General features: G+C 70.0%; 54 protein-coding genes and 4 pseudogenes (1 of these 58 only partly in view). 28 read left to right on the top strand and 30 right to left on the bottom strand.

The features are described 5' to 3' along the window. Positions 1 to 903, top strand: the 3' portion of a protein-coding gene (locus tag ABCR83_RS21520; RefSeq protein ID WP_462696748.1) for a cytochrome c oxidase assembly protein. 96 nt of this gene lie to the left of the window's left edge; the window shows 903 of its 999 coding nt (coding positions 97-999); the start codon falls outside the window, past its left edge; the stop codon is at positions 901 to 903. A 4-nt stretch (positions 904 to 907) separates the two neighbouring features. On the opposite strand, the gene ABCR83_RS21515 is transcribed toward ABCR83_RS21520, so the two are convergent. Beyond that, positions 908 to 1,843 (bottom strand): M56 family metallopeptidase, encoded by a 936-nt coding sequence (locus tag ABCR83_RS21515; protein ID WP_462696738.1) that lies wholly within the window; start codon positions 1,841 to 1,843, stop codon positions 908 to 910. Next, a complete protein-coding gene (locus ABCR83_RS21510; RefSeq protein ID WP_462696737.1) occupies positions 1,840 to 2,223 on the bottom strand; it encodes a BlaI/MecI/CopY family transcriptional regulator in 384 nt (127 codons plus the stop codon). Before ABCR83_RS21510 ends, ABCR83_RS21515 begins: the two co-directional genes overlap by 4 nt. Positions 2,224 to 2,326: 103 nt before the next feature. Here ABCR83_RS21510 and ABCR83_RS21505 point away from each other — a divergent pair, with 103 nt between their 5' ends. From ABCR83_RS21505 to ABCR83_RS21495, 3 genes are all read left to right on the top strand, one after another. After that, positions 2,327 to 3,016, top strand: a complete 690-nt coding sequence (locus tag ABCR83_RS21505) for a DedA family protein (RefSeq protein ID WP_462696736.1) — start codon at positions 2,327 to 2,329, stop codon at positions 3,014 to 3,016. Between the two features lie 32 nt (positions 3,017 to 3,048). Continuing rightward, positions 3,049 to 3,666 carry a phosphatase PAP2 family protein gene (locus ABCR83_RS21500; protein WP_462696735.1) on the top strand — a complete coding sequence of 206 codons (618 nt, stop codon included), beginning with the start codon at positions 3,049 to 3,051 and terminating at the stop codon, positions 3,664 to 3,666. A gap of 319 nt (positions 3,667 to 3,985) precedes the next feature. After that, a complete protein-coding gene (locus ABCR83_RS21495; RefSeq protein ID WP_462696734.1) occupies positions 3,986 to 5,983 on the top strand; it encodes an ABC transporter ATP-binding protein in 1,998 nt (665 codons plus the stop codon). 33 nt (positions 5,984 to 6,016) lie between these two features. Here the strand turns inward: ABCR83_RS21495 and ABCR83_RS21490 are convergent, their stop codons facing one another. Then, complete coding sequence (locus ABCR83_RS21490) at positions 6,017 to 6,994, bottom strand: polysaccharide deacetylase family protein (RefSeq protein WP_462696733.1); 978 nt, start codon at positions 6,992 to 6,994, stop codon at positions 6,017 to 6,019. Positions 6,995 to 7,491: 497 nt separating this feature from the next. Here ABCR83_RS21490 and ABCR83_RS21485 point away from each other — a divergent pair, with 497 nt between their 5' ends. From ABCR83_RS21485 to ABCR83_RS21470, 4 genes are all read left to right on the top strand, one after another. After that, positions 7,492 to 8,724, top strand: coding sequence for a serine hydrolase domain-containing protein (locus tag ABCR83_RS21485; RefSeq protein ID WP_462696731.1), 1,233 nt, complete (start codon positions 7,492 to 7,494; stop codon positions 8,722 to 8,724). Between the two features lie 147 nt (positions 8,725 to 8,871). Further along, on the top strand, positions 8,872 to 10,230 hold the full coding sequence (locus ABCR83_RS21480; protein ID WP_462696730.1) for a type I glutamate--ammonia ligase: 1,359 nt from the start codon (positions 8,872 to 8,874) through the stop codon (positions 10,228 to 10,230). After that, positions 10,231 to 11,340 (top strand): amidohydrolase family protein, encoded by a 1,110-nt coding sequence (locus ABCR83_RS21475; RefSeq protein ID WP_462696729.1) that lies wholly within the window; start codon positions 10,231 to 10,233, stop codon positions 11,338 to 11,340. 198 nt (positions 11,341 to 11,538) lie between these two features. Then, complete coding sequence (locus tag ABCR83_RS21470) at positions 11,539 to 12,153, top strand: TetR/AcrR family transcriptional regulator (RefSeq protein WP_462696728.1); 615 nt, start codon at positions 11,539 to 11,541, stop codon at positions 12,151 to 12,153. Here the strand turns inward: ABCR83_RS21470 and ABCR83_RS21465 are convergent. Further along, positions 12,098 to 12,733, bottom strand: a complete 636-nt coding sequence (locus tag ABCR83_RS21465) for a class I adenylate-forming enzyme family protein (protein ID WP_462696727.1) — start codon at positions 12,731 to 12,733, stop codon at positions 12,098 to 12,100. The genes ABCR83_RS21470 and ABCR83_RS21465 overlap by 56 nt on opposite strands. Before the next feature lie 87 nt (positions 12,734 to 12,820). Here ABCR83_RS21465 and ABCR83_RS21460 point away from each other — a divergent pair. The 4 genes and pseudogenes from ABCR83_RS21460 to ABCR83_RS21445 all read left to right on the top strand — a co-directional run. Next, positions 12,821 to 13,204, top strand: a pseudogene (locus ABCR83_RS21460) (alpha/beta hydrolase); the annotation flags it as partial. Between the two features lie 37 nt (positions 13,205 to 13,241). Continuing rightward, positions 13,242 to 14,501: a glycosyltransferase gene (locus ABCR83_RS21455; protein WP_462696726.1), complete on the top strand. Its 1,260-nt coding sequence runs from the start codon at positions 13,242 to 13,244 to the stop codon at positions 14,499 to 14,501. 32 nt (positions 14,502 to 14,533) lie between these two features. Beyond that, positions 14,534 to 15,829, top strand: coding sequence for a wax ester/triacylglycerol synthase domain-containing protein (locus ABCR83_RS21450; RefSeq protein WP_462696725.1), 1,296 nt, complete (start codon positions 14,534 to 14,536; stop codon positions 15,827 to 15,829). A 113-nt stretch (positions 15,830 to 15,942) separates the two neighbouring features. Then, a complete protein-coding gene (locus ABCR83_RS21445; protein WP_462696724.1) occupies positions 15,943 to 16,884 on the top strand; it encodes an alpha/beta fold hydrolase in 942 nt (313 codons plus the stop codon). Positions 16,885 to 16,934: 50 nt separating this feature from the next. On the opposite strand, the gene ABCR83_RS21440 is transcribed toward ABCR83_RS21445, so the two are convergent. The 13 genes and pseudogenes from ABCR83_RS21440 to ABCR83_RS21380 all read right to left on the bottom strand — a co-directional run bounded on the left by ABCR83_RS21440 (position 16,935) and on the right by ABCR83_RS21380 (position 27,830). Beyond that, entirely contained in the window at positions 16,935 to 17,873 is a 939-nt protein-coding gene (locus ABCR83_RS21440) for a D-alanyl-D-alanine carboxypeptidase family protein (protein ID WP_462696723.1), read from the bottom strand. Between the two features lie 168 nt (positions 17,874 to 18,041). Then, complete coding sequence (locus ABCR83_RS21435) at positions 18,042 to 19,661, bottom strand: phospholipase D-like domain-containing protein (RefSeq protein ID WP_462696722.1); 1,620 nt, start codon at positions 19,659 to 19,661, stop codon at positions 18,042 to 18,044. Positions 19,662 to 19,761: 100 nt separating this feature from the next. Further along, positions 19,762 to 19,959 carry a hypothetical protein gene (locus tag ABCR83_RS21430; RefSeq protein ID WP_462696721.1) on the bottom strand — a complete coding sequence of 66 codons (198 nt, stop codon included), beginning with the start codon at positions 19,957 to 19,959 and terminating at the stop codon, positions 19,762 to 19,764. Continuing rightward, complete coding sequence (locus ABCR83_RS21425) at positions 19,956 to 20,300, bottom strand: hypothetical protein (protein WP_462696720.1); 345 nt, start codon at positions 20,298 to 20,300, stop codon at positions 19,956 to 19,958. Before ABCR83_RS21425 ends, ABCR83_RS21430 begins: the two co-directional genes overlap by 4 nt. A gap of 176 nt (positions 20,301 to 20,476) precedes the next feature. Beyond that, a complete protein-coding gene (locus ABCR83_RS21420; RefSeq protein ID WP_462696719.1) occupies positions 20,477 to 21,712 on the bottom strand; it encodes a helix-turn-helix domain-containing protein in 1,236 nt (411 codons plus the stop codon). A 273-nt stretch (positions 21,713 to 21,985) separates the two neighbouring features. Further along, positions 21,986 to 22,102: pseudogene (locus tag ABCR83_RS21415) on the bottom strand (epoxide hydrolase); the annotation flags it as partial. 5 nt (positions 22,103 to 22,107) lie between these two features. Then, entirely contained in the window at positions 22,108 to 23,133 is a 1,026-nt protein-coding gene (locus ABCR83_RS21410; RefSeq protein WP_462696718.1) for an ABC-2 transporter permease, read from the bottom strand. A 123-nt stretch (positions 23,134 to 23,256) separates the two neighbouring features. After that, positions 23,257 to 23,772: a GNAT family N-acetyltransferase gene (locus tag ABCR83_RS21405; protein WP_462696717.1), complete on the bottom strand. Its 516-nt coding sequence runs from the start codon at positions 23,770 to 23,772 to the stop codon at positions 23,257 to 23,259. Positions 23,773 to 23,782: 10 nt separating this feature from the next. Then, positions 23,783 to 24,064, bottom strand: a complete 282-nt coding sequence (locus ABCR83_RS21400; RefSeq protein WP_462696716.1) for a glutaredoxin domain-containing protein — start codon at positions 24,062 to 24,064, stop codon at positions 23,783 to 23,785. A gap of 48 nt (positions 24,065 to 24,112) precedes the next feature. Continuing rightward, positions 24,113 to 24,652 (bottom strand): DinB family protein, encoded by a 540-nt coding sequence (locus ABCR83_RS21395; RefSeq protein WP_462696715.1) that lies wholly within the window; start codon positions 24,650 to 24,652, stop codon positions 24,113 to 24,115. Positions 24,653 to 24,678: 26 nt separating this feature from the next. Then, positions 24,679 to 25,971 carry an MFS transporter gene (locus tag ABCR83_RS21390; RefSeq protein WP_462696747.1) on the bottom strand — a complete coding sequence of 431 codons (1,293 nt, stop codon included), beginning with the start codon at positions 25,969 to 25,971 and terminating at the stop codon, positions 24,679 to 24,681. Continuing rightward, positions 25,968 to 26,600, bottom strand: a complete 633-nt coding sequence (locus tag ABCR83_RS21385; protein ID WP_462696714.1) for a helix-turn-helix domain-containing protein — start codon at positions 26,598 to 26,600, stop codon at positions 25,968 to 25,970. Before ABCR83_RS21385 ends, ABCR83_RS21390 begins: the two co-directional genes overlap by 4 nt. A gap of 81 nt (positions 26,601 to 26,681) precedes the next feature. Beyond that, on the bottom strand, positions 26,682 to 27,830 hold the full coding sequence (locus ABCR83_RS21380) for an alpha/beta hydrolase (protein ID WP_462696713.1): 1,149 nt from the start codon (positions 27,828 to 27,830) through the stop codon (positions 26,682 to 26,684). 219 nt (positions 27,831 to 28,049) lie between these two features. Here ABCR83_RS21380 and ABCR83_RS21375 point away from each other — a divergent pair, with 219 nt between their 5' ends. The 3 genes from ABCR83_RS21375 to ABCR83_RS21365 all read left to right on the top strand — a co-directional run bounded on the left by ABCR83_RS21375 (position 28,050) and on the right by ABCR83_RS21365 (position 33,755). Continuing rightward, entirely contained in the window at positions 28,050 to 30,797 is a 2,748-nt protein-coding gene (locus tag ABCR83_RS21375; RefSeq protein WP_462696712.1) for a bifunctional YncE family protein/alkaline phosphatase family protein, read from the top strand. Positions 30,798 to 30,817: 20 nt separating this feature from the next. Next, positions 30,818 to 31,378, top strand: a complete 561-nt coding sequence (locus ABCR83_RS21370) for a GNAT family N-acetyltransferase (protein ID WP_462696711.1) — start codon at positions 30,818 to 30,820, stop codon at positions 31,376 to 31,378. Positions 31,379 to 31,613: 235 nt separating this feature from the next. Next, positions 31,614 to 33,755, top strand: a complete 2,142-nt coding sequence (locus ABCR83_RS21365; RefSeq protein WP_462696710.1) for a PIG-L family deacetylase — start codon at positions 31,614 to 31,616, stop codon at positions 33,753 to 33,755. 20 nt (positions 33,756 to 33,775) lie between these two features. Here the strand turns inward: ABCR83_RS21365 and ABCR83_RS21360 are convergent, their stop codons facing one another. Both ABCR83_RS21360 and ABCR83_RS21355 read right to left on the bottom strand, forming a co-directional pair. After that, positions 33,776 to 34,531 (bottom strand): thioesterase II family protein, encoded by a 756-nt coding sequence (locus ABCR83_RS21360; RefSeq protein WP_462696709.1) that lies wholly within the window; start codon positions 34,529 to 34,531, stop codon positions 33,776 to 33,778. A gap of 167 nt (positions 34,532 to 34,698) precedes the next feature. Continuing rightward, a complete protein-coding gene (locus ABCR83_RS21355; protein ID WP_462696746.1) occupies positions 34,699 to 36,342 on the bottom strand; it encodes a GMC oxidoreductase in 1,644 nt (547 codons plus the stop codon). Between the two features lie 296 nt (positions 36,343 to 36,638). On the opposite strand from ABCR83_RS21355, the gene ABCR83_RS21350 reads away from it, so the two are divergent. The 4 genes from ABCR83_RS21350 (at position 36,639) to ABCR83_RS21335 (ending at position 38,522) form a co-directional block, all read left to right on the top strand. Further along, positions 36,639 to 36,911 carry a hypothetical protein gene (locus tag ABCR83_RS21350; protein WP_462696708.1) on the top strand — a complete coding sequence of 91 codons (273 nt, stop codon included), beginning with the start codon at positions 36,639 to 36,641 and terminating at the stop codon, positions 36,909 to 36,911. Positions 36,912 to 37,103: 192 nt separating this feature from the next. Further along, positions 37,104 to 37,508 (top strand): hypothetical protein, encoded by a 405-nt coding sequence (locus tag ABCR83_RS21345; protein WP_462696707.1) that lies wholly within the window; start codon positions 37,104 to 37,106, stop codon positions 37,506 to 37,508. 147 nt (positions 37,509 to 37,655) lie between these two features. Next, positions 37,656 to 37,916: a Prokaryotic metallothionein gene (locus tag ABCR83_RS21340; RefSeq protein ID WP_462696706.1), complete on the top strand. Its 261-nt coding sequence runs from the start codon at positions 37,656 to 37,658 to the stop codon at positions 37,914 to 37,916. A 204-nt stretch (positions 37,917 to 38,120) separates the two neighbouring features. Then, entirely contained in the window at positions 38,121 to 38,522 is a 402-nt protein-coding gene (locus tag ABCR83_RS21335) for a nuclear transport factor 2 family protein (RefSeq protein ID WP_462696705.1), read from the top strand. 130 nt (positions 38,523 to 38,652) lie between these two features. Here the strand turns inward: ABCR83_RS21335 and ABCR83_RS21330 are convergent, their stop codons facing one another. From ABCR83_RS21330 to ABCR83_RS21320, 3 genes are all read right to left on the bottom strand, one after another. Next, positions 38,653 to 38,967, bottom strand: a complete 315-nt coding sequence (locus tag ABCR83_RS21330) for a hypothetical protein (RefSeq protein WP_462696704.1) — start codon at positions 38,965 to 38,967, stop codon at positions 38,653 to 38,655. A gap of 219 nt (positions 38,968 to 39,186) precedes the next feature. After that, positions 39,187 to 39,786, bottom strand: coding sequence for a cysteine hydrolase family protein (locus ABCR83_RS21325; RefSeq protein ID WP_462696703.1), 600 nt, complete (start codon positions 39,784 to 39,786; stop codon positions 39,187 to 39,189). Between the two features lie 56 nt (positions 39,787 to 39,842). Then, positions 39,843 to 41,087 (bottom strand): MFS transporter, encoded by a 1,245-nt coding sequence (locus ABCR83_RS21320; protein WP_462696702.1) that lies wholly within the window; start codon positions 41,085 to 41,087, stop codon positions 39,843 to 39,845. A gap of 134 nt (positions 41,088 to 41,221) precedes the next feature. Here ABCR83_RS21320 and ABCR83_RS21315 point away from each other — a divergent pair, with 134 nt between their 5' ends. Then, positions 41,222 to 42,157, top strand: coding sequence for a LysR family transcriptional regulator (locus ABCR83_RS21315; protein ID WP_462696701.1), 936 nt, complete (start codon positions 41,222 to 41,224; stop codon positions 42,155 to 42,157). A 6-nt stretch (positions 42,158 to 42,163) separates the two neighbouring features. Here the strand turns inward: ABCR83_RS21315 and ABCR83_RS21310 are convergent. After that, positions 42,164 to 42,413 (bottom strand): annotated as a pseudogene (locus ABCR83_RS21310) (hypothetical protein); the annotation flags it as partial. Positions 42,414 to 42,496: 83 nt separating this feature from the next. On the opposite strand from ABCR83_RS21310, the gene ABCR83_RS21305 reads away from it, so the two are divergent. Continuing rightward, positions 42,497 to 42,943: a nitroreductase family deazaflavin-dependent oxidoreductase gene (locus ABCR83_RS21305; RefSeq protein ID WP_462696700.1), complete on the top strand. Its 447-nt coding sequence runs from the start codon at positions 42,497 to 42,499 to the stop codon at positions 42,941 to 42,943. Positions 42,944 to 43,450: 507 nt separating this feature from the next. Here ABCR83_RS21305 and ABCR83_RS21300 read toward each other — a convergent pair. From ABCR83_RS21300 to ABCR83_RS21285, 4 genes are all read right to left on the bottom strand, one after another. Continuing rightward, complete coding sequence (locus tag ABCR83_RS21300; protein WP_462696745.1) at positions 43,451 to 44,221, bottom strand: hypothetical protein; 771 nt, start codon at positions 44,219 to 44,221, stop codon at positions 43,451 to 43,453. Continuing rightward, on the bottom strand, positions 44,205 to 45,434 hold the full coding sequence (locus ABCR83_RS21295; RefSeq protein WP_462696699.1) for a hypothetical protein: 1,230 nt from the start codon (positions 45,432 to 45,434) through the stop codon (positions 44,205 to 44,207). Before ABCR83_RS21295 ends, ABCR83_RS21300 begins: the two co-directional genes overlap by 17 nt. Positions 45,435 to 45,660: 226 nt before the next feature. After that, positions 45,661 to 46,512, bottom strand: a complete 852-nt coding sequence (locus ABCR83_RS21290) for a class I SAM-dependent methyltransferase (RefSeq protein WP_462696698.1) — start codon at positions 46,510 to 46,512, stop codon at positions 45,661 to 45,663. Between the two features lie 302 nt (positions 46,513 to 46,814). Further along, entirely contained in the window at positions 46,815 to 47,432 is a 618-nt protein-coding gene (locus ABCR83_RS21285) for a TetR/AcrR family transcriptional regulator (protein WP_462696697.1), read from the bottom strand. A 69-nt stretch (positions 47,433 to 47,501) separates the two neighbouring features. On the opposite strand from ABCR83_RS21285, the gene ABCR83_RS21280 reads away from it, so the two are divergent. Further along, on the top strand, positions 47,502 to 47,978 hold the full coding sequence (locus ABCR83_RS21280) for a DUF1453 domain-containing protein (RefSeq protein WP_462696696.1): 477 nt from the start codon (positions 47,502 to 47,504) through the stop codon (positions 47,976 to 47,978). 26 nt (positions 47,979 to 48,004) lie between these two features. Here the strand turns inward: ABCR83_RS21280 and ABCR83_RS21275 are convergent. Together ABCR83_RS21275 and ABCR83_RS21270 are read right to left on the bottom strand one after the other, a co-directional pair. Next, positions 48,005 to 48,097, bottom strand: a pseudogene (locus ABCR83_RS21275) (IS5/IS1182 family transposase); the annotation flags it as partial. 94 nt (positions 48,098 to 48,191) lie between these two features. After that, the gene (locus ABCR83_RS21270; RefSeq protein WP_462696695.1) at positions 48,192 to 49,415 is read right to left on the bottom strand and encodes an acyl-CoA dehydrogenase family protein; all 1,224 of its coding nucleotides are present in this window, start codon (positions 49,413 to 49,415) and stop codon (positions 48,192 to 48,194) included. A gap of 154 nt (positions 49,416 to 49,569) precedes the next feature. Here ABCR83_RS21270 and ABCR83_RS21265 point away from each other — a divergent pair, with 154 nt between their 5' ends. Continuing rightward, positions 49,570 to 50,214 carry a TetR family transcriptional regulator gene (locus tag ABCR83_RS21265; protein WP_462696694.1) on the top strand — a complete coding sequence of 215 codons (645 nt, stop codon included), beginning with the start codon at positions 49,570 to 49,572 and terminating at the stop codon, positions 50,212 to 50,214. 170 nt (positions 50,215 to 50,384) lie between these two features. On the opposite strand, the gene def is transcribed toward ABCR83_RS21265, so the two are convergent. Further along, complete coding sequence (gene def, locus ABCR83_RS21260) at positions 50,385 to 50,939, bottom strand: peptide deformylase (RefSeq protein WP_462696693.1); 555 nt, start codon at positions 50,937 to 50,939, stop codon at positions 50,385 to 50,387. 166 nt (positions 50,940 to 51,105) lie between these two features. On the opposite strand from def, the gene ABCR83_RS21255 reads away from it, so the two are divergent. From ABCR83_RS21255 to ABCR83_RS21235, 5 genes are all read left to right on the top strand, one after another. Further along, the gene (locus tag ABCR83_RS21255; protein ID WP_462696692.1) at positions 51,106 to 52,344 is read left to right on the top strand and encodes a DUF1727 domain-containing protein; all 1,239 of its coding nucleotides are present in this window, start codon (positions 51,106 to 51,108) and stop codon (positions 52,342 to 52,344) included. 20 nt (positions 52,345 to 52,364) lie between these two features. Then, positions 52,365 to 53,093 (top strand): type 1 glutamine amidotransferase, encoded by a 729-nt coding sequence (locus ABCR83_RS21250; RefSeq protein WP_462696691.1) that lies wholly within the window; start codon positions 52,365 to 52,367, stop codon positions 53,091 to 53,093. Positions 53,094 to 53,196: 103 nt separating this feature from the next. Then, positions 53,197 to 54,222 carry a 6-phosphofructokinase gene (locus ABCR83_RS21245; RefSeq protein WP_462696690.1) on the top strand — a complete coding sequence of 342 codons (1,026 nt, stop codon included), beginning with the start codon at positions 53,197 to 53,199 and terminating at the stop codon, positions 54,220 to 54,222. 83 nt (positions 54,223 to 54,305) lie between these two features. After that, positions 54,306 to 55,265 carry a cytochrome c oxidase assembly protein gene (locus tag ABCR83_RS21240; RefSeq protein ID WP_462696689.1) on the top strand — a complete coding sequence of 320 codons (960 nt, stop codon included), beginning with the start codon at positions 54,306 to 54,308 and terminating at the stop codon, positions 55,263 to 55,265. Between the two features lie 124 nt (positions 55,266 to 55,389). After that, positions 55,390 to 55,548, top strand: coding sequence for a hypothetical protein (locus ABCR83_RS21235; RefSeq protein ID WP_462696688.1), 159 nt, complete (start codon positions 55,390 to 55,392; stop codon positions 55,546 to 55,548). The last annotated feature ends 81 nt before the right edge of the window (positions 55,549 to 55,629 follow it).

Below are 55,629 nucleotides of genomic sequence, written 5' to 3'. Positions count from 1 at the left end.
CTGTACGCATGGGGGGTCGTCCGGCTGGCGCGGCGCGGTGAGCGCTGGTCCCCCGTCCGTACGGCCGTGTTCGCGCTGCTCGGGCTCGGCATGATCGCCGCGGCGACGATGTCCTCGCTGGCGGTCTACGACCGGGAGCTGTTCTGGCCCGCCGCCGTGCAGAACATCGTCCTCGACCTCATCGCCCCGCTCGGGCTCGCCCTGGGCGACCCCCTGGCGCTGGCCCGTCGGGCGCTGCCCGCGTCCGGCGCCGAACGGCTGGCCCGCGCGATGCGCGGGCCGGTATCGCGTCTGCTGACCTTTCCGCTGGTGAGCACGGCGCTGGTGCTCGGCTCCGAGCTGGGCATCTATTTCACGCCATACTTCGAGGCCGCGCTGCGCAATGAGACCGTCCACCGGCTGATGTATCTGCAACTGCTGGTGTCCGGGTGCCTTTTCGTGCTGCCCATGCTCACCCGTGAGGAGCTGCTGCCGCCCTGGTGCAGTCACCCGGTCCGGGCACTTCTGGTCTTTGTGGACGGGATCGTCGACGCGGTGCCCGGCATCGTGGTGATGACCAGCGGGACGCTGATCGCGGGCGACTGGTACGGGGCGCGGCAGCGCGACTGGGGGCCGGGCCCGGACCGGGACCAGGTGCTCGGCGGCGGGCTGATGCTGGCGATCGCGGAGCTGGTCGGGCTGCCGTTCCTGATCGCGGTCTTTGTGGAGTGGCTGCGCACGGACCGCGCCAGAACGGCCGAACTGGACCGCCGGCTGGACACCGAGCTGGAACGGGTGCCGGTGCCCCCGCCGCCCGAGCGCGAGACGGCGCGGGCCACGGAACCGGAACTGACCCGTCCGTGGTGGGAGACCGACCAGGGTGTCGTCGGCGAGCGCTACCGCCGGAGCCGCGAATCCGGCTGAGGGGTCAGCGGGTGCCCTGGGCGGTCTCGATGTTCTGGTGCAGGTCGCCGGTGGCGTCGACCGCCGCCGCACCCGAGCCGAGCAGGCACGCGCCCAGCAGCACGGCGACGCACCGGACCGGCCAGGTGGCGCGCCGCGGAGCGGTGGAGCCGGCCAGCAGCGCCGTGACCCGCCGGGGCACCGGCCCCGCGACCGCGGACAGCGCCGTCGCGGGCCGCCCCGGGCCGGGCGCGGCGGAGGCGGCGAGGGCGGCCCGGCCCACCGCGCGGGCCACCAGCCGCCGGTCGCCCACCACGCTCGCCGCCGCCTCGTCCGCCCAGCGCTCCAGCTGGAAGGCGAGCGGGGCGCGCAGGGCGCGCAGGGCGGGGTGCAGACAGCCGGCGAGCTCGGTGGCCAGCAGCAGGACATGGTGGCGGCCCGCCAGATGGGCGCGCTCATGGGCGAGCAGCGCGGCGCGCTCATCCGCGTCCAGGCTGCGCAGCATCCCGGCGGTGACGACCACCCGCCCGGGCCGGCCGGGGAGCGCGTAGGCGTCCGCGCCCGCGTCCGGCAGCACGGTGAGGTCACCGGCGGCCGGGCGGCCCGACGTCTCGGCGCGGGCGCGCAGCACCTGTCTGCCGTGGCGCAGCAGGGTACGGGCGGCGGCGGCCGTCGCGGCCAGGGCGGCCGCGGCCATCGCGGCGCCGAGCGGGGCGGCGAAGGCCGGGTCGTGCGGGAGCAGGGCCACGGACACATGGCCGAGCGCGGCGACGAACGGCAGGTGCAGCAGGGCGGCCATGGTCAGCAGGGCCAGGGCGGCGCTGCTGAACGCCGCGAGGGTGGCGGCGGAGGCGGCCAGCAGCAGGGCGGCGGGGCGGGGCGGCAGCAGGGCGGCCAGCCGGCGGGCGGCCGGGACGGCGAGCAGCGGGGCGAACAGGGGTGCCCAGACGGCCCAGATCACCGGGGCTCCACCGGGCTGGAGGCCTGTCCCAGCAGGTCGCGCAGCAGTTCCTCGTCGTCGGAGGAGAGCCGGGAGACAAAGCGGGCGAGCACGCCGGGCCGGTCGTGTTCCTTGTCGAGTTCGCTGTGCATGCGCTGCGCGGCGAGGGCCGCGTTGTCCTCGACCGCCGGGCTGTAGGCGTAGGCGCGTCCGGCGCGGGTGCGGCGCACGGTTCCCTTGTCGTGGAGCCGGGCCAGGATGGTGGCGACGGTGGTGCGGGCGAGTGCGCTGGGCAGCGCCTGGCGGACTTCGGGCGGGGTCAGCGGGCGCTCGGCCGCCCAGAGGGCGGCGAGCACTGCGGCCTCGAGCTCGCCCGCAGGGCGGCGTATGGACTCGGTCACGGGAACCGCTCCCTCCCAGGAATCGTCTACAGTCTCGTAGACCGTCTACTGATCTGTAGACGGTGGGGCCGTCCGCTTCGCCGCGAAAGCCCTGCCCTCGATTATGGGAGGCCTCGCACCCGTGCCCGCACCGCCCGCCGTCCTGGCCGTGAACGTCCTGGACGCCTCGTCGCTGCTGTCGGCCTTCGGAGCGCTCGGCATCGCCGTTGTGCTGTTCGCCGAGACCGGCCTCCTCATCGGTTTCTTCCTGCCCGGGGATTCACTGCTGTTCACCGCCGGCCTGCTGTGCCGCACGGGAGCGCATTCCGGGCCGCACCTGGATCTGGTGCAGGTGCTGGCCGCCTCGGTGGCCGGCGCGCTGGCCGGCGCGCAGTGCGGCTATGTGCTGGGGCGGCGCGGCGGGCGGGCCCTGCTCACCCGGTCCCGCAACAAGCGGCTGCACGAAGGGGCCGCGCGGGCCGAGGAGCTGCTCGGCCGGTACGGCCATGCACGCGCGATCGTGCTGGCCCGGTTCGTACCGGTGGTGCGCACCGTGCTCAATCCGCTGGCGGGGGCGCTGGACGTCGCTCCGCGTACCTTCGCGGTGTGGCAGGCGGCCGGTGGTCTGGTGTGGACGGCCGGCCTGGTGCTGGCCGGTTACGCGCTCGGCTCCGCCGTGCCGAACGTGGACCGGTATCTGCTCCCGATCGTCGCCGTGGTGGTGCTGGTGTCCGTGTCGCCGCTCGCCTTTGAGCTGTTGCGCGGCCGGCGGCGGGCCGCGGCTCAGTCCCCGGGCCCGGACGAGGGCCGCTGATGACCGTACCGACGACAGGATCGACAACGCATATGACGGCCATAGTCCTCGCCTACGACGGCTCGCCCATCGACGGTGGCCTCTACACGGACATCACCGAGGAGGCGCGGCATGCGCCGGCGCTGCTCAACGATGTGATCACCGCTTGGTCCACCTACGGTCTCGGGCTGTTCGCCGTGCTGATGGCGGTGGCCTGGTGGCGGGCCCGGCGGGCGGACGCGCCGGTGATGGCGCGGACGCTGGCCGTACCGCTGGTGGTGGTGGCGGTGTACGGGGTGGACATGGTGCTCAAGGCGCTGGTGCACGAGGACCGGCCCTGCCAATCGCTCGCCGGGAGCTTCACCCTGGAGTCCTGCCCGGCGCCGGGTGACTGGTCCTTCCCGAGCAACCATTCGGTGATCGCCTTCTCCGCGGCGACCGCGCTGTGGCTCGTCGACCGCCGGCTGGGCATGGTGGCCATGCCGGCCGCGGTGGCGATGGCCGCCTCGCGGGTCTGGGTCGGCGCGCACTATCCGCACGATGTGCTCGTCGGTGCGCTGGCCGGCATCGTGCTGGCCATTCCGCTGACCCTGCTGGCCACCCGGGCCGCGCCCTGGGTGGAACAGGCCCGCAAGGGCCGGTTGCGTGCCTTTCTGGTGACCGCCGGGTAGCCGAACCGGCCGGAGCCCCTTCGGTGTCCGCCGTGCAGCCATCGGGCCGCGTGGCGGGCACCGTTGTCCTCCCGGGCTCGATTCCCGCCGGGAAAGGCGGTATTGATCACTGGCCGGTCGGGGACCTAAGGTCCGCTCGTGACTCCTCCGGCCCGTCAACGAGGTTCCGCACCACGCCACTTCGCGAGGGGGCGGGCGGCGGGCATATGGCCCACTCGCCCCGTAGGGCGCGCCATATCCGGCGCCGTCCGATCGGGCGTCAGCGAGGAGGCACCGTGCACCACCGCCAGAAACAACCGTCCGCACCCGGAGGTGCGGCATGAGGCCGCGACCCCGGCGCACCGCGGGAGCCGAGGAGGAGGACGCCGCACAGTCCGAGCGGTTGCTGTTCGGCGGCCCGCTGCGGCATGACGCGGGCTGGAACAAGCATGAGCAGGCCTGTCTCGAGATGTCCCTGTGGGCGATGGCCCGCCGGCTGCCCCACCTGATCGTCTCCACCATCCGGCTGGCCTGGCGGGCGGACCGGCGCGCGCTGCGCACGGTGGCCGTGGCCGAGCTGGGCCAGGGCCTCAGCCAGGCCGTGGGCCTGGTCGCGATCAACCAGGTGCTTGCCGCGGTGCTCTCCGCGGGCCCAGTCGGCCACCGGCTGCACGCCGCCCTCCCCGCGCTGCTGACCATCGCCGTCACCGGTGCCGTCGGCGCGCTGGCGGCCTCGGCCTCCACCTCCGGCACGGGCCGCCTGGAGCCCAAGGTCGAGCGGGTCGCGACCGAGATGTACCTGGAGCGCGTGATCCATGTCGAGCTGGCGGCGATCGAGGACGAGGAGTTCCAGCGGCTGCTGGACTCCGCCCAGTACGGGGCCGCGTCCGCGCGCCGCATGATCAAGTACTGCACGGCGGTGGTGGGCGCGCTCATCGCCTTCGCCGCGGCGGCCGGTGTGCTGACGGTGCTTCACCCGGTGTTGCTGCCGCTCCTCGCGCTGACCACCGTGCCGCGCTCCTGGGCCTCGCTGCGCAACGCCCGGGCCCGCTATGTGTCCCGCCGGCACTGGGTCCAGCACTCCCGGGCCGGGCGGCTGATCGGCAATCTGCTGATCCAGACCGAACCGGCGCCGGAGGTGCGGGTGCACGGGGTGGGCCCGTTCCTGCTCCGGCACTTCCGCAGCATGTCGGAGAGCTCGGAGGCCGAGCAGACCCGGCTGGCCGGCGAGGCCGCCCGCACCCGGCTGGTCGCCTCGGCGCTGACCGGGGCCGCCACGCTGGCGACCTATCTCGCGCTGGGCGGCCTGTTGCTCACCGGGGTGATGAAGCTGGCGGTCGCGGGCACCGCGGTGCTGGCCACCCGCAGCGGTTCGGCGAGCCTGGCGAGCCTGATCCTTCAGGTCAACAGCCTTTACGAGGAGGCATGTTACGTCCAGGACCTGGAGCGGCTGTGCCATGAGGCGGCCGAGCGGGCCATCCCGGCCGGTGGGCTGCCGGTGCCCGGGCAGCCGGCCGAAATCCGGCTCGAGAACGTCTCGTTCAGCTATCCGGGCGGCGAGGAGGGCAGTCGGCGGCCCGCCTTGCGGGACATCACCCTCCGCATCCCGCGCGGCAAGGTCGTCGCCCTGGTCGGCGAGAACGGCTCCGGCAAGTCCACTCTGGTCAAGCTGCTCGCCGGGCTCTACCGTCCCGACGCCGGGCGGATCCGCTGGGACGGCCGCGATGCCGACGACCTCGACCGGGCCGAGCTGTTCTCCCGGTTCGCGATGGTCGGCCAGGATTTCCACCGCTGGCCCTTCACCTGTCGGATGAATGTCGCGATCGGCCGCACCGACCGGCCCGTATGCGGGGAACGGCTGGACGCGGCGGCCCGGTACGCGGGGGCCGATGAGGTGGTCGAGGAGCTGCCGCGCGGCTGGGACACCCTGCTCGCCCGCGGGTACCGGGGCGGTCACCAGCTGTCCGGCGGCCAGTGGCAGCGGCTGGGCATCGCCCGGGCCCGCTACCGGGAGGGCCGGATCCTCATCGTCGACGAGCCGACCTCCGCCCTGGATGCCAGGGCCGAGATCCAGGTCTTCGACCGGATCCGGCGGCTCGCCGACGGCGGCCAGACGGTCCTGCTCATCACCCACCGCCTGGCCTCGGTGCGGCATGCCGATGTCATCCACGTCCTGGAACACGGCCGGCTCCGGGAGAGCGGCACCTTCGAGGAGCTGATCCACAACCCGCCGGTGGGCATCTTCCGCGAGCTCTACGAGCTGCAGCGCAGCCAGTTCGCGGCCGAGGGGCCGCGGCTGCCCGGCCCCAGGCGGCCGACCGGGAGCGGACCGCGCTGACCGGCAGCGCTGACCGTCCGCCCGGGCGGGCGGTCAGCACGGCAGGGGGTAGGGCACCTGGTCGCCGACCGGGCCGGTGTTGCGGCACATCTGGTAGCCCTGGTCCCGCAGGTCGCCGATGATGCCGGGCAGGGCATCGGCGAAATGGCTGAACAGGTGACCGAGGATGACCCCGCTCTGCTTCTCCTCGGGAGACGACTCCCGTACGGTCGTGCGAATGGCGTCCGCGCTGCGGAAGCTCCCCTGGACCATCTGCCAGTCATTGGTGTCGATCGTCCAGTTGCAGACCCTGAAGCCCAGGTTCCCGGCGATCTCCGTCTCTCTGGCCCCGGCGTCGCCGTACGGGGGGCGCAGCATATTGCCGGTCACACCGTTGTGGATCTCGTCCTGGACCTCCTGGTCCGACAGCTTGGTCAACTGCCGGTGGGTGTAGGTGTGGTTGCCCACCCAGTGGCCCTGCCGGCGCAGGGTGGTGATGATCTGGGGGTACTCGGACGCGTACTGGCCGATCAGGAAGAATGCCGCGCGGACGCCCTGGGCCTGCAGCTGGGAGCCGATGCGGACGGCGCGTTCCGGATCGCCGTAGGGCCAGTCGTCCAGGGACAGCAGCACTCTGCCGGAGGTGTTGCCGCACCGTTCGCGGTCCCAGCCGCCCTCCGCCTCCGCCGCGGGAGCGGGGGCCGGGGCCATGGAGGCCGGGGCGTGCCTCCCGGCGCTCCCGCCGATCTGACGGGCACCGTCCGGGCCTTCGTGTCCTTCGGGCCGGTGGTCCTGGGCGCCCGTCCGCCGGCCGTCGTCCGGGCAGGAGCCGGCCGCCGCGCGGGGGTGGTGGCCGGTGCTCGCGGCCGCCCTGGCCTGGGGGGTGCATTCCCGCCGGTCCTCGACCGCGACCACCACAAATGCCGAGCAGGCCACCAGCACGGCGGCGGCCCCGGCAGCCTTCAGCCCGGTCCGCCGACGCCTGCGATGGCGTCCGCGGCCGGGCCGGAGGACTCCACGGAAACCCGACATGCTGACTCCTCGCGGGTGACGGGTCGTCGGCGCACCCGAGCCGGTGCGGTGATCTTGGCACCAGCCTCGGGGCAGGTTCCCGCTCTCGCAACCGAGGGCTCCGCCATCCGATGGCGGAACCGGCGTGGTCCGCCACCCCCTCAGCGCGGCCAGGTGACGGCACAACACCTGACGCATCGCCTCGGGGGTGACGGCGTCGGGCCGATGGCACACGGCTCCGGCCAGGATCAGGTCCGGCCGAATGGCGAAGCCTTGTCCACATCCGGGCCCCAACCGCAACCGGCCACCGGCGGGGTGCGCCCTGAACCACGGGAAACCAGGGCAGTCTGGCCATAAGCGCGCCGGGGTGTTCGAGTCCATTTCCGGCCATCGGAGCCGGCCCGCGGCCCGGCCGGTTCCCGCCCCCCACCATGCGCCCCGCGCAACGGGATCCCTGGTCGACAGCGTCCCGACGCACGTACACCGCAGAACGTCACCCGCGAGCGGAGAGGCAGAAGATGACCGCACGGACCGTACGCACAGCAGGCAGAACCCTGGTGGCGGTGCTGGCCGCCACCGTGATGGCCACCACGGCCCTCATCTCGACCGCTTCCGCCGCCCCGGGCGGACCCGCCGGAGGGTCCTCGCACGCCGCCACCCAGGCGGCGATGGACGCCCAAGTGCGGGCGGGAGCGCCCGGCGTGCTGGCCGAGGCCCGGGACGGCCGTGCGATCTGGCACGGCTCGGCCGGGGTCGCGGACCTCGGCACCCACCGGCCGCGCCTTCCCCGGGACCGTTTCCGCATCGGAAGCATCAGCAAGGTGTTCAGCTCCGTCGTCCTGCTCCAGCTGGAGGCCGAGGGCAGGATCCGCCTCGACGACACCGTCGAGCGCCGGCTGCCGGGTGTGGTCCACGGCAACGGCCACGACGGACGCCGGATCACGATCCGTCAACTGCTCAACCACACCAGCGGCATCTTCAACTACACCGCCGACAAGAAGTTCCTGGAGGACTTCGGCAAGAACTTCTTCCGGCACCGCTTCGAGACCAGGACACCCGCCCAGCTGGTGGCCGTCGCCATGCGGCACCGGCCCTACTTCGCGCCGGGCGCGGGCTGGACGTACTCCAACACCAACTACGTCCTCGCCGGGATGATCATCCAGAAGGTGACCGGGCACTCCTACGCCACCGAGATCGAACGGCGCGTCATCAAGCCGCTCGGACTGCATGCCACCGTCCTCCCCGGCACCTCGCCACGGATGCCGGACCCGCACGGCCGTGCCTACAGCAAGCTCGAGCAGACCGCCCCCGACGCCAAGATCTACGACGTCACCGAGCTCAACCCCTCCTGGGCCAACGCAGCAGGCGAGATCGTCTCCACCACCGGCGACCTCAACCGCCTCTACCACGCCCTGCTGGGCGGCAAGCTCCTCCCCCGGCACCAGCAGCGGGAGTTGCTCACCACCGTGCCACAGGGGCCGGGCTCCGGCGGCGCCCGGTACGGGCTGGGCATCTCCACCGCCAAGCTCGCCTGCGGGGTGCCCCTCTGGTTCCACGACGGCGGCATCCATGGCTCCTCCTCCGTGGTCACCGCCACCGCCGACGGGCGCCACACCGCGGCGTTCAACCTCAACGGCGACTGGACCGGCGAGCTCCTGCCCGCGGTCACGGCCGAGTACTGCGGCAGCGCCGGGCCGGCCGCGGCATCCGGGGCGCACCCGGCCCCGGCACGGCCGGCCCTGCTGCGCTGAGCCCGGCGGGCGGGCTCCCTTTCGCGCGCCGGGGCCCGCCCGTCCCCGCCGAAACGCCCCTGCCTCGAGGTGTAATACGAGAAGATCCGGCCCAGACTTCTGAGCGACGCGGTTTCACCTTCACCGGACGCCGGCAGAGGAGCAGCCATGCACAGCCCGCAACGGGAACGAGCCGAGTCGGCCGCCCGGCAGGAAGCCGCCCAGCTGACCGCGCAGGGCGTGCACGGCGTCGCCCTCACCTGGGTGGACAACGCGGGCATCACCCGCGTCAAGGCCGTCCCCACCGCCCGGCTCGCGCACACCGCGCGCTGGGGGGTCGGCATGTCGCCCGTCTTTGATGTCTATCTCTCGGACGACTCGAGTGTCACCAGCCCTCATATCGGCGGACCCGACGGTGATCTGCGGCTCTTCCCCGACCTGGACCGGCTGACCGTGCTGGCCGCCCAGCCGGGCTGGGCCTGGGCGCCGGCCGACCGGTATGAGCAGGACGGCAGCCCGTATACCGCCTGCCAGCGGCAGTTCGCCCGCCGGATGGCCGAACGCGCGGCGGGCCACGGCCTGCGGCTGTGCATGGGGTTCGAGACCGAATGGGTCGTCACCCGTGCCGATGCGCAGAAGCACGAACTCCGCTACGCGGGCGCCGGCCCGGCCTATGGCATGGCCCGGCTGGTCGGGCTGTCCGGCTATCTCCGCGACCTCCTCGACACACTCACCACCCAGCACATCGACGTCCTGCAGATCCACCCCGAGTACTCCCCCGGGCAGTTCGAGGTCTCGGTCGCCCCCTCGGACCCGGTGGGCGCGGCCGACCTCGCCGTGCTCGTCCGCGAGACGATCCGCGCGGTGTCCGGGCAGCACGGTCTGGAGGCCCAGTTCGGGCCCGTCATCGAGGCGAGCGGCGTCGGCAACGGCGCGCATCTGCACCTCAGCCTCTGGCGGGACGAGCAGAACCTGTGCCAGGGCGGCGACGGTCCCTGCGGGATGACGCCGGAGTGCGAGGCATTCCTCGCCGGGGTGCTGAGGGAACTGCCCGCCCTGCTCGTCCTCGGCGCTCCCTCCCCCGCCAGCTACCTACGGCTCCAGCCCTCGCGCTGGGCGGGCGCCTTCGCCTGCTGGGGCCCGGAGAACCGGGAGGCCGCGATCCGCTTCGTCCCCGGTGCGCCGGACTCCACCGGTCATGCCAACGCCGAGGTCAAGTGCCTTGACGCGGCGGCCAATCCCTATCTGGTGACCGGTGCCGTCACCGCCGCCGGGCTCGCCGGGCTCGAGGCGGGGCTCACCCTGCCGCCGCCGGTGAGCGGCGACCCGGCCCGCACCGGCGGGCAGGAGCGCCTGCCCACCACACTGACGAAGGCGCTGCACCACTTCGAGCGCTCGGACCTGCTCCGCGAGGTGCTGGGCGACCCGCTCTTCGAGGCGATCGCCGCGGTCCGCAGGGCCGAGGCGGCGCAGTTCGAGGGCGCCGCGCCCCAGGACATCGCGGACGCCACCCGGCGGCGGTACTGAATGACCACGCTCCCGCTGGTGGACCAGCACTGCCATGGCGTGATCCGCACCGACCCCGGCCCGGGCGTCTTCGCGGCCTACCTCTCGGAATCCGACTCCCCCGCCCCGCCGGGCACCTCCTTCCTCGACAGTCAACTCGGCTTCGCGGTACGGCGCTGGTGCCCGCCCGTCCTCGGCCTCGACCCGCACTGTCCGCCCGCCGAATACCTGGCGCGGCGCCGCGAGCTCGGCGCCCGGGAGGCCACCCGGCTGCTGCTGGGCGCCACCGGCATCACCGACTATGTGGTGGACACCGGGCTCAGCGAGGGCCTGACAACCCATCAAGAGCTGGCCGCCCTGGGCGGAGCGGCCTCGCATGAGATCGTCCGGCTGGAGCGGCTGGCCGAGCGGATCGCCGACGAGGCCGACAGCCGTACGTCCTTCCTCGACGGCCTGGCGGATGCCGTACGGGAGGCGGCCCGCACCGCCGTCGGCTTCAAGTCGGTGGCCGCGTACCGCTATGGGCTGGACTTCGCACCCAACCCGCCGGGCTCGGCCGAGGTGCGTGCGGCGGCCGACCGCTGGCTCGCCGACCGGGCCCGGGGCGACCGGGTGTGCGACCCCGTCCTGCTGCGCCATCTGCTGTGGTCGGCGGCCGAGACCGCGCTGCCGATCCAGTTGCACACCGGTTTCGGCGACCCCGACCTGCGGCTGCACCGCTGCGACCCGGCGCTGCTGACCGACTTCGCCCGTGCCGTCCGCCCGACGGGCTGCTCGCTGATCCTGCTGCACTGCTACCCGTACCACCGGGCGGCCGCCTACCTGGCCCACGCCTTCCCGCATGTCTACGCCGATGTGGGGCTGACCCTCTCCTACACCGGAGTGCGTGCCGAAGCCGTCCTGGCCGAGGCCCTGGAGCTGGCCCCGTTCGGCAAGCTGATGTTCTCCACCGACGGCCATGGCCTGCCCGAGCTGTATGTGGTGGGCACCAAGCTCTTCCGCCGGGGGCTGCGCCGCCTGCTGACCGGCTGGGTGAGCGACGGCGCCTGGTCGGCCGGCGACGCCGAACGGGTGGCGGAGCTGGTCGGCTCGGGCAATGCCCGCCGGGTCTACGGGCTGGGGCGCGGCTGAGGGATCCCCGGTGGCCCGCGGTTGCGGCCGCCGGCCCCGCGGGAGCCGCGCAGCATCAGGGCTCCGCCGACCGCGGAGATTCCGGCAGCGGCCCAGGACAAGGCTTTGCGAATCAAGTTCGCCTTAGGTAAGACTAAGTTGAGTTACATCGCGCCTGCAGGCATCTGCCCCATCGGATCCGCTGTATAGGGTGACCGCGTGAACCCACGAGGCCCCGGCCGTCCGCGCACCCTGTCCCAGGCCCTCATCGTCACCGAGGCGCGCCGCATCGCCGACGAAGAAGGCCTCGCAGCCCTGACGGTGCGTCATGTGGCCCAGCGGCTCGGCACCGGCCAGGCCTCGCTCTACCGGCACATCGCCGACCGCGGCCAACTGCTGTCCCTGCTGGCCGCGGACGTGGCCGCGCAGCTGCCGCCGCCGACCGAGCACCCGGACGTCCGCGAGCGGATCCACCGCCAATGGCTGGCGGCCCACGACCACCTGGCGCGGCACGGCTGGGCCGCCCGCATCATCGCCGAGGGCGAGCACGCCTCCCCCGGTGCCGACGCCTTCACCGAGGGCGCGCTCGGGGCGCTCGCCCGGGCGGGGCTGCAGCCGGCCGATGCGCCGCGGGCGTATCGCGTGCTCTGGGATCTCCTGCTGGGTCATCTGCTCAACAACCACCCCGTGGGACATGCGGTCGTCCCCCGTCAACAGGCCGACCGCCGCGCCGACTTCGCCTGGGCGCTGGCACGCCTGCTGGACGGGATGCTGGGCGTCAGCCCGTCACCGTGGCACGCAACGCCTTCTTGTCCACCTTCCCGATCCGGGTGACGGGCAGCGTGGGCAGCAGCACGATGTCCCGCGGGGCGTAGAGCTCACCCAGCTCGGCCACCACCGCGGAGCGAACCGCCTCCGGATCGACGCCCGGGCCGTCACCGACGGCGAGGAAGACCTGTACGGCCTCGCCGTACCGCTCGTCGGGGACGGCCACGGCGGCGGCATTGCGCACGCCGGGCAGGGACAGCAGGAAGTCCTCCAGCACCCGGGAGTAGACGTTGTCACTGGTCCGGCCGGTGACAATGATGTCCTTCGCCCGGTCGACGAGGTACACATAGCCCTCCGCGTCCCGGCGGCCCACATCCCCGGTGCGCAGCCAGCCGTCCCGCAGCGCCTCGGCGGTGTGCTCCGGGTCGCGGTAGTAGCCGAGCATCACCGTGGTGCCACGGACATACAGCTCGCCGGTCCGCCCGTCGGCGAGCGCGGTGCCGTGCTCGTCCCGGACCTCGAGCTCCACCTCGGGCATGAGCCGTCCGCAGCTGCTCCAGCGCCCGGGGTGTTCGTCGTCCAGTTCGGATGCATCCAGCATGGTGATGCCGAGGGCTTCGGACTGGGCGTACCCCTGTCCGATCACCGGCCCGAACACCTCGCGGGCCTGGCGCAGCCGGCTCGGTGACGGTGCCGAGCCCGCGAGCTCACCTTCACCGGGGCGTGCGCGAACCGGCCGACGGCCACCGCGCCCGGAGCGAAGGTCACCGGCGCCGGGCTACCGCCCACCCTGATGCTCAACTCGGTGCACGACCCGGCCACTTACCACGAGGGCGCCGTCCGGGCCCACCGGGCGCTGCGCAACTCACGGCTGGTGACCGTGACCGGCGACGGTGACCACGGCCAGTACCAGAACAAGAACGCCTGCGTGGACGGCATCGTCGACCGCTGCCTCCTCCGCGGCAAGGCCCCGGCGCGGGACACCACCTGTGCGGGCAAGCCGCTGCCGGTGCCCGCCGGAGCGGCCGCCGAGCAGCCGCCCCGGCGTTCGGACCGCAACCGTGCCGTATCCGGCCCGGGTGCCGTCTCGTTGATGCGTCAGGCACTCGACTCCTGACACGTCGGCCGGTCCTGGCGGGCGGGAAGGCCGGGACATGCGCATCGACATCATCACGGCGGGCACAACGGGCTCCGTCGCCCCGTACACCGGTCTTGGCCACCGGCTGGTGGCCGAGGGCCACGAGGTGGAGATCGTCACCCATGCGAAGTTCGCCGACGTCGTCACCTGCTGCGGTCTGCGCACCCGCCCGTTGGAACCGGATCCGTTCGAGGAACTGATCGGTGTGCACAGCCGCTTCCAGGGCGCGCGCCGCTCGCCCCGCGCCCTGCACCGGCTCGCGCGCACCACGGAACGGGCCGCACTCGGTCTGGTCGACGGGCTGCTCACCGCCATCGATCCCAAGGCGGATCTGGTCCTGCTGTCCACGATCGTCGCGCCGATCGGCAGGGTGATCGCACGGCACCACGGCATCCGCAGCATGGGCGTCTTCCTGCAGCCCGACGCCCCCACCTCCGCGTTCTCCCCGTGTGTGCTGCCCTGGCACCCGCCCGGATACGGCAACCGGCTGCGCGCCCTGGCCGTCAACGCCCTGCTGGACACCCTGTACGCGGCCGCCGGCCGGCGCCTGCACACCCGGCTGGGGCTCACCTGCCGCACGGCCAGGGCGCTGCGCGCCGAACGGGAGAAGAGCCGGTGGCCCATCTGGCACGGCTTCAGCCCCTCGGTGATTCCACGTCCCGCGGACTGGCGGCCGGGGCTGCACATCGCCGGGTACTGGTGGCCGCACGAGTGCCCGCACTGGCAACCGCCCACCTTGGTCGGCGACTTCCTCGCGGCGGGCCCGCCCCCGGTGTTCATCGGCTTCGGCAGCATGATGCCCAACGATCCCGCCCGGCTCAGCGACATCACCGCCCGCGCCCTGCGCCGGGCCGGGCTGCGCGGCATCGTCCAGTCCGGCTGGGCGGGCCTTTCGGTGGTGGACGACGATGTCATCACCGTGGGCCCGCTCCCCCACGGCTGGCTGATGCCGCGGACGGCCGCCGTCGTCCACCACGCCGGAGCCGGGACCACGGCGGCCGGTCTGCGTGCCGGGGTCCCCGCCGTCCCGGTGCCCGTGCTGACCGACCAGCCCTGGTGGGCCGCCCGTCTGGTGCGCCTGGGCGTGAGCCCGGGGGTCCTGCCGCATGCCGCGCTGACCGCCGGCCGGCTCGCCGAGGCGCTGACCCTGGCCACCCGCGAACCGCGGTTCACCCGGCGCGCGGCCGGCCTGGCCGACCGGCTGGCACGGGAGGACGGGGCCGGTGCGGTGGCCCGGGCGGTCGACAGGGCAGCCCAGCACTCATACCGCCTCTGACCCCCGCACACCCCCCTGGAACAGGACGGCTCATGACCACCCGTATCCCCCTGCAAATCGCCCCGCCCGACGCCCGCACCGAGCCCGGCGCCATCGCCGACATGCCACCGCTGGACGCCTGGTTGCACCGGCACCAGAGCACCGGAGCCATCTGCATGACCGTCGGCCTGCTGGCGCGGTTCACCGGTCCCCCGCCCACCCTGCCGGAGCTGCGCGCGCTGGCCGAGGACCGCTGGAAACCGTACGAACGGCTGTGTCTGGCCCCTGGCGCCACGACCGCGCCCTCGGCCTGGCCGCAGTGGACCACCGGGCCGGGTTTCGACCCGGCACGGCACATCGTGGCGGCCCCCGACACCACACCCGACACCCTGGAAACACTCGCCGCACACCTGCTGGCCCAGCCGCTGGGCCCCGCGCAACCCCCATGGCAGCTGCATCTGCTGCCGACCGCGGACGGCTTCGCCCTCCTGCTCCGCGCCCATCACGCCCTCCTCGACGGGAAGTCGCTGCTCACACTGATGTGCGCGCTGCTGGACGAACAGCCGACGCGCCCCGGAACGGCCGCCCGCACGATCCCCGCCCAGTCCTCCGCACCGCCTCGGATGCCGCTGGCCCGCGCTCTCGCCGAAGCCCTGCCCAGAGCCCGCCCCTTGCCGTTCCACGGCCCGGTGGACACCCGGCGGGCCGTGTCCTGGAGCCGGGTGTCCCGGGACGAACTGGGCATCGCCCGCGATTCCCTGGCCTCGGGACGGGTGTCCGCCAACGCCGTCTTCCTGACCGCGACGGCCGGAGCCCTGCGGACCGCGGGGGCGATGGGCCGGCTGTCCCTGCTGCCGGGGGTGTGCGCCATGGTCCCGGTGGACGTGCGCGCCGCGGGCGAGGCGACGGTGCTCGGCAACCACTACGCCACGGTCCGGGTGCCGCTCCCCGCACACCGGCGCGGTGCGCGGCGGCTGGCGGCCGTGGACCGCTTCACCCGGCGCGCGCTGCACCGAAGGGCCCGCGCCCAGGCGCTCCTGGTGTCCTCCAGGCCCCATCGGTACGGACTGCTCAGCGATGTGCTCGGCCGCTACGCCGACTCGCCGCTGTACTCCTCCCTGCTGTGCACCAGCATCGCCACCTACGCGGGCCCGCTCGCCCTGGGCCCGGCGCCGCTCGCCGGCCTGGTCGGCCTGCCGCCGCTCAGCCCGGGCCATCCGCTGGCCGTGACCATGACGCTGCACGACACGGAGGTGACCGTGACCGTGGTGACCGATCACCAACACCGGGAGCTGGCGGCGCGACTGCCCCTTCTCATCCGGGAGGAGATCCGCGCCCTGCGCCCCTAGGGGTTCCTATGGGGTATCCCGCTCCGCCAACAACCGGACATATCAGCAGTAACGTCCGCGTCGGGGCCGTCGTTTCACTGTTGAGGACGGACCCCCATGAACGGAGACAGACCGTGACGACGCGTACCGCACTCCAGGAAGAGTTCATCCCTCTCACCCTCGACGGTTACGCGTACTGCGGTCGGATCGTCCACCAGCCCAACGCCAGCATGGCCCCGGTGGTCCTGGTCGGCGGGGCGTTCCAACACCAGACCTCCTGGGGCCGTTTGGAACAGGGGCTGCTGCGCGAGGCAAGCGTGATCACCGTGGACCTGCCCGGCTGGGGCGGCGCCGACCGGCTCCCCGCCGACCACGGCTTCGACTTCCTCGCCGCAGCACTCGACCAACTGCTGGCCAAGGCTGCGCCGTCCACCGTCAATGTCATGGGCGCCTCCTACGGCAGCGGCGTGGCCTACCAGTGGGCCAGGGACTATCCCGGGCGAGTCGAACGCTTGGCGCTGCTGGGCACCATGGCACATCTGACGGATCACATCCGCGCCCGCATCGAGCACCTGCTGCGCCTCGCGGAGCGGGACGAGGACCGAACGGAGTTCGTGGAGAGCGTCCTTGAGGTGATGATGTGCTGCTCGCCGCAGGTGGCGGTGAACCGCCGGGGCGCCGCCGTCAGGTGCCTCACCCGCGCCCTGCACGACCTGAGCCCGGACGACATCATCAAATACCGCGACAACTCGCAGCGGTTGCTGCGCCTTTCCGGGCTTCCCGACGTCCCGGCGGTCCAGGTCCCGGTCCTGGTCGCGACCGGCGAGCACGATCCGCTGACGACCCCCGTGCTGAGCCGGGAGGCCGCCTCCCGGTTCCGCGACGCCCGGTTCACCACCTTCAAGGAAGCCGATCACGTGGTTCACCTCGAACGCCCGGCGGAACTGGTGGACCTGCTCACCCGCTTCTTCTCCGGCGGGCCGCTGGTCGGCCTCGACTACTGCCACCCGGTCGAGTACGTGGGCCGCAGGGCACGCAAGCCACTGCCCTCGCCCCGCGCCAGCGCCGAGGGCTGAGCCCTCGCCCGGTTCCCCCGAGCCGCGAACCGGGCGGGGCGGGGCGGGGATCAGTCCTCGTGTGCCGCCGCGGGCAGTTCGCGGGCCTTGAAGCTGGTGTGCGTGTGGAACGCGTAGTCCAGCATCTTGGCGGCGTCCGGGTAGCGGCTGGCCGGGTCGTTGAGCACCACGCCGATGACCGTCCGTCCACCGCGCTTCGCCGCGAAGACCAGGCACGGCCCGGCCGCCCTGGTCGATCCCGTCTTGACACCGAACACGCCCTCGTACGACCCCAGGAGCTTATTGGTGTTGTACCAGGTGTACATTCGGTTGACGTTCAGCGCCTTCTGCTTGGTGCTCATCGCCTTCATGACGGTCACAAAGGTGCCATTGCCCATGGCATGCCGGGACAGCTTCGCCAGATCACGCGGGGTGGAGTGGTTACCGCCGGCGGAGATTCCGTCAAACGAATCGAAGTGGGTGTTCTGCAGGCCGAGTTGGCTCGCCCGCACATTCATCTTGGCGATGAACGACTTGGTCCGCTCGGCTTCGGTGCCACCGCTGCCCAGTGCGTCCGCGAGGGCGTAGGCGGCATCGCAGCCGGAGGGCAGCATCAGCCCGTACAGCAGCTGCCGCACGGTCAGTCTGTCGCCCGCTCGCAGATCGGCCGAGCTCGCACTGTGGCGCACCACATAGTCCCGGTAGGACTGCTTGATCGTGACCGGCTTGTTGAGGTCGGTGCGGCCGTCGAGGACCACGACCGCAGTCATGATCTTGGTGGTGCTGGCCACCGGCAGCCTGGCATCGGCCGCCTTGCCCCACAACGGGCGGTTGGCGCCGCTGTCGAGCAGGAACGCGCCCTTGGCGCCGATCCCCGTGGGACCGGCCGCCATGGCCTCGGCCCGGGCGTCGGTGGCCGGGAGTACGACGGCCAAGGCCACCGTGGACGCGGTCAGCGCCGTTCCCCAGCGACTGACCGCGCCGGCCGCACTGCCCCCACTTCGCTCCATCGGTTCTCCTGACTTCTCTCACTTGTCGGGTTGAGGCGACCGAATGGTCGCACCTGGCACGGCAAGACGAGAAATCAGTTCTCCAATGGGTGATGAAAGCCCAGGCAAACCCCGAAATGGCCGAACTTTCAGGCGAATTCAACGAACAAACGCCCGTTTATTCCGGAGTCACACCGAGCAGATTCCCCGCTGATAGTCGACCGTGGCGGTCGCCCGCGAGTACTGCCACTCCGGGTCCAACAGCTTCCGCTCCAGCTGTGCGGCGGCCTCCGGGCTCTCCACGAGGTAGCCGAAGTCCTGCAGCCACGAGGGATACAGATTCTTCGAACCGATGTAGAACGCCGAGCCGTCCACGGCCACCAGCTTGTGGTGCAGCGGATACGCGTGCCCATCGGCCCACTTGGCATTGCCCGAACTCCGGAAGGACCCCAGTTGCAGGCCGGCGCACATCGCCTCCTTGGCGCCCTGCCGACCCCCCTTGATCCGGGCGAGCCGGTCCCGGAGCACATCACTGATCTCGGACAGCGACTTGATCTGCGAGTAGCCCCCGCTGCCGATGGTGCCCCGGTTGGCCGGATCACTGACCACGATGCGGACCTTCACCCCCGCAGCGATCTTGGCGGCGAGCGCGTCATAGAGCCGGATGTCGTACTTGGCGATCGGCGGGCAGGTGGCATGGAGATCCTGCTGCGAAATCTCGATGTGCTTGTCCGCACTCTCCACCAGCGCCCGGAGCGCGCTCTCCTCCGGGTTCACCGTGTCATAGTCGCGATCGGCATTGGTGTTGTCATGCAGCCCCACAAGACACTTGGCGTCCGACGCATTCGGCAGCCGCGGACCGAACGCCGAGGAGGAATCCTTCTCCTTGATCCCGACCCCCAGCCCGCCAACGGCGATCACCGGCACATCCCCGGTCGGCCCGGCCGGCGTGGGGTTGGCCTCCCGCTCCATCCCCGCCATGCAATCGGCGCCGTTGGAGGCGGCGAACCAGACACTGGCCGCATTGTCCTTGTTCCGGCAGGTCCACGCCCACAACTGGTCCAGATACCGCCCCGCGGAGCCGGCGGCCGGACCGGTCAGCGCCAGATCGACGTCCGTCACCGGGTGGGCGGTGTCGAGGTAGTCGTCCTTCCAGCTGTTGATGCCACCGGTGATTGCCGATTCCCCGTCCACCACAAGGAGCTTGGAGTGGTTCCACGAGAACGCGGTCTTCGAGGTCGTCATCGACGCCACATTCAGCGTGACGCTGTCGGCCGCCTTGCCGAGCTTGCTCCTCAGCTCGTCACGGTAGGAGGACGGCACCACATTGAGGTGATAGACCGGCGCGGCCCCGACCAGGACGCGCACCTTCGGCTTGTTGCCCTTCTCCACCGAGGACTTGAGCCCGGCCACGATCGCATCCTGGAACGCGCCATTGGGGAACGGGGCCAGCGTGGAGATGTCCACGGTGCGCCTGGCCCCGGATATGTTCTCGGTCATCTTCGCCAGCAACCGCTTGGTGCCGGGGCGTTCCGCGCAGGTGTCGTCACCCCAGCAACCGGGCGTCTGCAGCAGCCAGTCCGGGGAATCGGCGTCCGAGGAATCGGCGGATGAAGAGTCGAGCCTGTTGCCGCTGGTGCGTTCCCATACCTCGCCCTCCAGCCCGGGCGAAACCTGGCGCAGCGTCCGCTCGATGGCATCGAGGTGGGGAGTCGCGGTACCGGTGGAGTCGGCGAGTGCCGGAGTGGCGGGGAGTAGCGCCAGAACGATGGCGGTGAACGTTAAGCGGCGGAGCCGATGGCGGTGCAATGGTGGTTCCTTTAACGAAATTTGTGCGTTGTGCGGTGACCTGTTGATCATCAACGCCGCCGAAGCTACCAGGTGCCGCCGGGTAGCGGCAGGGGGCAGTTCAGCTCTTGCCGGTTGCGCCGACTGCGCGCCGTTGGCGCGGATGGCCGCAGTCGCAGGCGCAGCGGAGCTGCTGGACGGGCACCTCGTGCGGGGGTGCGCCGATGCGGCGGATGTCGACGTTGCCGGGGCAGTGGTGATGGCTGCCGAGCCTGCACTCGGGGGTGGTGTAGGGGGGATCGGCGGGTTGTCGCGTCACGGGCATGAGGGCGCCCTCCGGGTGAGGTGGGGGTGGGCGGCGTCGAGCGCTTCGCGAAGGTCGTCCGACGAGGTGAGGGTGCGCCATTGGCAGCGGTCGCGGTCCGGGAAGACCCAGGCACGGCCATCAACACACCTGTCCGGCGGAGGAGCGAGGAGTTCCTGTCCGACGGGTTGAACGGCGACACCATCCGTGCCAATGAGCCGGTATCCGGTACCCAGTGGCAGCAACCACCACACGGTCCCTTCCACACCGCCCATCAGGTACGGGCCGATATGACGGTGCTGCGCCTTGAGCTGCGAGACAGCGGCGGTGGCCAGCGTGAAGTCGAGCTGGGCCAAGTCCCATTGTCTCCCTGTTGTCAGCGGAGCTGCCTGGCCTGCCGCCCATAGTGTGACTGCGGAACGTGGTACGACAGCTGCCCGGGAGAGCCAGTTCTCGATGTGCATGACCACGACCGTAGGCCGGGCCCGTGGGCAGCAGAGGCACAGTTTGTGCCCCTTCCCCTCAAACGCTCTTACGTAGCGAGCAGCCCGAGCTTCACGCCGAGTCGAGCAGCCTGACGGCGACGGCTCGGGCTCTTCGACTCGGTCTCCCCGAGGATGATCGTCCGGGCGTATCCGTTGTAGCGGATCGTCTCCGGTGCCGCCTCGAACGCCTTGTCCAAGGCAGCGAGCGCGACATCCGGCTGGCCATCCAGCTGGTAGCCACGCGCCTCCTCGATGCGGTGACGGGCTCGGCGGGGGCGCGAGGGAATGGTCATCGCGTCCGCGGCGGCCGCCTGGCGTACGGATTCACCGCCCGCATGCAACTCGACGGCGACCGTGACTGCATGGGCACCGATGATGGCGCGGGAGAAGGACGTGACCGGGTGGTAATAGTCTGCGGGCAGACGATTGGCCACGGCACCCGCCGCATCCCAGTGCCGCCACGCGGTGCCGCTGTCGCCCCGACGGGCGGCGGTGTAACCGGCCTCGAAGCGGAGTGCTCCGGCGAGGGCGAGCACCTCATCGGAAGCATCTGGCAACAGAGGTTGCAGGTATCGCAGAGTGTCAAGAGTCACGGCGTCGGCGGCCTCGAAGTGCGCGGGACCCGAGTCCCGGTGGGCCTGTGCCGCGAGCCACGCCGCGACACCGATCGTGTGTGGGTCCTCGGACTCCTGTGCGGCGACCATGGAACGCTCGGCGACGCGCCAGAGGAGCGAGGCATCCGGCTGGTAGGCGAGGAAGAACTGGCTCAGGCTGTACACCTCGGCGAGGACCGCCTGCGCCCCGCGTCGGTCAGTGGCACGGTCTGCCTGAAGCACGGCGAGTTGAGCGTCGCGGATCAGTTGGGGCAACAGTCCACCGACCACATCACGGTGGTTCGGCGCGGAGTGGCGAGCCTGCCAGGCCCGGGCCAGACGCAGTCGCAGCTGGGACACGGGCGGAGCCTGTCCCACCGTCGTACCTGGGAACACGTTTACGGCCTCCCGCACCGCGGGAAGCCGCGCATGGCCCGGCCCGACGAACAGCTCGACATGCGCACTCTGATCACCGGTGAGCTCGGAGAGTTCACGTACCCGGAGGACCTCGGCGATCCGCAGGATCATCTCGAGTTTGGGTGTCTTGAGTCGGCCGTTTTCGACCGCCTTCACCCATGAGGGGGATTTGCCCAGCAATCCGGCGAGTACCGTTCGGGTCATCCCCCTGCGGGTGCGCAGGAGTTGCATTCGCTGACCGAACGCCAGTGGGTCGGCATACGGCTCCTGCATGTCGTCCGACGGCACGGTATCGCCTCTCTCCCAACGAGCTCTCTGCTTCCAGAGTACGGTCCAGGACAGAGCCGGGAGGCGTCGCAACTCTGCCCTGTCGCACGACGGATGCGAGAATTCACCGTGGCGCTGGCCAAGTGGAGCTCATCGTCCTGAACCGCGATCAGCACATGTACCAATGGAGCCGTTTCGCGGAGGTGAGGTTCGAACCGCAAACGCAAAGATCCGAACCTCACCCTCCACAAGAGGCTCATCAGGTTCAGCGATAGTCACGGAACGACGCCCGTCGACCATCAGATCCGGTTCCTCCATCACACCGAAGTGGCCACCACGGCCGAACTCGGTCCACCGCACGATGTTGTTGCGCTCGGCCAGCCGACGGATCGGCAGCGCGATCAGCGGACAACCTCCCGCCCGCCCGGGTGACGGTGCCGCCAGACCCAGAAGACCGTGGACGACACCCCCGCCCACACCGCCAGCACGACGAACGGCAAGACATGCTGGTGCCCGCTGAAGTACACAGCCGTGTGCTGGGCGTTGACCGAAGCCCCCGGCGGCAGCCACTGACCGATCACGCCCAGCAGCGAGGGCAGCAGCGGCCAGGAGACGGCTCCGCCGGAGGACGGGTTGCCGAGCAGCACCATCAGTCCCCAGGTCGGCACCATCGCCCAGCGCCCGATGAGGGTGTTGAACATGGTGAAGACCATGCCGGTGGTGAACATCGTCAGCGCCAGGATGAACCAGGATTCGGGGAACGGCAGGCGCAGCGCGCCCAGTCCCCAGTCGACGATGGCGAAGATCGCGAAACCGCCCAGCAGTGCGTAGGCGAGGGTGAAGGAGATCCGTTCCGCCGGGTTGAGGTCACGGGCGTTGACGTTGAGCTGGACGGCACCGACGAAGCCGAGGATCGAGGCGGCCAGCGAGATGTAGAAGATCGCCAGGCCTCGTGGGTCCCCTCGCTGCAGGGGGTTGATGTCGCGCACCGTGACCGGTACGCCGATCGACTGCCCCACCTGCGGAGCCGTCACGGTCAGCAGCTCCGCGACGGTGGCGCCGGAGGCCCCCGACACATCCAGCCCGACGCCGCCGGGACGGGTGCTGAGGATGGCGAAGACCTCCTGCTCCTCCATCGCACTCCGGGCCGTGCCATAGCTGCCGTAATGGCGCAGTTCGAGCGAGGCGCCCAGCGCCCTTTCCATCCCCTGGACGAATTCCACGCGCTTGACCTGCGACGCGGGGACGCCGATGACGGCGGTGGGGATGTGATGAGGGGTCGGATTGGCCATCGCATAGGTGTACGAACCGGCGAAGAGTCCGGCCGCGGCGGCCACGATGACGGCGATGACGGTGGCGGGCAGAAACGGCGAGTCCCGGAACCTGGACCAGGCCCCAGGCCGATGCCCATCGCTTTCCGCATCCATGGGCTCACCATAGGTGGGGATGGTGAGCGCGGCTCGGTGACGGAGAGTTACCCAGGCCGCGCCTCGCGAGCTCGACCGGGCCACGGAGAAAAACGCCGGGTGGTTACGGCGGGCCGATCCTGCTCAATGTGGCACCAGCTCCCACCTGATCTCACCGTCCTGCCACTCATCGGTGGGAGCGAGCCCAACGGAGGCGGCAACGGAGCCGGACGCGCGGTGATCGGGATGGATGTGGGCGATGACACCGTGCACACCGCAGTCACCCAGCCAGGCAACGAGCCCGCGGGCGGCCTCGGTGGCCAGGCCCTGCCCTTGCCACCGGGTGCCGATGACCCAGGCGACCTCCGCGACCGGCCCGTTCTCCCCGGGGGTGACGGTGGCCTGGACCGTGCCGGTCAGGCAGTGCTGATCGTCCAGCCGGACGACCCAGTTGCACCAGGACACCACCGGGTCCGGAGACCCGGCGGCCAGCCGGGTGTAGCGGGCGGTCAGCTCCGGCTCGGTCAGCGGAGCGCCGCCGATATAGGTGTGCAGGGCGGGGTCGTCCAGCACGGCCGCCATTTCCCGGGCATGCTCGACGCGCAGCGGATCCAGGGTGAGCCGGTGGGTGCGGATGGGCTGAGCAGTGAAGAGAGCCATGGGGCTCACTTTAATGACCCGGCTCCGGCAACGATTGCGGGGCGTATTTCCGCACTGCTTCCAGCAGTTGGCGCCTTGAGGGATTCACCATCGCCTTTCCGGCCACCGTCACGGTCGGCACGGTTTCGTTTCCGTCCGCCACCGAGCGGACGAACGCGGCCGCTTCCCGGTCCCGCCAGATGTTCACCTTGGTGTACCGCAGTCGCGTGGGAATCAGACTCGCGCGCAGCTTTATGCAGTAGGTGCAGCCAGGTCTCCAGTAGATGACCACGCCATCGCGGTCCTCTGCCATGGGATACCCCCCGTTCCATCGCACTGAGCTGCAGTATAGGTGAGCCGTTCACCGGCTCGGAAAGGCCCGGGATGCGCTCCGTAGCAGCCTCAGTTGTCCGATCTCGGCGGCGTTCTTCATCAGCTCGGAATTCACCCAGCCGAGCATGTCCGCCACGGTGCGCCCGGCGTCGCGTGGCCAGGGAAACGGGGCGGTGGCATCGAGGTCGGCATCGGTGAGCCGGGCCAGTACCACCGTCCAGTCCTGGCGCAGGCCGCGCAACCACTCGATGGCGGCCGTGCCTTCGCCCGGCCAGGTGATTTCCGTCCGGTCCCGGGGCGGCCGTCCCCGCGCATGGTCCAGGGTGACGCTCCACCACCAGCCGATGTGCCAGCTCAACCAACCGATGGTGGGCACCGGGACGGGGTCGGGTTCGGTCTCCGCCCAGTCCGGCAGCCACTTTCCACCGGCGTCCGGGCGCACCGTCCAGGAGTGGGGCACGGGCTTCCAGAGGAAGTCGTCCGGCTCCAGCCGGGCCAGATGGTGGTCGAGCAGGGACCAGGTCAGGTCGAACTGCCGGCGCAGCAGTTCGCTTCGGGGAGTGTTCACCGGCCTACTCTGGCACACTGCGGCGATCACTTCGGCAGGCTCCGCGCCCGGTCCATCTCCCGCCATTCCGGCCGCAGTCCGCCCAGGGCGGTGGTGAGGAAGTGTGCCGTACCGGCCACCACCAGCGCCGGTATGAGTCCGACGGCCGCGATCGCGCCGCCCGCGAGCAGTCCGCCGAACGGGATGCCCGCCCAGGCCAGCGCGCCGCTCAACGCCCTGACCCGGCCGAGCAGATGGCGTGGTACGCGCTCGAAGGAGACCGCGCCGAGGATCGGGTTGAGGAAGCCCGCGCCGAGACCGGCCACCGCGAACACCGCCACCACCGCCCACAGGGGCACGTCGAGGGTGAGGATGAGGAACATCGGGGCGCCGCAGAGCAGATAGCCCGTGAAGAAGACCAGTCTGCGGCGCAGCCGGTGGGCGATGGCGGCGGCGACGAGACTGGCGCAGACCGCCGTGGCCCCGAATATGCTGCGGGTCAGCCCGATGGCGCCGGGACCGTGCCCGGACTGGCGCGCCCACACCGGCATGAGCACCTGCGCGAACGCCGTGTTGAGCAGGTTGTTGACGCCGACCACCACCGCGATCGTCAGCAGCAGGGGTTCGCGGCGCAGGAAGGCGAAGCCCTCGCCCATCCGCTGCCGGTAGCCCGCTTCGTCCGCGTCGTCCGGCGCTTGGGTCGCGCGGCCCATGCCGCGCGGCAGCAGGAGCGCGATGATCGCCGAACCCAGCGCAAAGCAGGCGGCGTTGACCAGCACTCCGGTGAGCGGGCCGACCAGCGCGATCAGGGTGCCGCCGAGCGCCGGGCCGACCGTGGTGGCGAGTTGTTCGATCACTCCGGCGAATCCGGTGGCCCGCTCCAGCGGCACCCGGGCGCGTTCCGCCGCTTCCGGGACCATGACGTCCTTGGCCAGGTCGCCGGGGCCGCGCACCGAGCCGATCAGGGCGACCAGGGCCAGCAGCAGCCAGAAGTGGAGCATTCCCAGGGCGTGGCACAGCGGGATGAGAACGGCCGCGGTGGCGCTCAGCGAGTCCGTGGTCCAGGAGACCAGCCGCGGGCCGGCCCGGTCCACCACTGGGCCGACAAGGGCCTTGACCAGGACATAGGGTGCCATCTCGCAGAAGGCGACCAGTCCGGTCTGGGTGGCGCTGCCGGTCGTGACGAGGACGAACCAGGGGATGGCGATCGCCGAGATGCGGGTGCCGGTGAGCGACACGGACATGGCGGCGAGCACACCGGCCAGTGCCCGGATGCTTCGGTGGTCCGATCCGCCCTCATCCGGTGGGGTGTTGGTGCGCCGGAGGGCGCTGGTCTTCACCACTGCTCCTCCTCGTCGGACAGGTCCGGCTCGGGCAGCAGGTGCGTGACGAGAAGGATCCGCTCGGCGCCCTCGGGTGCCTCGGCCGCCGTCTCCGGCGATTCGCTCCGGTATCGGGCCAGGACGGTGCGCAGCTCCTCCTTGAGGCGCAGGGCCTCCTCCGGGGTGAGCCGCAGTCGCCAGTCGCTCAGATCAAGGGAGTGACGCCAGTCCTGTGGCATGAACCGCATCTGGTTGAGGGCGAGTTGGGTGCGCAGCGCATGGTTGGTGGCGATGGAGCCGTAGTACGTCTCGGTGGCCTCGGGCTCCTGCTCCATCAGCTCCTTGTCGGTGAACCAGGTAGCCCGGTGTGCCGCCTTCCACCAGCGCTCCCGGGCGTTGCCGCGCTCGGTGTCCTCCTCGACGAACCCGGCGGCGCCCAGCTGTCGCAGGTGATAGCTGGTGACGCCGGAGCCGACGCCCATCCGTTCGGCGAGCCGGGTGGCGGTGGACGGACCATGGCTGCGCAGCTGGCCGATCAGTTGGACGCGGACGGGGTGCGCCAGGGCACGCAGGCCCTTGGCGTCCAGGACCACATCCGTTTCGGGGTCGGGCTGCAACGGGCCACCGGTCGGCTGAGGTTCGATCATGACCGCACTCTAGATTGCCAACACTTCTTCGCAAAGAGATTTTCGCGAAGAAGTGTTGGCAATCAACGGCGAGCGCCTCGCTCACCGCACCGAGCCATACGCCCCCAGTGCGATCTCGGCGAAGTTGCGCAGCGACTGGGTGCCCGGGGCGAAGTAGCCGGTGTGGCCGTGCGCGCCAGCCGAGGAGACGACTCGGGCGCCGAAGTCCTGGGAGGTGGGGTCGGTGCCATGGCCGAGGCCGAGGAAGCGGACGTTGGGTATGTTGCCGATCCAGTCCCCGTCGTCCCGGCGCACCGCCCAGACCCGGGCGCCGGTGTGCAGTGCGGCGGCGGAGTCGGCGTGTATCCCGGGGCTGCCGAGGACGACCAGGTCGGCTGCCTCGGTGCGGTCGACCTCGGAGGCGGCCAGGCCGCAGACGACCGAGCCATAGCTGTGGCAGAAGACGGCGGGCGTGGCGGTGCCCTGGGCGGTCAGTCCGGCGAGGAAACGCTCCAGGCGCGGGGCGCCCGCCTCCGCCAGCCGGCCGGTGGCGGCGTCGAGCCCGACGCCGACCGGGGTGGTGTAGCCGGCCCAGGCGATCACGGCGGTGGGGGTGCCGGGGGCCTGCCGGGTCATTTCGGCGCGCAGGGACTTGGCCATTCCGGCCGGGGTGCCGTATCGGTCGTGCTGCCGGTCGAAGGAGGCAAGGTCGATGTCGGAGCCGGGGACGATCACGCCGGTGCGCCGGGCGGCGGTCCAGTCGCCGTACACCTCGGCGAGCTGTCCACGGCCGCGCGGGTCGAAGGCGAGGATCTGGCGGCCCGGTTCGAGCAGTCGGGCATAGCGGGCGGCGCGGTCGTCCGCGGTGTCCCGTTCGTAGCGGGAGAGGTTGCCGTCCTTGGCGCGGGCCTGCTCCTTGGCGCGCTCGGCGGCGATCGCCAGCCGGTTGGCCTGGTACCGCAGCTTCATCGGCGCGCCGTCCAGGTTGCCGACGACCATGGGGTGGCGGGCCGCCAGCTGGTGGCGCCGGGGTTCGCCGAGGGAGGCGAAGAAGCGGGCGACCTCGGCCGGGGTGGCGGTCGCCGGGTCGGGCAGGGTGCGGTGCAGGGAGCGGTCGGCGATCCATGCGGCGGTGCCGGCCGGCGGGCCGGTGACGGGCTCCTGCCGGTTGGCCGTGGCCCAGCCCGCCGTGCCCGCGATCACGGTCGTCGTCAGCGCGGCGGCGACCAGCGTGCGCCTGAAGCGGTGCATGGATGTTCTCCCTCGTCCTGTGTGGTGGCGAGGGAAAAGTAGGAAGGGGGTGGGCGGGGCGGCGTCACCCCATGGGGCCAACCCTGGAGTGATACCGGGGTAGGGGGTGGTTCCCCGGTCCGGTGGGAAAGCTCCGGCGGGGAAAGCTTTGCCTGCCGTCCATTTGGCCGCCGCGCACCGTACCTATCGACATGCCCATGCCAGTCGTACCGTCTCGTCATGAGACAGCTGCGCAGACACCGGGGCATCACCGTCGCGGCGCTCGCCATGGCCGCCGCACTCGCCTCCACGGCCGCCGCCACCGGCGGCCCGGGGGGTGGCTTCGGCAGGGACAAGGTCGACGGAACCGAGACCGCCAAGGGCACCCTGCTCCCGTCCAACCAGCGGATCAGCCCGTTCGGCGCCCGCTACCGCACCGACAGCGGGCGGCTGTTGTCCAGTGCGCTCAGTCCCGACGGCACCCGGATCGCCGCGCTGACCTGGAAGAGCTTCACCGGCTTCGTCACCCTCTTCGACGCCCGCTCGGGCCGGGTGGTCCAGCAGGTCGGCACGGGCATCGGCAAGGACAAGCGGATCGGCGACGGGTCGGCGGGCACGGACGGTCCGCTCTACTCCCCCGACGGCAAGAACCTGTGGTTCCCGCAGGCCGGCGATCTGGTGCGGTTCACCGTCGGCTCCGGCGGCAAGCTCTCCTCGCCGCACGTCATCAGGCTCACCGGCCCCCATGGCAGCGCGCTGCCCGGCGGCATGGCGCTCTCCCCCGACGGCGCCCGGCTGTATGTGGCGCTCAACGGCAGCAACACCCTGGGCGTCGTGGACACCAGGACCGACAAGCTCATCAAGGAGATCAAGGTCGGCAACGCACCCCGCCAGGTGGTGATCGCGGACGGCCGCGCCTTCGTCAGCAACGAGGGCGGACGGCCGGCCACCGCGCGGGACTTCACCAACCTCTCCGACGGCACCCCGCTGGTCGCCGACCGTACGACCGGCGCGGCGAGCACCGGCACCGTCTCCGTCGTCGACCTCGCCGCCGAGCGGGAGACCGGCACGGTGCAGGTGGGGCTCCAGCCCACCGCCCTTTTCCTGCAGGGGAGTTCGCTGCTGGTGGCCAACAGCAACGACGACTCCGTGTCCGTCGTCGACACCCGCAGGCAGCGCGTCACCCAGACCTTCAACACCAACCCGCTGCCCGGTGCCAAGACCGGCAGCCACCCCAACGCGATCACCATGGCGGACCCGGACCACATCCTGGTGTCCCTCGGCCGGGACAACGCCCTGGCCCAGTACCGCTGGAACGGCCCGCGCACGCCCGTGCGCTACGAGGGGCTGATCCCCACCGACTGGTACCCGGTGAACGTCCAGTACAACGGGCGCCTGCACAAGGTCGTCGTCACCAATGCCCGGGGCGTGGGCTCGCGCGGCCCGGTCTCCACCGTCCACGACGGATCGGACACCAAGCCCGCGACCGGGCACAACACCTATGACGACACCGGCACCCTCACCTCGTTCGACCGCCCCACCAAAGCCCAACTCGGCAGGCTCACCCACCGGGTGTTCGTCAACAACGACTGGGAGAAGCTGCTCGGGCGCGGCAACCTCGCCGACCCCCTGGCCAGGCCGGTGCCCATCCCGGCGCGGCTGGGAGAGCGCTCCGCCATCGAGCATGTCTTCCTGATCGTCAAGGAGAACCGGACCTACGACCAGGTGCTCGGCGACATCGGCAAGGGCGACAGCGACCCCTCCCTCGCCCAGTTCGGCAGGCGCGTCACCCCCAATCAGCATGCACTCGCCGAGCGGTTCGGCCTGTTCGACAACTTCTACAACGAGGGGACCCTGTCCGCCGACGGCCACAACTGGCTGACCCAGGCCGATGCAAATGACTACATAGAGAAGGAATTCGGTACCTTCTATCGCAGCTATCCCTCGCAGGGCGCCGACGCCCTCGCCTACCAGCGCACCGGCTTCCTGTGGGACGCGGCCCGGCGGGCGGGGCGCAGCGCCGAGAACTACGGCGAGTACGTCAACCTCCAGCTGCCGCCGAAGGACGCGCCGAGCTGGTCGGACTGGTACAAGACCGCGCGCATCCTGGAGGGCAGGGAGACCGGTGAACTGCCGGTGCCGACGGGCAAGTACCCGAGCACCTCCGACATCCCCTCCCTCACCGCGATCAACAAGCCGGATTTCCCGACCTTTGATACGGATATTCCGGATCAATACCGCATTGATGTCTGGCTGCAGCACTTCCGGCAGGCGGAGAAAACCGGCAAACTTCCCCAACTCACACTGATGACACTGCCGCAGGACCACACGGCGGGCACCAGCGGCAAGGACCCCTATCCGACGGCGATGGTGGCCGACAACGATCTGGCCGTCGGGCGGCTGGTCGACGCGCTCTCGCACAGCAGGTTCTGGAAGTCCTCGGCGGTGTTCGTCCTGGAGGACGACTCCCAGGACGGGGTCGACCATGTCGACGGGCACCGGGCGCCGCTGTGGATCGCCAGCCCCTACGCCCGGCGCGGGGCCGTGGTGAGCACCTACTACTCACAGCTCAATGTGGTCCGCACCATCGAGCAGATCCTGGGCATCCAGCCGATGAACCAGCTCGACCGGGCCGCCGAGCCGATGTTCGACGCCTTTGTGAACCGTCCCGACACCCGGCCCTTCACCGCACTGCCCAGCCAAGTGCCGCTGGATTACGGGCTGAAGAAGAACCCGGCGGCGGGCCCGCCCGGACAGCTGCGCCTACCGCACGGCATGGAGCGGCTGGCCCGGCAGTGGGAGCAGTGGAGCGCCAAGCAGTCCACCGGTGGCGCCGAACCGGAGCTCGACCGGGTCAATCCGGCGCAGATGAACCGGATTGCCTGGTACGAGTCCACGGGGTGGCGGCGCCCCTACCCGGGCGACTCGCGGATCCTCGGCCCCGAGGAGGTTCCGGGCAAGGACAAGCCCGCGCAAGAGCTGGACTGACGTGGTCCTACGGTGGGGGGATGTCCACTGACTCCTTCACCCTCACCCCGGATGTCACCCTGCGCCCGGTGGTCGCGGACGACGCGGCGGCCCTGGCCCGCGCCTACACCGCGAGCCGCGATCACCTGCGCCCCTGGGAGCCCCGCCGGGCCGAGGCCTTCTACACCACCGACGGGCAGGCGGCCCGGCTGGCCGAGCTGGCCGGGTCGCACCGCGCCGGGCGCGTGATGCCCTGGGTGCTGGCGGAGGCCGGTGGCGAGATCGTCGGCGTCGTCAATCTCAACAACATCGTGCGGGGCGCCTTCCACAGCGCCAACCTCGGCTACTGGGTGGCGGCCACCCATGTGGGCCGCGGCCTGGCCACCGCCGCGGTGCGGGTGGCCTGCCGGGCCGCCGACGAGCGGCTGGGGCTGCACCGGATCGAGGCGGGCACCGTGCTCGCCAATGCGGCCTCCCAAGGGGTACTGGCGAAGTGCGGGTTCGAGCGCATCGGCGTTGCGAGGAACTATCTGCACATCGACGGGGAGTGGCGGGACCACTTCCTCTTCCAGCGGATCCTCAACGGCCGCCGCCCGCGCTGACCCCCGTGTCCCTGAGGCGTTTGCTCAATCGCCTCAGAATCTATGCCTTGCCGACGTACGGCTGTTACACGACAGACGGAAAACAGCGCATCGGGAGTCGTAGGATCGTACCGCCTCAGCGAGGGGGCGATTGGTTGAACTTCGCCCCCTTTCAGTCCTGTTGTTTGCACTACCGCGCTCAGTCGGCGCAGGAGATGGGGGGACCCCTGTGCCCGGGCGAATATCACGTCGGCGGATGCTCCAGTTCACCGGCACCGGCCTGGTGGCGGGATCCGCGGCAGTGGGCGCCTGGCAGTGGCTCGCACCCGGTTCCGCATCGGGGCGGGACGGCAAGGAGTTTCCGGCACGGCCGGCCAAGGTCGTGACCTCCGAGTCGTTTGTGCACATCATCGCCCACGCCGATGACTCCCTCTACTTCATGAACCCGGAGCTGGAGCAGTCCATCCGCGGTGGCGCCCCCACGGTCACCGTCTGCCTCACCGGCGGTGAGTCCGACGGGCGCAACGCGCTGTTCCAGACGCCCGGTTACGGCAGACTGCCCGAGCGCCGCCCCCAGTTCGTCCGGGCGAGAATCAACGGCCTCCGCGAGGCGACCGCCCAGATGGCCACCGGTGACTGGCTCAGCCCCTGGAAGGTGGAGACGACCAGCCTGCTGCCCGGCTTCCAGGCCGAGCTGCACACGCTCAGAGCCGCTCCCCAGATCCAGCTGATCTTCATGGAGCTGGTGGAGGCGCGGTTCATCAAGGTACCGCGCGTCCAGAGCCTGCGCGGGCTGTGGGTCGGAGCCACCAGAACGCTGCCCACGCTCCTCCCGGCCGACGGCCCCGTCGACCGGGTCTTCCACTACCAGCGCCAGCAGGTCATCGATTCGCTCGTGGCCGTACTGGAGCGCTTCCAGCCGACCGTCGTCCGCACCCTGGACCCCAACCCCACCCACCGGGCACACCAGGATCACTATCCCCATGTGCCCCCGGTGCTGCAGGGCCTGGCCCACTACGACCACCAGGACCACACCACCGCCGCCCACTTCGCGCAGGCCGCGCTCGCCGAGTACTGGGGACGCAGGCACTCCCGGCCGACGGCTGTGGAGAGCTATCTCGGCTACGAGGTCTCGCTGCTGCCCACCAACCTCGACACGGCCGCCACCGCACACAAGATCAAGCTCCTTGACACCTATGGCTGGGCCGACGGCAAGGACTGCGGCGACCCCGCCGGCTGCGGCGACCGCAAGGTCGGCAACCGCTCCAAGGACGTGCGCTGGTCCAACAACTGCCGCCACCGGGCCACCGGCACCCAGCGCTGGGTGCAGCCGCTCCCCGACGGCCGGCTCGCGGCCTTCGCCCTGCTGGACGGCGCCGTGCACTGCTGGGCGGAGAGCACACCGGGCAGCGGCGTCTGGTCCAAGCCGAGCCAGGTCGGCGGCTCGATGCTGGAGGGCCAGCTGCAGGTGCTGCGCCACGCCGACGGTTCGCTGCAGCTGTTCTCCGTGCGCACCCAACTGCCCTCGGGGGGCAAGCCGCAGCGGCGGGATATCGTCACCGCCCGGCAGACGGGCAAGGCCGGTCCCGGCGGCACCCCGGAGTTCCGCACCTGGGAGTCCCTCGGCTCACCGGAGGCGGACCCGGAGCGGTCCATGGAGGTCGGCTATCCGGTGGCCGTCGCGGACAAGCAGGGCACCGTTTATGTCTTTGTACGCGACTGGGCGGGCGGCCTGATGTTCCGCACCGGGGACAACGGCCAGGACTGGACGGACTGGGAGCACCTTCCGGTGGACGGTGACCCGGTATCCGTCCAGGACGGCCTCGATGCCGCACTGGACGACCAGGGCCGGCTGCATGTGATCGCCGCCGACACCAAGACCGTCCTCCACTGGATGTCCGACAACCCCGGCGAGCCGCCCCGGATGGCGAACCCGACGCGCCTGCCGACCAGCGCCGGCGAGGTGACCCTGGCCCCGCTGTCCGGCGGCGGGATGCGCCTGGCCACCCGCCAGCCCGGCACGGCCCGGGTGGTGATCGCCGACTGGCAGCCGGACAAGGAGCGTTGGCGGGTGACCTCCGAGTGCCCGCCGGTCGGCGGCTACGGCCGGGTGGCGCTGGCCCAGGACGGCCGTACGGTCGTCGTCGCCGGCCGGGACGACCAGGGCCACGCACGGGTGTCCGTGGGCTCGGGGCGCCCCGGACCCTGGCAGCGACAGGGCGTTCCGCACCGCGGCACACCCGGGATCGCCCAGGACGCACAGGGCCGCACGACCGTGGTCGTCCTCGGCATGGACGGCCGGCTCAGCAGTACGCGCGGCCGGGGAGCGGCCAAGTCGGCGTTCACCGGCTGGATTTCGCACGAGGGGCGGGACCGGAGCGATCTGGGATCGTCCTAGGGGATGTCCGATGGGTGCGGCTACGCGCCCCGCAGCCGCTCCGCGACCTCCGCGTTGATCTCCTGCTGGTGCTGGGCCAGGAAGAAATGCCCGCCGGGGAAGACTCGCAGATCGAAGGGGCCGGTCGTATGGCCGGCCCAGGCCTGGGCCTCGTCGAGGGTGACCCGGGGATCCGCATCGCCGGTCAGCCCGATGACCGGACAGTGCAATGGCTCACCCGGCTCGTACGCATAGGTCTCGATCGCCCGGTAGTCGGAGCGGACGGCCGGGAGGATCATGCTCAAGATCTCCTCGTCGCCCAGGAGTTGGGATTCGGTGCCGCTCAACGCCCGCATCTCGGCGATGATCCCGTTGTCGTCCCGGGTGTGTACGGTCTCCGCACGGCGCCGGGACGGAGCCCGGCGCCCGGAGACGAACAGCGCCGTCGCGACGACCCCCTTCGCCCGCTCGAACCGCCGGGCTACCTCAAAGGACAGCACCGCCCCCATGCTGTGCCCGAAGAAGGCCAGCGGCCGGTCCGCCCACGGGAGCAGGGCGTTGAACACCCGGTCGGCGAACTCCGGAATGTTGTCGATGAGGGGTTCGCTCCGGCGGTCCTGACGGCCGGGGTACTGGACGCACAGGACGTCGACGAAGGACGGCATCGCCTTCGACACCGGGAAGAAGAAACTCGCCGAGCCACCCGCGTGCGGCAGGCACACCAGTCGGACCTTGCCGTCCGGGCGTGGATGGAATCTGCGAATCCACAGGCTGTTGGTGTCGGTGTTGTCGCTCACGGGACTGTCGGTTCCTTCCGGACGCGTCGACGGCTGCCAAAGAACGTCAAAGAACGCCAAAGAACGAGGCGAGGTCAGGCGTGCCCCGCGGGGGCGCGTCCCACACCTCGTGCGACCCATGTCACTCGACGCCCGCCGGTCAAGGACTGCCGGTCAAGGACTGCCGGTCAACGACCGCCGGGGGCGATGTCCTGGGCGATCACCCGCTCGATGTTCCGCTCGGCCAGCGCCGTGATGGTGACAAATGGATTGACGCCGATGGAACCGGGAATCAGCGCGCCGTCGTTGACATAGAGGTTGCGGTGACCGCGGACGCGGCCGTAGTCGTCGGTGGCCTTGCCCAGCACACAGCCGCCGAGCGGGTGGTAGCAGAAGTCGTCGGCGAAGGCCTTGGGCCTGCTGCCGAACAGGTCATAGCGGTACAGGGTGAGATTGGCCTTGTTGATCCGGCCGAAGAGCGACTTCGCGGCGTCGACCGCGGGCCGGTTCTGGTCGCGGGTCCAGCGCAACTCCGCCCGGTCCGTGGCCTTGTCGTAGACGAAGGTGCCGCGCTCCGGGTTCTTGGTGATCGCCAGATAGAGACTGACCCAGGTCTCGATGCCGGCCGGTACGGGCGCGATCTCCGCGAAGACCGGGGCGCTCGGGTTGTCCCAGTCGTCGATGCCGAGCACGGGGATCGACGACTGGTGGGCGCCGGTGGGGTCCCAGATGTGGTTGGCCCGGGCGGTCATCACATTGCCGTTCGGGCCCCAGCCCGCACCGATCTCGGGGCCGAGGCCGGGAAGCGCACCGGTCTCCCGGGCCCGCAGCAGGAGTTCCGTCGAGCCGAGGCTGCCGGCCCCCAGGAAGAGGTGGCGACAGGAGATCTCCTTGCGGCCGAGTCGCCTGCCGAAGGGGTCCGTCCGCTCCACCGTCAGCAGATAACTCCCGTCCCTTCGGCGGCCGATGGCCCTGACCTGGTGCAGGGTCTCGATGGTGACCCTGCCGGTGCCCAGGGCGGCGGCCAGATAGGTCTTGTCCAGGCTCAGCTTGCCGTGGTTGTTGCCATAGATGACCTCGCAGGCCAGCGCTGACCTGGGCACCTCGCCGGCCGCCTCGCGCCGCATATAACCGAAGTCGTAGACGTTCGGCACGAACACGGTGCCCGCGCCCGCCCTGGCCGCCTGCTCGCGCGAGACACGGGCGTACCGGTACCACTCGGTTTCCTCGAACCAGTCCCCGGCGATGTGGTTCACCCCGAGCATGGCGTTCGCCCGCGGGAAGTACCGGCCGTACATCTCCGCGGAGTCGACCCGGGGGAGCACCTCCTCGAAGTACGAGCGTCTGGGCACCACGGCCATGCCCCCGTTGACCAGCGAACCACCGCCGACGCCCCGTCCCACATACACGGACATCTGGTCGTAGTTCACCCGGTCCAGCACCCCCGCGTAGCGTTCGATGTTCCGGTTGACCACGTCGAGCCAGAGGAAGCTGGCCAGCGGGGCCTGTGTCCGGGACCTGAACCAGCTGGAGCGCCGGTCGGGGTTGAGCATCCCGCAGAAGACCCGCCCGTCCGGCCCCGGCCGGTCCCACAGCTGCCCCATCTCGAGCATCAGCGTCTCCACGCCCGCCTCGGCGAGGCGCAGCGCGCTGACGGCCCCGCCGTATCCGGTGCCGATCACCACCGCCGGGACGAACGAGCCGCTGTGTGTTCCGGCCGCCGCCGAGGCCCGCGGGGCGAGCCGGATCGTGGTCGCCCCGGCGAGCGCGGCCGCTCCCAGGGCAGCGGTGCCGAGCAGGCGGCGACGTGACAGATGCTGATGTGCCGTCATGAAGTTCCCGACCTCTCCGGAGTCCTCCGAGCCGATGGGGGTCCTGGAGGTCATGGAAGCAGAAGCCGCATGTGCCGTGGAACTCGTCGACGTACACCACCAGTTGCTCTTCGGTGCGGACCCAGTGCACACGCGTGGTGCGGCAGTCCCGTGCACACTTCGCAAGATCCACCATCGAAAACAAGCCGTTAAGAACTCGGTAAAGCACACACCTTGCAGACCTGCCACTCCCGACTAAGCTGACACCGCTCGTTTCTCTGCTCACCTCCAGTCACAATCCAATCAGGAGGGCACTCATGCGACAGACCACGAAATCTGCGTTACGGACAACTCGTTCACGCATCGCCGCCGCGATATCGACCGGCGGTATCGCACTGGCCGCAGTGACTCTCGCGGCTCCGCCCGCATCCGCCTCGAGCTGGGTTTATTACAAGTCCTATGACACCGCGAAGGCGTGTGATACGGCAGGCCGGAACATCATGGCGAACTTCCCGTCCTGGGAGGATTACGACTGCCGGCCGGAAAAAGGCCGCAGCAGTTTCGCCTTGTACGGACTTGTGAATCGCTAAACGCGATTTCACAGATCACAGAACCCGGGCCACGCTGGTCGCACCAGCGTGGCCCGGGCGTCACCCCACCCGGCGGGACGCCGTCGCCCGGCGATGCACGGCAGCGCAGCGGCACGTGTGGTCAAGCCCCACCCTGGGCAGAATTCCACCGATCACGCAAAAAGCATGACTTGTGGCATTCCGGGGGGACTCATGTCGGACGAGCAGGCACACCAGACTCCGTCGGGGGGCGACCCGGTCCGCGGCGGCAGCCCGGATTCCGCCGTGGACCGTGTCGCGGACTTCTACGGGGCGTATATCGACGCGGTATCGGGCGATTCCGGCTCCCTGCCGGAGTCGCTTCGCGCCTACTACCTCACCCAGGACCTCCAACAACGCCTGGCCGTCTGGGAACAGACCCACCACGCCGACGGCGTGCTCCGCGCCCAGAACGTGCCCACCCACTGGGAGGTCGCCTATGACAACTCGGGCGCCGGGCACCTGTTCACCACGGTCACCCTCACCTGGGGCACCGGCAAGAGCGCCGGCCACACCCGGCTGGCCGTGCAGAGCGATCTGAGCACCAAGCTGATCTCGGACATCGAGGACGGGTCATAGCGGGGCGGCGCGAGCGCCCTACCGCACACAGCCGTGCGAATTCCCACTTTCGAGTGAGGGGCGCCCGGTGCACGGGCCGAGCAGGGCGGTTCCGTAAGGATCATGCGAGGCATAGCCCGAAGAACAGCCGATCCCCGGAGCGCTCCCATGGCGACCTGCAACACCTGCGGCAACGACTACTGGATGGCCTTTGAGGTCAAGACCGTCAGCGGCCAGATCTACACCTTCGACAGCTTTGAATGCGCAATCACCCGGCTCGCGCCCCAGTGCGAGCAGTGCGACGGCCGCATCATCGGCCACGGCGTCGAAGTCGAGGGACGCTTCTTCTGCTGCGCACACTGCGCCCGGGAGGGCGCCAAGGGACTGGGGCAGCAGATCCGCGACACGGTGGGCGCCCACCCGGGCTGAGCCCCCCCGCGCCGACGCGTCAGCGGGGGCCGTCAGCGACGGCCCCCCGCAGCGCGCCGAGGACGACGGTGCCGGCCGGGGCCGACGGCGGCCGTGGGCCGCATTACTTCCGAGGTAATCGACAGTGTCTCGGGCCACTGCGAATCTGTGGAATGTCCGGAGGGGGCGCGACCGGAAGTGCCGGTCGCCGCCCAGAATCCGGGATTGCCGCTGATCGTCGTGAGAGGAATGAAATTGAGATCGATTGACGAATTCGCAACGCGTTACGCTGCCGCCTGGAACGAGACGCATGCGGGGCGCCGCCGGAAGGCCGTCGGCGAGCTGTGGGCGGGCGATGGCCACTACGCGAACGTGGCCGCGGAGTACCGCGGGCACGACGCAGTCGCCCAAGCCATCGACGAGGCGTACAACGACTTCATTGCGAAGGGTTTCGTCTTCACCGTGCACAACCTTCAGGTCAACCACGAGGCTATGCGGATCACTTGGCACATGGTTCCGGCCGACGGCGGTGAAGTGGCCGCGGTGGGCACCGAGTTGATCATCCTGGACGATGACGGCCGTATCCGCACCAATCACCAGTTCATAGACATCGCCCCCGCCCAGTAGCGAGGCCTGGTGCATCCAATCGCGATGCGCCTGGGGCTGCTGGGTGATCGTCGTGATCTCCGTTGTGGTCTGACTCTCGATCCGGGCGCGGCCCCGTCTCATCACGGACCCAGAACTCCGGAGGGCCGCGTCACGGGTTGAAGAGGACGCTGGCGAACTTCAGGCCCTGGCCACCGTGCCTGCCCGGCTCCACGCGTGCCGCGGCGCCCTTGCATTTCTTGTTCGAGTACACGGCGAGCGGCCTTTTCGTGAGGTTGTGCGGTTCCCTGGCTTCCTGTCCCATGTCGAGGCACTTGTGGTCCGGGGGGTTCTGGACCGAGTAGACCTTTCCCTTGGGTCCCACCCAGGCGAACTGACCCTCTGCGGCCACCGCCGAGCTGGTGGCCAGTGAGACGGAGAGCACAAGCCCCCCAAAGACGGCGACTCCGGTGCGGAACAGGCGCATTACGGCTCCTTGAGGTCGGCGGGAGGATGAGCTGCCCCGAATACGGACAACGACACTCGCCGTCCAACGACACGCAGCCGATCGACACAACGTTGTATGCGGTGAGTCACGGGCGTTCCTAGCGCCAGGGATCGAGGGCGTGCTTGCCGCGGGTCTGACCGGCTTCGAGTTGCTGCAGCACCGCCGGCCCCTCGGCCAGGGGTGGCTCGGCAGTTCGAGTCAGTCAGCCCGGAGCAGGGTGTGCAGCTCGGCGGTGTCGATGATGTGGGCCCGTGAGGGGAAGACTTGGTGGAGCAGGACGTTGTGGGCTTCGATGTCAGGGTCGGCGACGCCGTCGGACAGGACGTAGAGCTGATAGTCGCGGTCGGCCGCGTCGATGACGGTGGACAGGACGACACCGCTGGTACTGATGCCGGAGACGACCAGAGTGGTGATGCCGCGCTCGCGCAGTTGCCGGTCAAGGTCGGTGGTGGATATGCCGCCGTAGCGGATCTTGCGCACCATGATGTCGCCGTCCTGGGGAGCCAGGCGCTCATGGATGGCAGCGGCGGGGTCTTTGTGGTGCATGACGCGGTGTTGGGCCAGCGGGGCGAAGGATTTGTTGGTGGCCGGGATCGCGTCCCAGTCGGCCTCGGTGAAGCCGACGCGGACGTAGGCGATGGTGCCGCCGTTGGCGCGAACGTCGGCGATGGCCCCTTCCATCCGGCCGAGCAGGGCTTCGCAGTCCCCGCCTTCGGGCAGCAGGGCCAGGATCGCGGGCTGGTAATCCATGACGAGAAGAGCGGTGTGCGCGGGGTCAAGTGCGAGGGCAGGGCTCATGCGAGTGCTCTCCTTGCTTGATGGTGCCTGGTCGGCACGTGGCGAGTTGTGGTGTGTCATGTGTGGCTACGAGTCAGTTCCGGCTTGTGCTGTGGCCTGTGGTGGTGTCGAGGGAGTAGCAGCGGGGTCGCCAGCACGAACACGCCGGCCAGGCCGATAGCCGTACGCGGGCCGAGCAGGCTGCCCAGCACGCCCCATGCGGCCGTCAGGAGCGCGGTCGAGGACTTGGTCGTCACCGACCAGGCGGACAGCGTGCGGGCGACCCGATCGGTTACGGTGCGCTCGAGGCGGTAGGTGGCGTAGACGGGGTTGAAGACCCCGCAGCAGAAGATCAGCCCGAGCTCGACGCCCATCACCAACAGCAGCCCTCCGGTCCCCGGGCCCAGGAAGGCCAGCCCGACGGGCCAGAGCGCCCGCAGCGTCCCGGCAGCGACCAGGACTTGGTGCTGCCCGTACCGGGTGACGAGTGGTCGGGCCAGCCGTGAACCGAGCAGCCCGCCGATCGCGGGCGCGGCGAAGGCGAGGCCGTACTGCCAGGATGCGAAGCCGAGTTGGCCGAGCATCAGTACGGCCAGCAGCGTGTCGGCGGCCATCAGCAGGCCGTTGAACAAGGCGGTGTTGAAGAACAGCGGACGCAGCGTCGCGTCGGCGAGGATGTACCGCCAGCCGTCGAGCAGGTCCCCGACCCGCGTGCGTGCGGCCTCCCGGCGCTCGGGCCGCGGCTCGGGCCCGCCCGTCGCGCGGATGCCCAGGGCCGAGAGCAGGTAGCTGACCGCGTCGGCCACCACCGTCGCCACCGGACCGAGGAACCCGATCGCCGCGCCGCCCAGCGGTGGTCCGATGATCGTGGTCGTCCAAGTCGTGGACTCGAACCGGGCGTTGGCGACGAGCAGGTCCTCGGCCGGCAGCAGCGTCTTCAGGTACGCGCCGGAGGCGGCGCGGAAGGTGATGTCGGCCGCCGCGACGACGACCGAGACCAGCAGGAGCTGAAGGAGGGTGAGCACGCCGAGCGCGAACGCGGTGGGGATCGTCAGCAGCGCAGCGAACCGCACCAGGTCCATCGCGATCAGCACCGGCCGCTTCCGGCGGAACTCCACCCACGGGCCGAGCGGCACCGCCACGGCCGCGCCCACCGCAGTCCCCACGGAGGACAGCGCGGCGACCTCGGCCGGTCCGGCATGCAGCACCTGGATGGCGATCAGCGGGAACGCGCCGAAGGCGAGCCACGTGCCGAGCGCGCTGGTCCCGTACGCCCCCCAGAGCCATCCAAACCGCCGCCCCAACCGATGCCCGCTTCTCATACCCGACGCCCCTCGCCACTCACTCGCACAACCGATTCGCGATCGGAAGCATCAAAGCGGGCTCCATACCCGGGGATCAAACAACCGCGGAGCCACCCGGCCACAACCAAAGGTTGTGCCTATAGGGTTTCCGCATGGACCTCGACACCGTTCGGACCTTCGCTGCCGCCGCCGACGCGGGGCAGTTCCAGGAGGCCGCCGCCGAGCTGGCGGTCACCCAGCAAGCCGTCTCCAAGCGCATCGCCGCACTGGAGCGCAACCTCGGTGTGCGGCTGTTCACCCGCACCCCGCGCGGCGCCGAACTCACCATCGACGGGCAGGCGTTCCTGCCCCACGCGCGCGAACTGCTGCGCGTCGCCGAGCGCGCGGTCGCGTCCGTGCGCCCCGGCCGCCGTCCGCTGCGCGTCGACGTGATCGCCTCGCGCAGCGCGCAGTCGGGCCTGATGCGTGGCTTCCATCGCGCACACCCCGACATCGAGCTCGACGTGGTGATGCTGTTCGACATCGAGACGGCCGTCGCCGCCATCCGGTCCGGTGCGATCGACGCATCCTTCCGCGCCGTCGCCGCGCCCGGCAGGCCCCTTCCCGAGGACATCGAGTCCGTCCGGGTGCTCGACGAGCCGCTCCAGCTTCTCACCGGCCCCGCCCACGCACTGGCGGGCGCCCGGTCGGTGCCCCTCGCTCAGCTCGCCGGGCACCGGATCTGGATGCCCGGCGTCGTCCCCGGTACCGAGTGGGCCGCCTACTACGACGACCTCGTCGCCGAGTTCGGCCTCACCATCGAGGCGACCGGCCCCAACTTCGGCTCCGACGCCCTCCTCGACACCGTCGCCGACACCCCGGCCCTGGCCACCTTCATGGGCGAGCAGACCCGCCTCATCTGGCCCGCCGGCCACGGCCTGCGCCGCATCCCGGTGACCGACCCGACGCCCGTCTACCCGCACTCGCTGCTGTGGCACCGCGACAACCCCCACCCGGCGCTGGCCACCCTCCGCGCCCACCTCGCCACCACAGCGGCCGACCACAACGCCACCGGGACCTGGGCGCCGGACTGGGTGATTCCGCGCTGACCTGCGCAAACTGGTGGACACCCGGACCTTGCCCGGGTCGTGCACCGCCCGCGGCTTGCGCCAGGGCGCAAGGCCGCCGATATCGCGTCGTCCAGGCCGGACTTGCGGACCGTCTCGACCAGCAGCACCGCCCCGGCCTGTGAGACCACCGAACGGCCACCGCTCCCGACACGAACCGCGGGTAGCACCCGATATGCTTCTGCACCTGGGAGGTGCTTCCGACCGGAGTGGGAACAAGGGCCTTGACAATCCTCATTCTTGCTGGTCATGGGCACTTTGCGTGTTACCTGACCACCTGTCGGACACCACACTTCATGACGTGACGATGGGGTGAATGCGATGCCTCTTGAGGGCGAGTACGAGCCGAGTCCGGCACAGTGGGTGCGCGATCAGGTCGAGCTGTACGAGAGTTCGGGCGGCACACAGGGATCGACGCTCCGGGACACGGGCCTGCCCATCGTCATCCTCACGACGCGCGGCGCGAAGAGCGGCAAGATCCGCAAGATCCCGTTGATGCGCGTGGAGCACGAGGGGCGGTACGCGGCCGTGGCCTCGAAGGGCGGCTTCCCACGTCACCCGGTCTGGTACTTCAACCTCAAGTCCGACCCGCACGTGGAGCTCCAGGACGGGCCCGTACGCCGGGACATGACGGCCCGTGAGATCACCGGGGAAGAGAAAGCCGAGTGGTGGGAGCGCGCGGTCGCCGCGTATCCGCCGTACGCCGAATATCAGGAGAAGACCGACCGTGTGATCCCCGTCTTCGTGCTGGAGCCCGCGCGCGGGTAGGACCCGACGCTTCGGCACCTGGGAAGTGCCTCCGGCCGGTACGCAAACAAGGACTCGACATTCCTCTTTCTCGCCGGTCAAAGGCACTTTCTGCTTGCCTGACCACCAGTCGGACAACATACTCCGTGAAAGCACGAGGTTAAGCCCAAGCCGCTGTCAGTGCCCGCTCGTAACCTGATCCCATGCCATCCGACCACGACTTCGACGACCTGCCTTCCAGAGCCATCAACGCGGCCATCCGCGCGCTCCTCGATGCGAGCCAGGGACGGGCGCTTACCGATCGTGAGCGTCGGAGGTACGAACAACTCCGGACGGCATGGCTGGCCGCGAGCAGACGAACCCGACGCATCACCACGGCCTTGTCCTTGCCACAGGGCGTTGCCCAGCAGGTCGCCAACGACGAACCTGCCCGACCGAGTTCACCAGATACCAATGCGTCCCCGCCAAACCGAGATGGCGGGGACACGGCAGACAGTGTTCTCGAGGGTTATTCAAAAGCCCTAAAGGTCAGACGGGCGGCATCAGATCGCTCTCACTGATGGTGTACGTCAGCAGGGGGTAGATGAAGTCCGTTTCATTGTTCTCACGGCGCCGTAGTTGGTAAAACTCGCGCCTCTGCTCGTCGTCGGCCGACGTGAGGCGCGCACCCTGCGGGAGGTAAACATGTCCGTCGCGAAACCGAACGAAGGTTTTTGACGTTCGAAACGTTACGCCCAACCACTGGTTGTCCGCCGCCTGGACGGGCGTGTCCAATACGATCTTGTGCCTGAGTTGCCGATTCGAGTCGACAGAAAAAGCGACGATGCTGTTGTGGGCGAGAGGGATCTCGAACTTCTCGCCACCGGACCCCTTTGATTCGAAGATCAGCTTCCTCGGCGGGCTCGCTTCGGGGTGTTGGTAGCAGGAGAAGACGGCGATAAACGACTCGTTGGCCAGATCGAGGGCTTGGTCGGAATGGCTGCCCATGGTTGTGTAAGCGTTCGTGTAGCTCTCGATGAGAGCGTTGTTGAAGCCGACCGAAAGCGCCGCACGTTCTTGAATCTGTTGCGCCAGCCGTTTGTGCACCGCCCGGAAACGCTGCGTCGGGCTGTTGTATCGAGTGGTAGTACGTACGAGAGGTACACCACCCGCCTCGTCGATCTTGGTAAGCACGGCGCCTCGTCGGTCTTTTCCTACGTCTTCCAAACGAGCCGACGCGGACAGCTCCGCAAAGAGATTCACCTCGGTTGGCAAAGCGCACGAGAGGATCTCATCCGAGATCCTAGACTCGGGGGGCAACATAGTCTCCCGTGTTCATGCTGAAGAGAAATTCGTCGCCGTAATCAATGAGGGACGAGGTCCTGTTCTCCTCGGCGTACAGCCTGCGCAGCTCGTTCATGCCGGCCGGTGTGGGTGGCTCCAGCTTCACCAAATCTCCGGCCACTTTGAGGAACGTGTGACCGTTCTTGTGAACGGCTTCGGTGCTCGAACAGCGCACCACGTATCCCAGGCGGGTCGGGAGCAACTCGGCGTCCAACGTTGAGGGTCGGATTTCGTGCGTATACAGGCGGTTGGTGGACAGCGGCATGAAGAACACGGAGCCGGGATAGAGAGTCAGCGTGAACTGCGGGGGGAGCGCGACCCCGTCGCGTTTTTCGGTCGGCTTCTTGAGGCGAAAGTGGAGTTTGGTCAGCCCGCTGGCACCCTTCACACCGTAGTCGAAGGCGTCTTCGGCCAGGGGCTGCAGCTTGTCGAGCCGGTCATAGAAGGTGCAGAAGGCCATGATGCCGTTGACGGGCATGTCCTTGGTCTTGTCGGCATGGGCCGAGATCTTGGCCTTGGACTGCTTGCGCTCGGCCGTGGCAAGGGTGTTGTGGTAGATCTGGGCGAGGACGTGATTCAGCGGTGCCTGGTTCCGGAAGACGGCGGCGGCCTCGCGGTTCAGAGCCTCGACGATGCGCGTGTCGGTCGGACGAAAGCTCTCGGTCGGCCCCGAAAGATTCGTGGAGCACCGGAGCAGGCGGAAATGTAGTTCGTCACCGTTCCGCGTGACGGGCGTCAGATAGATTCCGCTGCGATGGGCTGTTCCAGGCTTGGTGGACTCCGTCAGGGACTGGAACGCGTGCTCCGCACGGATCCGTCCGAAGTGATCGTCGCCGAGTCCGAAAAAGCGGCGGTAGTACACGCCGACGCCGTGTACGCGGATGGGAACTCGGCCGAGATCGACGAGAGTCCACGATTTGTCGGCATCCTCGTGGTAACCGTGTGATAGCTCCCGGATAACGAACACCCGGGCAGCCGCATGGAGTTGGCGACCGCTGATCCCGGATATATCGCCACACAGGTAGACGGTCTTCTGCGCGAGGTTGTGCGAGCCAGAAGCAAGGTCCTCTGGCGTGATTGTGGACCCGAAGAAGTCCCTGATCACGTCATTATCTTGCAACATCGAAGGCGCAACCAAGGTGTTGCTCGCATCCTCGATGCAGACTTCTGTTGGCTCTGTTGTGTGCATCAAACGGTACCTGCCATTCGCAGATCTTGGTGGATTGCCCAAAACCGTGGACATGGCAACGGCCCGCACTCTTTCATCTGCGTTGCGAAGCGCAAACGAAAGGAGTCGGACCGTTGAACCTTGATGCTCTCACGGGGCTCGACAGCGAGCAACGGGTTCTGCTGTGCGGGCGGTCTTCGGTGTCAGCCAGTCCACGGTCAGCCACCGCTGGGAACCGGGAGGCGCTCTACCGGCGGACCGCCGAGATCAGTCCGCCGGGCCGCTCCTCGCGCTGCGGAGGGGTACTGATCGGACGGCCGTAGGCGACAGCGCGCTCGCGCAGGGTGTGACTGTCGGCCTTCCAGCCGTGTCCGGCCAGCCAGCCCACCGGGTCGTCGGGCATCTCCGAGACCCACATGGATGCCGCCGATCCCGGCGCGGCGTCCGCGCCGAAGCGCTCGATCACGCCGCGCGAGCCCAATGTCAGCCCCATCCGACTGCCTGCCGCCGACTGCGTGCTGATCCGGGCCAGGAGTAGCTCCACCGCGTCCTCGGGCAGATAGATCAGTAGTCCTTCGGCGATCCACGCGGTCGGCACGGCCGGGTCGTGCCCTGCGGCGGCCAGCGCGCCTGGCCAGTCCTCACGCAGATCCACCGCGACGGTGATCCGCTCGCAGCGTGCGACGGCCCGCTCCTGGCGCAGCACCGAAGCCTTGAAGTCCAGTGGCGCGGCGGTGTCGACCTCGAACAGCCGGGTGCCCTCGGGCCAGTCGATCCGGAAGGCCCGGCTGTCCATACCGGCGCCGAGCAGCACGACCTGCCGGACCCCGGACGCGGAGGCCTGCTGCAACAGGTCGTCGAGGAACTTCGTCCTGATGACGATGGAGTACGACACGGCCAGTCGGCGGCGTCGCGCGGCCTCGTCATCGGGCAGCGGCGGCGAGGAGGGCCACAGGCCGCCGGCAGTGGCGAAGGCCTGTGCCAGCGGGTCGCGGAACAGTGCGTTCTCCCGCTCGGTCTCCAGCGCCCGCACCCTGGCCACCCCCACCGCCGTGGCCCACACTCCCGACGGCTGCACCCGCTCCTGCTCATCAGTCACCGCGCCAGCCTAAATGATCGATTCCAAGGGGCCTGTTGAGGGGAGCCAGGTTCATGCGCGGCCAACCAGCCATGCGCGCACTGACCGCCTACGACCACCAGGCCCTGTCCGATGGGTCAGACCGTCGTACGAGTGGCGACGGGCCGACCGGGGATTGGCCTTCATGCCAAGCGGCTCGGACGCATATGGTCGACGCCGAGCGTGCTGAGGTTGCGCTGCCCGTCCTCGGTGAGGGAGTGACCGGGTGTTCGGTGCGCCCTTGATGCCTGCGAAGCGTGCACGCCAATCGCGTTGGCCGGAGGTCAGTTGCCGGTCCTGAGGGCATCCAGGTGCCGTCGCAGTACCTGCCGGAGCAGCTTGGGTGGATAGCGGTCCGGCAGCAGCGTTGCCTGGAGATTGAGTCCGTCGAGGAGGGCGGCCAGTCGCGTACTTTCCAGTTCGACGTCCATGCCGCCTGGCAGCCCGCCGGCGCACCGGGCTTCGTGCAGCACACGCGATATCAGGGTGTGCAGGTCGGCTTGCATCTCGGCAGCGCAGGGCCGCAGTTCGGGGCGGGTGTGTGCTGCGGCGGTGAAGGCGAGCCAGAGTGCGGACTCCTGGCGGCGGGCCTCGTCCAAGGGGAGGAACTCGGCCAGGAGCTCTTCCGTTTCGGCCCGGCGGTCGGTGCGGCCGTCGGGAGCCAGGAGCCGCTCGGCGTGGGTGCGGACGCGGTCGCCGATGCGCCGGCTCAGCTCCCTCATCGTGAAGGTCATCAACTCATCGTGGTCGGCGAAGTAGTGGCGGACCGAGCCGATGGCGAGTCCGGCTTCATCGGCGACGTTGCGCAGCGACGCATGCTCCAGTCCATGCCGGGCAGCGACGGACAGGACGGCCTGCGCCACCGCCCTGCGGCGGGCCACGGGATCGACGATCTTCGGCATCTTGCCTTTATAGCACGACCGAGCTAATGTTTTTAGCACGTTCATGCTGCAAAGATAGGTGGTATCTGCGTGAATCCCTGGCTGCTCGCCGCGATCATCGCGGCGGTCGTGATCGTGGTCGTGATCAAACGGATGGCCGGTGAACCGGTCAATACGAAGGAACTCTTCATCACCCCGGCGATCCTGACCGGGATCGGCATCCTGTCCCTCGTCAAGAAGACGGACCTGACCGGGACCGACCTCACCTGGGTCATCATGGGCGCCGTCCTCGGTGTGACACTCGGCGCACTCCGCGGCGCCACCGTTCAACTCAGCGACAAGGGAGGCGTCCTGTGGCAGCGATACACCGGCCGCACCTTCCTCACCCTGATCGGCGCCCTGGCGGTCACGGCCGGCTTCAATGTCCTGGCGGTGAAGATGGGCATGCACGAGAACGCACGCCCCCTCCAGCTCTCCATCGGCGTGAGCTTCCTCGGCGAGTCCCTCATGGTCGGCTATCGCGGCATGGCTTCGGGGATCCCCTTCGCCCCGGCTCGTACTCGCTGACTCTCGCCATACCCCGCGCCGTCCACGGGTACGCGGCGCGTCGGTGTGGGCACCGCGGCGTGCTGATGGGCATGGCACGAGGTCGAGTCCACACCGACCATGCTCCAGTCGATCCGGCCTTCCGCAATGGCTGCTCCCCATGGTGGAGGCAGAGCCCCGCGGGCTGTGGTCCGCTTGCGGACCGCTCCACGCGCGTCTTCCTGCACAGCCGCCCTACCGGATCGGCATTCCCGACAACGCGCGGGCGATCACCAGCCGTTGGATCTCGCTGGTCCCTTCGAAGATGGTGTAGATGGCCGCATCGCGGTGCATCCGCTCCACCGGATATTCGCGCGTATAGCCGTTGCCACCGAGGATCTGCATGGCCTGGGCGGTGACGGCCTTCGCGGTCTCGCCCGCGAAGAGCTTGGACATGGAGCCCTCCGCCGCGGTGAAGGGCTGGCCCGCGGTGGCCATCCAGGAGGCGCGCCAGACCAGCAGCCGGGCCGCGTCGATGCGGGTGCGCATGTCGGCGAGTTGGAAGGCGACGCCCTGGTTGTCGATGATCGGACGGCCGAACTGGACGCGGGTCCGGGCGTAGTCGAGGGCCACCTCGTACGCGGCGCGGGCGATGCCCACCGCCTGGGCGCCGACGGCGGGGCGGGAGGCCTCGAAGGTGGCCATCGCGGCGTTCTTGACGCTCCCTCCGCCCCGAGCGCCCTCCCGGGCACGGGCCAGCCGCTCGTCGAGCTTCTCCTTGCCGCCCAGCAGACAGTGACCGGGAACACGCACCTCGTCGAGGACGACCTCGGCGGTGTGGGAGGCGCGGATGCCGTGCTTCTTGAACTTCTGGCCCTGGGAGAGACCGGCCGTGCCCGGCGGGACGATGAACGAGGCATGGCCGCGGGCGCCGAGTCCGGGCTCGACCACGGCGACGATGACATGGACATTGGCGATGCCGCCATTTGTCGCCCAGGTCTTGGTGCCGGTCAGCGTCCATTCGTCCTTGGCCTCGTCGTAGACGGCACGGGTGCGCATCGCCGAGACGTCGGAGCCGGCGTCGGGCTCGGACGAGCAGAAGGCGGCCACCTTCACATCGTTGGCATCCCCGTACATCTGCGGGATCCAGGTGCCGACCTGTTCCTCGGTGCCGTTGGTGAGGACGCCGACCGCGGCCAGCCCGGTGCCGGCGATCGCCAGGCCCAGGCCCGCGTCGCCCCAGAACAGCTCCTCGAGGGTGAGCGGGACCCCCAGACCGGTCGGGTCGAAGAACTGCTGGGCGTAGAAGTCCAGCGAATACAGGCCGATCTTGGCGGCCTCCTGGACCACCGGCCAGGGAAACTCCTCGCGCTCGTCCCACTCCGCGGCCGCGGGGCGCATGACGTCGGCGGCAAACCCGTGGATCCAGTCACGAACGGCCTTCTGGTCGTCATTGAGCTCCAGCGCGAACTCCGTCATCGCCCCTCCAAGCCACCCTTACGTGCGGTAACGCGAGTCTGTTACCCGCCAGTAGCAACTGTCAACTCCCCCTCCCCCTCCGACTCCCGCACGTGGAGCGGGTGTTACGTTGCGCGAGCGCTAGACGAACACCAGGGGCGGGGAGGCACATCCGATGGAAACCAGCCAGCGGGAAGACCAGCGGCGGGCGACCGAGCGGCGCCGCAAGGAACTGCTGGAGGCGGCCGACCGGGTCGTACTCCGGGAGGGCCCCGGCGCGTCGATGAACGCCATCGCCGCCGAGGCGGGCATCACCAAGCCGATCCTCTACCGGCACTTCGGCGACAAGGGCGGCCTGTACCGGGCGCTGGCCGTACGGCACACCGATGCGCTGCTGGCCGGACTGCGCGCCGCGCTGGACGCCCCCGCCGAGCGGCGGTCCAGGGTCGAGGCGACCCTGGACACCTATCTGGCCGCCATCGAGGCACGGCCACAGGTGTACCGGTTTCTGATGCACCCGGCCGACGAGGGCCAGCTCGCGGAGCAGGGCTTCGACGTGGGGCGGCACTCCGCACCGCTGCTGCGCCGCCTCGGCGAGGAGCTGGCCCTGGTCATAGCGGAGCGGGTCGACCTCGGGCCGGACGGCGAAGAGGCGGCACGGGTCTGGGGGCACGGAGTCGTCGGCATGATGCACGCGGCGGGCGACTGGTGGCTGCGCGAGTGCCCGTGCCCCCGCGCACAGCTGGTGCGGCACCTCACGGACCTGCTGTGGGGACGGCTGGCCGCCGCGGGCGACCGGGCGGACGGGCCGGGGTTCTAGTGCCGCGTCAGCCAGGGTTCGCCCCGTCGCGACGCCCGGCACGCCCTCTCGCCGCACCGGCCGAAAGCCCAAGTACGTCCAGTACGCGGACTTCCGGCCGGCACGCCGAGAGCACGCACCGGACGCCGCTCCTTTTGGGGCAAACCCTGGCTGACGCGGCACTAGCGGTCTCAGGAACCTACGACGTGCTCCGCCCAAGGCGCGCGGCGTGCCGCTCGCAGCGCCCGGCGGCGGCGCAGCCCGGTCAGCCGGTCGACGTACAGGCCGCCGTCGAGGTGGTCGCACTCGTGCTGCAGGCAGCGGGCGAAGAACCCGGTGCCGCTGACCCGTACCGGGGTGCCGTCCACCGTGAACCCCTCGACCACGGCCTCGTCGAAGCGCTCGGTACCCGCTTCGACGCCGGGCAGGGACAGACAGCCCTCGGGGCCCCGGACAGTGACACCGCCGGTCTCCACCAAACGGGGGTTGACGAGATGGCCGAGGTGGCGGCGGTCCTCGTCGTCGGGACAGTCGTAGACGAACACCCTCAGCGGGACGCCGATCTGATTGGCGGCGAGTCCCACCCCCCGGGCCGCGTACATGGTGGCGAACATCGAATCGACGAGCCCGGCGAGGTCCGCGTCAAACGCGGTGACCTCCGCACAGGGTGCCCCGAGGACCCGGTCCCCGAGCAGCCGGACGGGGCGCACAAGTCCGGAACCGCCGGGAATCGAGCCTCTTCGCATGCCGACAACCCTACGTTCCGACGGTGGCAGGTTCGGGCCCACGGCCGGACCTCGATAGGCTGATCCCCGACCGATGCCTCCTGGCTGGCGATTCGGCGCGGAGGGGGCGTTCCAGCGTACGGACCAGGAACAGGCGCGGCGCCGGATGCAAGGAGGATCTAGGACGATGGCAGGCAACACTGGGCCGCTGTCGCCGCGAGCCAAGCTGGCCGTGACGGCCGGCCGGGCGGCCGCGGCGGTGTCGCGGGCTGCGGGACGCGGCAGCGGATCGGTGATCGGTGGCAAGGTCGCCCTCAAGCTCGACCCCGATCTGCTGGCCCGGCTGGCAACCCATCTCGATGTGGTCCTGGTCTCGGCCACCAACGGCAAGACGACCACGACCCGGCTGATCGCCGAGGCGCTGCGCGCCAGCGGACCGGTGGTCTCCAACGCGCTGGGCGCGAACATGCCCGCGGGCATCACCTCCGCCCTGGCGGGCGGCTCGGACGCGCGCTACGGCGTGATCGAGGTGGACGAGAAGTACCTGGCGATGGTGGCCCGGGACGTCTCGCCGAAGGCCATAGCGCTGCTGAACCTCTCGCGCGACCAGCTCGACCGGGCCGCGGAGACCCGCATGCTGGCCGAGAAGTGGCGCGAGGGACTGACCGGCACCAAGGCCGTGGTGATCGCCAACGCCGACGACCCGCTGATCGTGTGGGCCGCGTCCTCCTCGCCGAACGTGGTGTGGGTGGCGGCCGGCCAGGAGTGGAAGGACGACGCCTGGTCCTGCCCGTCGTGCGGTGGTGTGATGCAGCGCCCGGGCGACGACTGGTTCTGCGGGGAGTGCGGTTTCCGGCGGCCCACCCCGAGCTGGGCGCTGTCCGGCGACTACGTACTGGACCCGCACGGCTCCGCGTGGCCGATCCACCTTCAGCTGCCGGGCCGGGCCAACAAGGCCAACGCCACCACCTCCGCCGCCGTGGCCGCCACCTTCGGGGTGCCGCCGCAGGTGGCGCTGGAGCGGATGTACCAGGTCCAGGCGGTCGCCGGACGGTATGACGTGGTGACGTTCCTGGGCCGGGAGCTACGGCTGCTGCTGGCCAAGAACCCGGCCGGCTGGCTGGAGACCTTCTCGCTGATCGACGGTCCGCCCGCGCCGGTGCTGCTCTCGGTGAACGCCCGGGGCGCGGACGGCACCGACACCTCATGGCTGTGGGACGTGGACTACACCCGGCTCGCCGGCCACCCGATCTTCGTCATCGGTGACCGCAAGCTCGACCTCGCGGTGCGGCTGGAGGTCGCGGGCCTGGACTTCCGGGTCTGCGAGACCGTGGATGAGGCCGTGCAGAGCGCCCCGCCCGGGCGGATCGAGGTCATCGCCAACTACACCGCGTTCCAGGACCTCCGCCGCCACGTCGGCAACTGACCCGCACTGGGAGTGTGAGCATGAGCCAGAACAGTCTGCGTGTGGTGTGGGTCTACCCGGACCTGCTCAGCACCTATGGCGACCAGGGCAATGCCCTGGTCCTGGAGCGGCGGGCGCGTCAGCGCCGCCTGGATGTCCAGCGTCTGGATGTCCGTTCCGACCAGCAGATCCCGACCTCCGGGGACATCTATCTGATCGGCGGCGGCGAGGACCGCCCGCAGCGGCTGGCGGCCGAGCGGCTGCGCCGCGACGGTGGTCTCAACCGTGCCGTCGCCAATGGCGCGATCGTCTTCTCGGTCTGCGCCGGCTACCAGATCCTGGGCCATGAGTTCATCAACGACCTGGACCAGCGCGAGCAGGGCCTGGGCCTGCTGGACGTGGTGAGCACCCGGGGCGAGGGCGAGCGCTGCGTCGGTGATGTGCTGGCCGACATCGACGACCGGCTGGGCCTGCCGCCGCTGTCCGGCTTCGAGAACCACCAGGGTGTGACCCATGTCGGCCCACAGGCCCGCCCGTTGGCCCGGGTGCGGTTCGGCAACGGCAACGGCACCGGCGACGGCACCGAGGGCGCGTACAACGACACCGTCTTCGGCACCTACGCACACGGTCCGGTGATGGCGCGCAATCCGCATATCGCAGACCTGCTGATCAAGCTGGCGCTGGACGTCAACGCCCTGCCCCCGGTCGACGACCGGTGGTACGAGGCGCTGCGCAACGAGCGGATCGCGGCGGCGTCCCAGCCCGCATGACGGACGGTGACGGTCCCCGCCGCCCTCGCTTAGTAGGGTGGCGGGGATCCGGCCGGACGACGGGGTCCGGTTCCCCGCCCCTGTTGTGAAGGTTCTGCCTGTCATGCGCATCGGTGTTCTCACCTCCGGCGGCGACTGCCCCGGTCTCAACGCCGTCATCAGGTCCGTCGTGCACCGCGCGGTCGTCGACCACGGTGACGAGGTCATCGGCTTCCGGGACGGCTGGCGCGGTCTGCTGGAGGGCGACCACCGCCCGCTGGACCTGGAGGCGGTGGCCGGCATCCTGGCCGCCGGCGGCACGATCCTGGGCTCGTCCCGGGTACAGCCCGCCCAGCTGCGGGACGGTGTCGGGCGGGCCAAGGAGCATGTCGCCGAGCTGGGTCTGGACGCCGTCATTCCGATCGGCGGCGAGGGCACGCTCAAGGCGGCCCGGCTGCTGTCGGATGCGGGCCTGCCCATCGTGGGAGTGCCCAAGACCATCGACAACGACATCGCGTCCACCGATGTGACCTTCGGCTTCGACACGGCGGTGGGTGTCGCCACGGACGCCCTCGACCGGCTCAAGACGACGGCCGAATCACATCAACGGGTGCTGATCGTCGAGGTGATGGGCCGGCACACCGGCTGGATCGCCCTGCACTCGGGCATGGCCGCCGGAGCGCATGCCATCGTCGTACCGGAACGCCCCTTTGACATCGACGAGTTGACCGCGACCGTCGGCAAGCGCTTTGAGGCGGGCAAGCGCTTCGCGATCGTGGTGGTCGCGGAGGGCGCCAAGCCGCGCGAGGGTTCGATGATCTTCGAGACCGGTGGCACGGATGTGTACGGGCATGAGCGGTTCGCCGGAGTGGCCCGGCAGTTGGCGGTCGAGCTGGAGCGGCGCCTGGACAAGGAGGCGCGCCCGGTGATCCTCGGCCATGTGCAGCGGGGCGGCACACCCACGGCGTACGACAGGGTGCTGGCGACGCGCTTCGGCTGGCACGCGGTGGAGGCCGCGCACCGCGGCGCGTTCGGGATGATGACGGCACTGCGCGGGACGGACATCACGCTGGTCCCGCTGGCCGAGGCCGTGGAGCGGTTGAAGACGGTGCCGTGGGAGCGGTACGACGAGGCGGAGTGTGTGCTGTGAGTTGAGCGAGCCCCGCCGGAAGCTCCGGCCGGGGGCGCCTCTACTCTGGTCCCGGCGCATTGGTCCGAATTGGGAGAGAGTGGATGGATCACAGCGGGCACGGCATGCACGGCATGAACATGGATATGCCGCCGTTCACGCTGGGGCGGGGGCTGGAGTTCAGCGGCGACCCGTTCTTTGTGATCGGCTGCCTGCTGGGGCTGGCGCTGTACGGCTGGGGTGTGGTGCGGCTGTGGCGCCGCGGGGACAAGTGGCCGGTCGGCCGGGTGGTGTCGTTCGTCGTCGGTGTGGTGACGATCTGGCTGGTGATGTGCACCAAGCTGAACGACTACGGCATGGTCATGTTTAGCGTGCACATGGTGCAGCACATGGTGATCAGCATGCTCTCCCCGATCCTGCTGCTGCTGGGCGCGCCGGTGACGCTGACGCTGCGGGCCCTGCCGACGGCGGGGCACGGGCGCAAGGGGCCGCGCGAGTTGCTGGTCGCGCTGCTGCACAGCCGCTATATGCGGGTGATCACACACCCGGCGTTCACCATCCCGCTGTTCATCGCGAGCCTGTACGGCCTGTACTTCACTCCGATCTTCGACTTCCTGATGGAGAGCCGGGCGGGGCACATCACGATGATGGTGCACTTCCTCGCGGTGGGCCTGGTGTTCTTCTGGCCGATCATGGGCGTGGACCCGGGCCCGCACCGGCCGGGGTATGTGATGCGGATGCTGGAGCTGTTCGCCGGCATGCCGTTCCACGCCTTCTTCGGGATCGCGCTGATGATGGCCTCGGAGCCGATGATCGGCACCTATAAGCACCCCATGGCCTCGCTGGGCATCGATGCGCTGAACGATCAGCAGGCGGGCGGGGGCATCGCCTGGGCGTTCAGCGAGATCCCGTCGGTGGTGGTGCTGCTGGCACTGGCGTACCAGTGGTACCGCTCCGAGCAGCGGCAGGCGAGACGCAGCGACCGGGCGGCGGACCGGGACGGCGACAAGGAGCTGGCGTCCTACAACGCGTACCTGGCCTCGCTCCAGGCGCGCGGTCGGTGATGTTCTTCGCCCCTTGAGCGCTATGGCGGTACGGGCCGCGGCGGGGAGACGATGGTCTCCTGGCCGCGGTCCGCGCATATGTGCGTCCGATATGTGCGTAGGGACCGCCGTGAGGAGGTGCGGGATGCCCGGCTCGGCGAAGGCGATGGCATGGCTGACCGTGGGCGGTCTGGTGGCGGTGACCGCCTATACGGTGGCCCTGGGCAGCAATGGGTGGTTGTGGTTCGCATGGGTGGTGCTGGGGCTGGCGACCATAGGTGCCCTGGTGGCGCGTGACACCTGAGGCGGGTCTTATGGGTCGGTGCGGGCCCTAGATGACTGATGCCAAGGGGTTCAGTGGTCGTACGCGGTGAGGGAGCGCATG

Source organism: Streptomyces xingningensis (assembly GCF_054957865.1).
The sequence above is the reverse complement of the archived record's forward strand: the minus strand, read 5'-3'. Positions and strand labels throughout refer to the sequence as shown.

Coding starts and splice junctions, on each gene's coding strand:
- ABCR83_RS21505 (WP_462696736.1), top strand. CDS start 2,327: ATGGGAGGCCTCGCACCCGTGCCCGCACCGCCCGCCGTCCTGGCCGTG.
- ABCR83_RS21500 (WP_462696735.1), top strand. CDS start 3,049: ATGACGGCCATAGTCCTCGCCTACGACGGCTCGCCCATCGACGGTGGC.
- ABCR83_RS21495 (WP_462696734.1), top strand. CDS start 3,986: ATGAGGCCGCGACCCCGGCGCACCGCGGGAGCCGAGGAGGAGGACGCC.
- ABCR83_RS21490 (WP_462696733.1), bottom strand. CDS start 6,994: ATGTCGGGTTTCCGTGGAGTCCTCCGGCCCGGCCGCGGACGCCATCGC.
- ABCR83_RS21485 (WP_462696731.1), top strand. CDS start 7,492: ATGACCGCACGGACCGTACGCACAGCAGGCAGAACCCTGGTGGCGGTG.
- ABCR83_RS21480 (WP_462696730.1), top strand. CDS start 8,872: ATGCACAGCCCGCAACGGGAACGAGCCGAGTCGGCCGCCCGGCAGGAA.
- ABCR83_RS21475 (WP_462696729.1), top strand. CDS start 10,231: ATGACCACGCTCCCGCTGGTGGACCAGCACTGCCATGGCGTGATCCGC.
- ABCR83_RS21455 (WP_462696726.1), top strand. CDS start 13,242: ATGCGCATCGACATCATCACGGCGGGCACAACGGGCTCCGTCGCCCCG.
- ABCR83_RS21450 (WP_462696725.1), top strand. CDS start 14,534: ATGACCACCCGTATCCCCCTGCAAATCGCCCCGCCCGACGCCCGCACC.
- ABCR83_RS21440 (WP_462696723.1), bottom strand. CDS start 17,873: ATGGAGCGAAGTGGGGGCAGTGCGGCCGGCGCGGTCAGTCGCTGGGGA.
- ABCR83_RS21420 (WP_462696719.1), bottom strand. CDS start 21,712: ATGCAGGAGCCGTATGCCGACCCACTGGCGTTCGGTCAGCGAATGCAA.
- ABCR83_RS21410 (WP_462696718.1), bottom strand. CDS start 23,133: ATGGATGCGGAAAGCGATGGGCATCGGCCTGGGGCCTGGTCCAGGTTC.
- ABCR83_RS21405 (WP_462696717.1), bottom strand. CDS start 23,772: ATGGCTCTCTTCACTGCTCAGCCCATCCGCACCCACCGGCTCACCCTG.
- ABCR83_RS21400 (WP_462696716.1), bottom strand. CDS start 24,064: ATGGCAGAGGACCGCGATGGCGTGGTCATCTACTGGAGACCTGGCTGC.
- ABCR83_RS21385 (WP_462696714.1), bottom strand. CDS start 26,600: ATGATCGAACCTCAGCCGACCGGTGGCCCGTTGCAGCCCGACCCCGAA.
- ABCR83_RS21380 (WP_462696713.1), bottom strand. CDS start 27,830: ATGCACCGCTTCAGGCGCACGCTGGTCGCCGCCGCGCTGACGACGACC.
- ABCR83_RS21375 (WP_462696712.1), top strand. CDS start 28,050: ATGAGACAGCTGCGCAGACACCGGGGCATCACCGTCGCGGCGCTCGCC.
- ABCR83_RS21370 (WP_462696711.1), top strand. CDS start 30,818: ATGTCCACTGACTCCTTCACCCTCACCCCGGATGTCACCCTGCGCCCG.
- ABCR83_RS21365 (WP_462696710.1), top strand. CDS start 31,614: ATGCTCCAGTTCACCGGCACCGGCCTGGTGGCGGGATCCGCGGCAGTG.
- ABCR83_RS21355 (WP_462696746.1), bottom strand. CDS start 36,342: ATGACGGCACATCAGCATCTGTCACGTCGCCGCCTGCTCGGCACCGCT.
- ABCR83_RS21350 (WP_462696708.1), top strand. CDS start 36,639: ATGCGACAGACCACGAAATCTGCGTTACGGACAACTCGTTCACGCATC.
- ABCR83_RS21345 (WP_462696707.1), top strand. CDS start 37,104: ATGTCGGACGAGCAGGCACACCAGACTCCGTCGGGGGGCGACCCGGTC.
- ABCR83_RS21340 (WP_462696706.1), top strand. CDS start 37,656: ATGGCGACCTGCAACACCTGCGGCAACGACTACTGGATGGCCTTTGAG.
- ABCR83_RS21330 (WP_462696704.1), bottom strand. CDS start 38,967: ATGCGCCTGTTCCGCACCGGAGTCGCCGTCTTTGGGGGGCTTGTGCTC.
- ABCR83_RS21325 (WP_462696703.1), bottom strand. CDS start 39,786: ATGAGCCCTGCCCTCGCACTTGACCCCGCGCACACCGCTCTTCTCGTC.
- ABCR83_RS21320 (WP_462696702.1), bottom strand. CDS start 41,087: ATGAGAAGCGGGCATCGGTTGGGGCGGCGGTTTGGATGGCTCTGGGGG.
- ABCR83_RS21315 (WP_462696701.1), top strand. CDS start 41,222: ATGGACCTCGACACCGTTCGGACCTTCGCTGCCGCCGCCGACGCGGGG.
- ABCR83_RS21305 (WP_462696700.1), top strand. CDS start 42,497: ATGCCTCTTGAGGGCGAGTACGAGCCGAGTCCGGCACAGTGGGTGCGC.
- ABCR83_RS21295 (WP_462696699.1), bottom strand. CDS start 45,434: ATGCACACAACAGAGCCAACAGAAGTCTGCATCGAGGATGCGAGCAAC.
- ABCR83_RS21285 (WP_462696697.1), bottom strand. CDS start 47,432: ATGCCGAAGATCGTCGATCCCGTGGCCCGCCGCAGGGCGGTGGCGCAG.
- ABCR83_RS21270 (WP_462696695.1), bottom strand. CDS start 49,415: ATGACGGAGTTCGCGCTGGAGCTCAATGACGACCAGAAGGCCGTTCGT.
- ABCR83_RS21265 (WP_462696694.1), top strand. CDS start 49,570: ATGGAAACCAGCCAGCGGGAAGACCAGCGGCGGGCGACCGAGCGGCGC.
- def (WP_462696693.1), bottom strand. CDS start 50,939: ATGCGAAGAGGCTCGATTCCCGGCGGTTCCGGACTTGTGCGCCCCGTC.
- ABCR83_RS21255 (WP_462696692.1), top strand. CDS start 51,106: ATGGCAGGCAACACTGGGCCGCTGTCGCCGCGAGCCAAGCTGGCCGTG.
- ABCR83_RS21250 (WP_462696691.1), top strand. CDS start 52,365: ATGAGCCAGAACAGTCTGCGTGTGGTGTGGGTCTACCCGGACCTGCTC.
- ABCR83_RS21245 (WP_462696690.1), top strand. CDS start 53,197: ATGCGCATCGGTGTTCTCACCTCCGGCGGCGACTGCCCCGGTCTCAAC.
- ABCR83_RS21240 (WP_462696689.1), top strand. CDS start 54,306: ATGGATCACAGCGGGCACGGCATGCACGGCATGAACATGGATATGCCG.
- ABCR83_RS21235 (WP_462696688.1), top strand. CDS start 55,390: ATGCCCGGCTCGGCGAAGGCGATGGCATGGCTGACCGTGGGCGGTCTG.